General features: G+C 57.8%; 53 protein-coding genes (1 of these 53 cut by a window edge). 25 read left to right on the forward strand and 28 right to left on the reverse strand.

The window, feature by feature from the left end; all coding sequences use genetic code 11:
• Positions 1-124 precede the first annotated feature (124 nt).
• From GGI60_RS28565 to GGI60_RS28610, 10 genes are all read right to left on the reverse strand, one after another.
• Positions 125-1,240, reverse strand: coding sequence for an NAD(P)-dependent alcohol dehydrogenase (locus tag GGI60_RS28565; protein WP_040139969.1), 1,116 nt, complete (start codon positions 1,238-1,240; stop codon positions 125-127).
• A gap of 790 nt (positions 1,241-2,030) precedes the next feature.
• Positions 2,031-2,966, reverse strand: a complete 936-nt coding sequence (locus tag GGI60_RS28570) for an XdhC family protein (protein WP_183934920.1) — start codon at positions 2,964-2,966, stop codon at positions 2,031-2,033.
• A 44-nt stretch (positions 2,967-3,010) separates the two neighbouring features.
• The gene (locus GGI60_RS28575) at positions 3,011-3,595 is read right to left on the reverse strand and encodes an adenylate kinase (RefSeq protein ID WP_183934921.1); all 585 of its coding nucleotides are present in this window, start codon (positions 3,593-3,595) and stop codon (positions 3,011-3,013) included.
• Positions 3,596-3,598: 3 nt separating this feature from the next.
• Entirely contained in the window at positions 3,599-5,056 is a 1,458-nt protein-coding gene (locus GGI60_RS28580; RefSeq protein ID WP_183934922.1) for an NAD-dependent succinate-semialdehyde dehydrogenase, read from the reverse strand.
• Between the two features lie 24 nt (positions 5,057-5,080).
• Positions 5,081-5,524 (reverse strand): acyl-CoA thioesterase, encoded by a 444-nt coding sequence (locus GGI60_RS28585; RefSeq protein ID WP_040139962.1) that lies wholly within the window; start codon positions 5,522-5,524, stop codon positions 5,081-5,083.
• Complete coding sequence (locus tag GGI60_RS28590; protein ID WP_183934923.1) at positions 5,524-6,684, reverse strand: iron-containing alcohol dehydrogenase; 1,161 nt, start codon at positions 6,682-6,684, stop codon at positions 5,524-5,526. The genes GGI60_RS28585 and GGI60_RS28590 overlap by 1 nt, the downstream gene beginning before the upstream one ends.
• A gap of 23 nt (positions 6,685-6,707) precedes the next feature.
• On the reverse strand, positions 6,708-8,237 hold the full coding sequence (locus GGI60_RS28595; protein WP_183934924.1) for a class I adenylate-forming enzyme family protein: 1,530 nt from the start codon (positions 8,235-8,237) through the stop codon (positions 6,708-6,710).
• 23 nt (positions 8,238-8,260) lie between these two features.
• Positions 8,261-9,016, reverse strand: coding sequence for an SDR family NAD(P)-dependent oxidoreductase (locus GGI60_RS28600; protein ID WP_183934925.1), 756 nt, complete (start codon positions 9,014-9,016; stop codon positions 8,261-8,263).
• 66 nt (positions 9,017-9,082) lie between these two features.
• Positions 9,083-9,850, reverse strand: a complete 768-nt coding sequence (locus tag GGI60_RS28605; RefSeq protein ID WP_040139954.1) for an enoyl-CoA hydratase-related protein — start codon at positions 9,848-9,850, stop codon at positions 9,083-9,085.
• 92 nt (positions 9,851-9,942) lie between these two features.
• A complete protein-coding gene (locus GGI60_RS28610; RefSeq protein ID WP_409527284.1) occupies positions 9,943-11,154 on the reverse strand; it encodes an ABC transporter substrate-binding protein in 1,212 nt (403 codons plus the stop codon).
• A 261-nt stretch (positions 11,155-11,415) separates the two neighbouring features.
• Here GGI60_RS28610 and GGI60_RS28615 point away from each other — a divergent pair, with 261 nt between their 5' ends.
• Genes GGI60_RS28615 through GGI60_RS28630 form a run of 4 tightly spaced genes read left to right on the forward strand, consistent with a single transcriptional unit; the run spans position 11,416 to position 14,769 of the window.
• Positions 11,416-12,174, forward strand: coding sequence for an ABC transporter ATP-binding protein (locus GGI60_RS28615; RefSeq protein ID WP_183934926.1), 759 nt, complete (start codon positions 11,416-11,418; stop codon positions 12,172-12,174).
• Positions 12,167-12,874 (forward strand): ABC transporter ATP-binding protein, encoded by a 708-nt coding sequence (locus GGI60_RS28620; protein ID WP_040139950.1) that lies wholly within the window; start codon positions 12,167-12,169, stop codon positions 12,872-12,874. The genes GGI60_RS28615 and GGI60_RS28620 overlap by 8 nt, the downstream gene beginning before the upstream one ends.
• A 33-nt stretch (positions 12,875-12,907) precedes the next feature.
• Positions 12,908-13,795, forward strand: a complete 888-nt coding sequence (locus GGI60_RS28625; RefSeq protein ID WP_040139948.1) for a branched-chain amino acid ABC transporter permease — start codon at positions 12,908-12,910, stop codon at positions 13,793-13,795.
• 2 nt (positions 13,796-13,797) lie between these two features.
• Positions 13,798-14,769 carry a branched-chain amino acid ABC transporter permease gene (locus GGI60_RS28630; RefSeq protein ID WP_183934927.1) on the forward strand — a complete coding sequence of 324 codons (972 nt, stop codon included), beginning with the start codon at positions 13,798-13,800 and terminating at the stop codon, positions 14,767-14,769.
• 81 nt (positions 14,770-14,850) lie between these two features.
• On the opposite strand, the gene GGI60_RS28635 is transcribed toward GGI60_RS28630, so the two are convergent.
• Positions 14,851-15,639 carry an SRPBCC family protein gene (locus GGI60_RS28635; RefSeq protein WP_040139945.1) on the reverse strand — a complete coding sequence of 263 codons (789 nt, stop codon included), beginning with the start codon at positions 15,637-15,639 and terminating at the stop codon, positions 14,851-14,853.
• Positions 15,640-15,821: 182 nt separating this feature from the next.
• Between GGI60_RS28635 and GGI60_RS28640 the strand changes: the two genes are divergently transcribed.
• The 4 genes from GGI60_RS28640 to GGI60_RS28655 are packed head-to-tail and all read left to right on the forward strand — an operon-like array spanning position 15,822 to position 20,327.
• A complete protein-coding gene (locus tag GGI60_RS28640) occupies positions 15,822-16,706 on the forward strand; it encodes an FAD binding domain-containing protein (RefSeq protein ID WP_040139943.1) in 885 nt (294 codons plus the stop codon).
• Positions 16,703-17,182: a (2Fe-2S)-binding protein gene (locus GGI60_RS28645; protein ID WP_183934928.1), complete on the forward strand. Its 480-nt coding sequence runs from the start codon at positions 16,703-16,705 to the stop codon at positions 17,180-17,182. Before GGI60_RS28640 ends, GGI60_RS28645 begins: the two co-directional genes overlap by 4 nt.
• Positions 17,179-17,940 carry an N-acyl homoserine lactonase family protein gene (locus GGI60_RS28650; RefSeq protein ID WP_183934929.1) on the forward strand — a complete coding sequence of 254 codons (762 nt, stop codon included), beginning with the start codon at positions 17,179-17,181 and terminating at the stop codon, positions 17,938-17,940. The genes GGI60_RS28645 and GGI60_RS28650 overlap by 4 nt, the downstream gene beginning before the upstream one ends.
• Positions 17,937-20,327, forward strand: a complete 2,391-nt coding sequence (locus GGI60_RS28655) for a xanthine dehydrogenase family protein molybdopterin-binding subunit (protein WP_183934930.1) — start codon at positions 17,937-17,939, stop codon at positions 20,325-20,327. The genes GGI60_RS28650 and GGI60_RS28655 overlap by 4 nt, the downstream gene beginning before the upstream one ends.
• A gap of 49 nt (positions 20,328-20,376) precedes the next feature.
• Here the strand turns inward: GGI60_RS28655 and GGI60_RS28660 are convergent, their stop codons facing one another.
• Entirely contained in the window at positions 20,377-21,339 is a 963-nt protein-coding gene (locus GGI60_RS28660) for a winged helix-turn-helix transcriptional regulator (protein WP_246720509.1), read from the reverse strand.
• A gap of 212 nt (positions 21,340-21,551) precedes the next feature.
• On the opposite strand from GGI60_RS28660, the gene GGI60_RS28665 reads away from it, so the two are divergent.
• The 5 genes from GGI60_RS28665 to GGI60_RS28680 all read left to right on the forward strand — a co-directional run bounded on the left by GGI60_RS28665 (position 21,552) and on the right by GGI60_RS28680 (position 28,024).
• The gene (locus GGI60_RS28665) at positions 21,552-22,175 is read left to right on the forward strand and encodes an NTP transferase domain-containing protein (RefSeq protein WP_183934931.1); all 624 of its coding nucleotides are present in this window, start codon (positions 21,552-21,554) and stop codon (positions 22,173-22,175) included.
• Between the two features lie 379 nt (positions 22,176-22,554).
• Positions 22,555-22,755, forward strand: a complete 201-nt coding sequence (locus GGI60_RS32265; protein ID WP_246720510.1) for a hypothetical protein — start codon at positions 22,555-22,557, stop codon at positions 22,753-22,755.
• 35 nt (positions 22,756-22,790) lie between these two features.
• The gene (locus GGI60_RS28670; RefSeq protein ID WP_246720511.1) at positions 22,791-24,395 is read left to right on the forward strand and encodes a methyl-accepting chemotaxis protein; all 1,605 of its coding nucleotides are present in this window, start codon (positions 22,791-22,793) and stop codon (positions 24,393-24,395) included.
• Between the two features lie 739 nt (positions 24,396-25,134).
• Positions 25,135-26,952: a TRAP transporter large permease subunit gene (locus tag GGI60_RS28675; protein ID WP_183934977.1), complete on the forward strand. Its 1,818-nt coding sequence runs from the start codon at positions 25,135-25,137 to the stop codon at positions 26,950-26,952.
• 79 nt (positions 26,953-27,031) lie between these two features.
• Complete coding sequence (locus tag GGI60_RS28680) at positions 27,032-28,024, forward strand: TRAP transporter substrate-binding protein (protein WP_183934932.1); 993 nt, start codon at positions 27,032-27,034, stop codon at positions 28,022-28,024.
• A gap of 354 nt (positions 28,025-28,378) precedes the next feature.
• On the opposite strand, the gene GGI60_RS28685 is transcribed toward GGI60_RS28680, so the two are convergent.
• Positions 28,379-30,901 carry a type ISP restriction/modification enzyme gene (locus GGI60_RS28685; RefSeq protein WP_312865365.1) on the reverse strand — a complete coding sequence of 841 codons (2,523 nt, stop codon included), beginning with the start codon at positions 30,899-30,901 and terminating at the stop codon, positions 28,379-28,381.
• Complete coding sequence (locus tag GGI60_RS28695) at positions 30,831-31,727, reverse strand: DNA methyltransferase (RefSeq protein ID WP_183934935.1); 897 nt, start codon at positions 31,725-31,727, stop codon at positions 30,831-30,833. The genes GGI60_RS28685 and GGI60_RS28695 overlap by 71 nt, the downstream gene beginning before the upstream one ends.
• 313 nt (positions 31,728-32,040) lie before the next feature.
• Between GGI60_RS28695 and GGI60_RS28700 the strand changes: the two genes are divergently transcribed.
• Together GGI60_RS28700 and GGI60_RS28705 are read left to right on the forward strand one after the other, a co-directional pair.
• Positions 32,041-32,874, forward strand: a complete 834-nt coding sequence (locus tag GGI60_RS28700) for a DUF5131 family protein (RefSeq protein WP_183934936.1) — start codon at positions 32,041-32,043, stop codon at positions 32,872-32,874.
• Positions 32,875-32,913: 39 nt separating this feature from the next.
• Complete coding sequence (locus GGI60_RS28705) at positions 32,914-34,185, forward strand: three-Cys-motif partner protein TcmP (protein WP_183934937.1); 1,272 nt, start codon at positions 32,914-32,916, stop codon at positions 34,183-34,185.
• Positions 34,186-34,339: 154 nt separating this feature from the next.
• On the opposite strand, the gene GGI60_RS28710 is transcribed toward GGI60_RS28705, so the two are convergent.
• Genes GGI60_RS28710 through GGI60_RS28735 form a run of 6 tightly spaced genes read right to left on the reverse strand, consistent with a single transcriptional unit; the run spans position 34,340 to position 38,135 of the window.
• Positions 34,340-35,062, reverse strand: coding sequence for a DUF6602 domain-containing protein (locus GGI60_RS28710; RefSeq protein ID WP_183934938.1), 723 nt, complete (start codon positions 35,060-35,062; stop codon positions 34,340-34,342).
• A gap of 15 nt (positions 35,063-35,077) precedes the next feature.
• Positions 35,078-35,980, reverse strand: a complete 903-nt coding sequence (locus tag GGI60_RS28715) for a CBASS oligonucleotide cyclase (RefSeq protein ID WP_183934939.1) — start codon at positions 35,978-35,980, stop codon at positions 35,078-35,080.
• Positions 35,980-36,477 carry an HORMA domain containing protein gene (locus GGI60_RS28720; protein WP_183934940.1) on the reverse strand — a complete coding sequence of 166 codons (498 nt, stop codon included), beginning with the start codon at positions 36,475-36,477 and terminating at the stop codon, positions 35,980-35,982. Before GGI60_RS28720 ends, GGI60_RS28715 begins: the two co-directional genes overlap by 1 nt.
• Positions 36,474-36,941 (reverse strand): hypothetical protein, encoded by a 468-nt coding sequence (locus tag GGI60_RS28725; protein ID WP_183934941.1) that lies wholly within the window; start codon positions 36,939-36,941, stop codon positions 36,474-36,476. The genes GGI60_RS28720 and GGI60_RS28725 overlap by 4 nt, the downstream gene beginning before the upstream one ends.
• The gene (locus GGI60_RS28730; RefSeq protein WP_183934978.1) at positions 36,938-37,828 is read right to left on the reverse strand and encodes an AAA family ATPase; all 891 of its coding nucleotides are present in this window, start codon (positions 37,826-37,828) and stop codon (positions 36,938-36,940) included. The genes GGI60_RS28725 and GGI60_RS28730 overlap by 4 nt, the downstream gene beginning before the upstream one ends.
• 37 nt (positions 37,829-37,865) lie before the next feature.
• Positions 37,866-38,135: a DUF2188 domain-containing protein gene (locus GGI60_RS28735; protein ID WP_312865364.1), complete on the reverse strand. Its 270-nt coding sequence runs from the start codon at positions 38,133-38,135 to the stop codon at positions 37,866-37,868.
• 97 nt (positions 38,136-38,232) lie between these two features.
• Between GGI60_RS28735 and GGI60_RS28740 the strand changes: the two genes are divergently transcribed.
• Genes GGI60_RS28740 through GGI60_RS28750 form a run of 3 tightly spaced genes read left to right on the forward strand, consistent with a single transcriptional unit; the run spans position 38,233 to position 40,048 of the window.
• The gene (locus GGI60_RS28740; protein WP_183934943.1) at positions 38,233-38,553 is read left to right on the forward strand and encodes a helix-turn-helix domain-containing protein; all 321 of its coding nucleotides are present in this window, start codon (positions 38,233-38,235) and stop codon (positions 38,551-38,553) included.
• Positions 38,550-39,452: an ImmA/IrrE family metallo-endopeptidase gene (locus tag GGI60_RS28745; RefSeq protein ID WP_183934944.1), complete on the forward strand. Its 903-nt coding sequence runs from the start codon at positions 38,550-38,552 to the stop codon at positions 39,450-39,452. The genes GGI60_RS28740 and GGI60_RS28745 overlap by 4 nt, the downstream gene beginning before the upstream one ends.
• Positions 39,449-40,048: a hypothetical protein gene (locus GGI60_RS28750; protein ID WP_183934945.1), complete on the forward strand. Its 600-nt coding sequence runs from the start codon at positions 39,449-39,451 to the stop codon at positions 40,046-40,048. Before GGI60_RS28745 ends, GGI60_RS28750 begins: the two co-directional genes overlap by 4 nt.
• A gap of 102 nt (positions 40,049-40,150) precedes the next feature.
• Here the strand turns inward: GGI60_RS28750 and GGI60_RS28755 are convergent, their stop codons facing one another.
• The 3 genes from GGI60_RS28755 to GGI60_RS28765 form a co-directional block, all read right to left on the reverse strand.
• Entirely contained in the window at positions 40,151-41,185 is a 1,035-nt protein-coding gene (locus GGI60_RS28755) for a macro domain-containing protein (protein ID WP_183934946.1), read from the reverse strand.
• A complete protein-coding gene (locus GGI60_RS28760; protein WP_183934947.1) occupies positions 41,185-42,075 on the reverse strand; it encodes a DarT ssDNA thymidine ADP-ribosyltransferase family protein in 891 nt (296 codons plus the stop codon). The genes GGI60_RS28755 and GGI60_RS28760 overlap by 1 nt, the downstream gene beginning before the upstream one ends.
• A gap of 183 nt (positions 42,076-42,258) precedes the next feature.
• Positions 42,259-43,392 (reverse strand): RHE_PE00001 family protein, encoded by a 1,134-nt coding sequence (locus GGI60_RS28765; RefSeq protein ID WP_312863479.1) that lies wholly within the window; start codon positions 43,390-43,392, stop codon positions 42,259-42,261.
• Between the two features lie 198 nt (positions 43,393-43,590).
• Here GGI60_RS28765 and GGI60_RS28770 point away from each other — a divergent pair, with 198 nt between their 5' ends.
• Complete coding sequence (locus GGI60_RS28770) at positions 43,591-44,748, forward strand: site-specific integrase (protein ID WP_183934949.1); 1,158 nt, start codon at positions 43,591-43,593, stop codon at positions 44,746-44,748.
• A gap of 94 nt (positions 44,749-44,842) precedes the next feature.
• Here GGI60_RS28770 and GGI60_RS32270 read toward each other — a convergent pair whose 3' ends face one another.
• On the reverse strand, positions 44,843-46,579 hold the full coding sequence (locus GGI60_RS32270; RefSeq protein ID WP_183934950.1) for an ATP-dependent endonuclease: 1,737 nt from the start codon (positions 46,577-46,579) through the stop codon (positions 44,843-44,845).
• Positions 46,580-46,877: 298 nt separating this feature from the next.
• Here GGI60_RS32270 and GGI60_RS28780 point away from each other — a divergent pair, with 298 nt between their 5' ends.
• Positions 46,878-48,572 (forward strand): hypothetical protein, encoded by a 1,695-nt coding sequence (locus GGI60_RS28780; protein ID WP_183934951.1) that lies wholly within the window; start codon positions 46,878-46,880, stop codon positions 48,570-48,572.
• Positions 48,573-48,740: 168 nt separating this feature from the next.
• On the opposite strand, the gene GGI60_RS28785 is transcribed toward GGI60_RS28780, so the two are convergent.
• The gene (locus GGI60_RS28785; protein WP_246720513.1) at positions 48,741-49,775 is read right to left on the reverse strand and encodes a hypothetical protein; all 1,035 of its coding nucleotides are present in this window, start codon (positions 49,773-49,775) and stop codon (positions 48,741-48,743) included.
• A gap of 83 nt (positions 49,776-49,858) precedes the next feature.
• On the opposite strand from GGI60_RS28785, the gene GGI60_RS28790 reads away from it, so the two are divergent.
• Positions 49,859-50,632 (forward strand): DUF3800 domain-containing protein, encoded by a 774-nt coding sequence (locus GGI60_RS28790; protein WP_183934953.1) that lies wholly within the window; start codon positions 49,859-49,861, stop codon positions 50,630-50,632.
• Positions 50,633-50,785: 153 nt separating this feature from the next.
• Here GGI60_RS28790 and repC read toward each other — a convergent pair whose 3' ends face one another.
• From repC to repA, 3 genes are all read right to left on the reverse strand, one after another.
• Positions 50,786-51,997, reverse strand: coding sequence for a plasmid replication protein RepC (repC, locus tag GGI60_RS28795; protein ID WP_183934954.1), 1,212 nt, complete (start codon positions 51,995-51,997; stop codon positions 50,786-50,788).
• 167 nt (positions 51,998-52,164) lie between these two features.
• On the reverse strand, positions 52,165-53,172 hold the full coding sequence (gene repB / locus GGI60_RS28800; RefSeq protein WP_183934955.1) for a plasmid partitioning protein RepB: 1,008 nt from the start codon (positions 53,170-53,172) through the stop codon (positions 52,165-52,167).
• A gap of 93 nt (positions 53,173-53,265) precedes the next feature.
• A complete protein-coding gene (gene repA, locus GGI60_RS28805; RefSeq protein ID WP_409527285.1) occupies positions 53,266-54,474 on the reverse strand; it encodes a plasmid partitioning protein RepA in 1,209 nt (402 codons plus the stop codon).
• Between the two features lie 390 nt (positions 54,475-54,864).
• On the opposite strand from repA, the gene traI reads away from it, so the two are divergent.
• The 4 genes in view from traI to GGI60_RS28825 are tightly spaced (at most 10 nt apart) and all read left to right on the forward strand, a layout consistent with a single transcriptional unit that may run on beyond the window.
• Positions 54,865-55,482 (forward strand): acyl-homoserine-lactone synthase TraI, encoded by a 618-nt coding sequence (gene traI, locus GGI60_RS28810; RefSeq protein ID WP_183934956.1) that lies wholly within the window; start codon positions 54,865-54,867, stop codon positions 55,480-55,482.
• A 10-nt stretch (positions 55,483-55,492) separates the two neighbouring features.
• A complete protein-coding gene (trbB, locus tag GGI60_RS28815; RefSeq protein WP_183934957.1) occupies positions 55,493-56,470 on the forward strand; it encodes a P-type conjugative transfer ATPase TrbB in 978 nt (325 codons plus the stop codon).
• Positions 56,460-56,843, forward strand: coding sequence for a TrbC/VirB2 family protein (locus GGI60_RS28820; RefSeq protein WP_183934958.1), 384 nt, complete (start codon positions 56,460-56,462; stop codon positions 56,841-56,843). The genes trbB and GGI60_RS28820 overlap by 11 nt, the downstream gene beginning before the upstream one ends.
• On the forward strand, positions 56,836-56,848 hold the 5' end (the start) of the coding sequence (locus tag GGI60_RS28825) for a conjugal transfer protein TrbD (RefSeq protein WP_183934959.1). 287 nt of this gene lie beyond the right edge of the window; 13 of the gene's 300 nt are visible here — the first part of the coding sequence; the start codon lies at positions 56,836-56,838; its stop codon lies beyond the right edge, outside the window. Before GGI60_RS28820 ends, GGI60_RS28825 begins: the two co-directional genes overlap by 8 nt.

Here is a 56,848-nt window from a genome sequence, read left to right on the forward strand (position 1 = left end):
CAACGGCCATCCAAATAGCCAAATCGACGACCTGCTGCCGTGGACCTATGCCGCAAGGCACGAACTCAAAGCCGTGGCCTGAAAACAGCGCTTACGGCTTCGCTCCTATTCAATGAAGTGGGAATCAGGCTGACTTCCGCGGACGTAGAACAGGCTTCAGTACTTTGCCGCTCTCCGAGGCCGCACAAGCTTCGTTGATTTCGTCGAGGTCATAGAACTCGATAAGCTTGTCGAAGGGGAATCGTCCCTGCTTCCACAACTCGATGAGCTGAGGAATGAAGGTGTCAGGTACACTTTCTCCTTCAATCACCCCGCGAATGGTGCGCCCAAAAAGAATACTGTTCATGTCAAACGTCACTTCCGTGCCCAGAGCAGCGGCTCCGACCAGGGCGCAAACTCCCGTTAGTCGTAAGCAATCTACGGCCTGTCGGAAAACTGCTGGGATAGAAGTACATTCGAGTGAATAGTGGACGCCTAGACCGCCGGTCAGGGCTTGTATGGCTTTTACGGCATCTTCGTTGCGGCCGTTGACGACGTGGGTCGCGCCCAGCTCCTTCGCCAATGCCAGCCGCTCATCATTGACATCGACGGCTACGATCGTCGTGCAGCCAACAACTTTGGCAGCCATAACGGCGGCGAGACCAACGGAGCCGGCCCCAAATATTGCGATGCTTGTCCCGGCAACAGGGCGAAGCGCATTCATGACCGTGCCGGCGCCCGTTGAGATGCCACACCCCAAAGGGCCCATGATTTCCAACGGAACACTCTTATCGATCTTGACGACGTTGCGCTCCGTAGCAAGTGCATGCGTGCCGAACGAAGACTGGCGGAAGAAACAACCGCTGACGCGCTCCCCGTTGCAGCAGCGATAAGGCGTCGAACCATCACTCCGGCCGCCGCCAAAATTATAACCGAAGAATTCGAGGCAGTAGCCCGCCTCACCTTTTTGGCAGTTCTCACACTTGCCACATGAACCAAATGCTAGCACCACGTGATCGCCGGGCACCACTTTAGTTACGGCGGACCCGACCTTGAGCACAACGCCCGCACCTTCGTGTCCAAGGACAGCAGGCAACGGTGTCGGGTAATATTGGTCTCGAACAACGATGTCGGTGTGACATACGCCAACTCCGACGACTTCGATCACAACCTCATCGGGTCGCGGATCTTCGAGTTCCAGTTTTGTAATTTCGAACGGCTGCGATTTGCCTCTTACGACGGCGGATGTGCACTCGAACATGTTGCCTCTCTCCCAGTTGCAAACTCAATATCATTCCCGCGCACGACCCCTCCGCCGTGATGAGAAAATGACGCTTTTCGCCGATAAAACGGGCAACCTCCCCCGTCTCCACCTCTGGCGAAACGCGCAGGCGGCATTTGCCTGATTGTCGGGCCTGAAGCGTCAAGAGAAGCTAGGTCACAAAGTTCAATAACGCAAGCGCCTAGAGAAAATTTGTTTAATCGCACTCGAATGCTTTGAAAGGCTGTCGCCGGCACCGAAGTGACGACAAAAGTGTCTTGTGCACCCACTTTGCGCGGAAATTGACGGTCGCAAATTCATCTTTGGAAATAGATTTCGCACTCCCTAAGTCCTTCATGCGCGCCTTCCAGAGTCCAATCAAGTTCATTAGCGCAATTGATTTAGCCGCTTTAGCAGCCAAACACGCTGTCATTTGCGGCCTGCTTCCTCTCTGCCGACATTCACCTTGGCGGATCGGCCGAAGCAACACGGGGAATTGGACCTCCGTCCACGAAACGTGCAGAGCTGGCGCATGGGCACCGCCCAGCAACACAGTGGTGGATGAAGGCATCGTCAGGCTAGGAGACGACGCAGACATTGAGGTATGGAGTAGAACCGCGAGGGATCGCCCCCTTTAGGAGACCATGTTCGGGGCTCCGTGAGAGCTGTGACATAGAGCCCTGCACCGAAGTCGTCTCGCCCCAGCCTGCTACGACCGCTCGCCTATCATCAGCTTATCGGCGTGTTCTTCTTCAGGTAATATTTCGCCAGGCGACGGTATTTGACCAGTCTAGAATTTGGTAGACATTCTCGCAGCCACGACGTCTGCGACAATCGACAATGCCAGAGAAGACGCACTTTTAGCTTTGCCGAAAATTCCGATCGGAGCTTTGATCCGGTCGATATCGGCCTCGCTATAGCCGTCGTCGGCCAGAGCCTTGATCCGCCTACCGTGTGTGTGCAAACTTCCCAAAGCTCCGATATAAAAGGCCCGGCTATCGAGCACGAGCCGCAAGTGCGGTATCTCCCGGTCAAGGTCGTGATAGAGCAATGCGACCGCGGTAAATGGATCGATCACCGACTCTAAAGAACTGGCCGTCATCTGTCCGTCGACGAGATGAATGTCGATGTGGGTGGCGCGCGCGACGTCTGCCGTTGCCGTCGCTTCGATCGAACGGCCAAAAACGAGCAATCTGGTGGTCGGTTGGTAGGCGATGACGAAATCTTCCCCACTCCACTGCGACACACCACGGAACCGACGGTCGACGGATAGTCTCTCGGAGGCGGGACTATATCTGAGAGCCGTTTCCCGTCTTAGCTCGAGTTCGCCGATCACCTCCTCCAATTCTTTAACGCTCTGCAGCCGGTGGATAGCGAGATTGATCCCTCCTCCGCACGGAAGAACGATATCAAAAAACCGCGACCCTTCGCCGAGCCGCAGGAAGCGATCATGTCCGTTTTCCAAGGCCTCCAATGCTTCTGCTGCAACGGCGTTCTCTGTACAGCCGCCAGAAACGAAGCCGCAATAGAGTCCATCCGCCCTGACGACCATTTGCGAGCCGAGCGGACGTGCCGAGCCGCCGTGGATCTCGACCAAGGTTACCAGGGCGGTCGCTATCCCCGCCTTGACCGAGGCGCGAGCATAACGCAGAATTTCAAGAGGCTCGTCTGTCGAGAGGCCTATCGCGGGGACAACAGGGTCCGTCATCGGGTCTCGCACCGCCATGGCTTCCTCCAGCGATAGGTCACATTTCTCTCCTAACGAGACGCTCACCCGCCTATGGTCGAAGCGATGGCGGCAGCGACCGTCTCGACGTCCTGCCTTGCGTCGATCCAGCGCAGAAGTCCGCGTTGTTCGTAAAATGGTGACAACTGCGCCGTTGCGCGGACAAACTCGTCTACCCTTCGCCTTAACACTTCCGGATTGTCATCCGAGCGGCTGCTTCCTCCAGCCTCCCGTGACTGCTCCGCCCGTGCCTTGATGCGAGCTACAAGCAGTTCGAGAGGAATATCAAAGAGAATCACGTGATCCAGTGGCAGATTTTTCTCGCCAAGATGTGCCTCTAGTGCGCCTGCTTGTGCGACCGTGCGCGGAAAACCATCGAGGATGTAGCCAGCCCGGCCGGCAGCATTTTCAAGGCCTTCTTCCACCAGACCTATGACGACTTCGTCCGGCACCAGCCTGCCCGAATCGACGGCGGCTTTCGCCTGAACGCCGAGGGCGCTTTGTGCCTTGATCGCGTCGCGAAGCAGTTCACCGGTCGAGATATGCAACAAGCCTCGCTCCCGTATAAGCCGTTCCGCCTGGGTCCCCTTCCCAGCTCCGGGCGGGCCAATGAAAACAAGTCTCGTCATTCTTCAGACCCCCATGCACAGATATTTGATCTCGAGATAGTCATCCATTCCGTACTTGGACCCCTCGCGACCGTTTCCGCTCTCCTTAACGCCCCCGAACGGCGCGACCTCGGTCGAGATCAGCCCTTCGTTGATGCCCACGATGCCGGCCTCAAGCGCCTCTGCGACCCGCCAGATCCTGGAAATGTCACGGCCGTAGAAATAGGCGGCAAGCCCGAATTGAGTTTTGTTGGCAAGCTCGATTGCTTCGCTTTCAGTTTCAAAACGGAAAATCGGCGCGACCGGCCCGAAAATCTCCTCGCCGAAGATCTGGGATTTCGGCGAGACGTCGGCGATCACCGTCGGCTGGTAAAAGTTGTGGCCTAGCGCATGCCGGCCGCCGCCCACAACCACTCTGCCGCCGTGGCTGATGGCATCCGACACAAGCTCCTCGACCTTTGCGACCGCCTTCCCGTCGATCAGTGGGCCGATCTGCACACCGGACGCAAATCCATCGCCCACGCTCAATTGGGATACGGCTTCCGATAGCTGAGCCACGAACGTGTCGTATATGCTGCTCTGGACGAGAAAACGGTTGGCGCAGACACAAGTCTGGCCGGCGTTGCGGTATTTCGAGGCGATCGCGCCTTTGACGGCGGCCCCCACGTCGGCGTCGTCGAAGACGATGAAAGGCGCGTTTCCGCCAAGCTCCATCGAGGTCCGCTTCACGGTTGCCGCGCACTGGACCATCAGGACCTTGCCGATTTCAGTCGAACCGGTGAAGCTGAGCTTGCGGACGATCGGGTTAGAGGTCAGCTCCCCGCCGATGTCTCCGGCCGACCCCGTCACACAGGAGAGCACGCCCTTCGGTACCCCTGCGCGCTCGGCAAGAACACACAACGCCAGCGCCGAGAGCGGCGTCTGGCTTGCCGGCTTGATGATCATGGTGCAGCCTGCCGCCAGAGCTGGCCCGACTTTCCGAGCGATCATCGCTGCCGGGAAATTCCAGGGCGTGATCGCCGCGCAAACCCCGATCGGCTGTTTGATGACGACAATACGCTTGTCGGACATCGGCGCCGGAATCGTATCGCCGTAGACACGCTTAGCCTCTTCTCCAAACCATTCGATGTACGATGCCGCATAGGCGATCTCGCCACGGGCCTCAGGAAGTGGCTTGCCCTGCTCGGCCGTCATGATGGCGGCAAGGTCGTCCTGGTTTTCGATCAGTAGCTCGAACCAATTCCGCAGGACGGCAGCGCGTTGCTTTCCGGAAAGCGCCTTCCATCCGGACTGCGCTTGTTCGGCACTCTCGATGGCGCGCTGCGTTTCACCGGCCCCCATTCGGGGAACGCTTGCAACAACGGAACCGTCAGCGGGATTGGTGACGTCGATGACTCGACCGTCGTCGGCGTCGCGCCATTCCCCGCTGATGAAGCACTGACTGCGCAGCAGCGATGGATCTTTGAGAGTGGGAACTGCCATGGGGTTATCCTTATTTGAACGCAATCATGCTTCGACCAGAAGCGGCTCAAGCAGCTCCCTGGCTTTCCCGCCAAACGGAACCGGTCGGCGCGACAGGCGGTCGACGTTGACATGGATGAAGAATCCTTCGGCCGCGGCGACGTCTTCGTCGTTACGGAACAGGCCGATCTCGTAGCGAACCGACGAACTGCCTAGCCTCGCCACCCGAATGCCTGCCGTCACCTGATCGGGAAAGGTCATTTCGGCATAGTAGCGGCAGCCCGTCTCCACGACGAGAAACACCTCGGCGCCGCCCTTGATGTCGAGCACGCCGTTCTCGATGAGAAAGGCATTCACCGCCGTATCGAACAGGCTGTAATGCACAACATTGTTCATATGCCCGTAAGTGTCGTTGTCGGACCAGCGCAGGCCGACTTCACGGAAAACCTTGTAGGCCGAGCGGCTCGAAGGGGTTGCACGCTCCGCCATCACCAGGCCGCCCTGTAGATCGAAAGCGCATCCGCCTCATTGACCTCGCGAGGATTGTTGACGAGCAGGCGCGTTTGCTTCATCGCGTCGCGCGCCATGCCCGCCAGATGCTCCTCGCCAATGCCGACATCGCGAAGCCTGGGCTGGAGGCCGAGCTTCGTGGATAGACCGGCAAGCTTTTCGATGAATGCGGTGCAGCGTCCCTGCGCCCCCTGCTCCAAGGCAAGCTCCGGAAACGCATCCGCCGCGATTTCCGCATAGACCGAAGCGGCGTCCGGTGCATTGAACCGCAGGACATGCGGCAGAACGAGCGCGTTAGAGAGGCCGTGGGGAATGTGGAAAGTCCCGCCAATCGGATATGCCAGCGCATGCACGGCAGCGACCGGGGAATTCGCAAAAGCCTGGCCGGCAAGCATCGAGCCGAGCAGCATCGCACCGCGCGCGGCACGGTCCTTGCCATCGAAAACGGCGGTTTCGATATTGGCGCCAAGAAGTTGGAGCGCCTGCCTCGCCAGCATTTTCGACAGCGGATTGTTGTTCGCGCTCTTCGAGGCATAGGCTTCGATCGCGTGGACCATGGCGTCGACGCCGGTAGCTGCGGTGATATCGGCGGGAAGCCCGACGGTCAGGTCTGCATCGAGAATGGCGATATCGGGCAGGATGATCGGCGACGACACACCGCGCTTCTCGTCGCCGCCGACGGTGATGATCGAAACCGAGGTGACCTCGGATCCGGTCCCGGCAGTGGTCGGCACAAGGACCAGAGGCAGGCGAGGCCCCTTCGCGTTGCCGACTCCCCAGGCCTCATCGATAGCCTCGCCCGACCCGTAGAGAAGAGCCACGACCTTGGCAACGTCAAGCGAAGACCCGCCGCCGAAGCCGATAATGCCGGTAACACCCGCAGCCCTCGCCATGTCGGATGCTGCCATCACGGTCGCAAGCGACGGATCGGCTTCGACGCTGTCGAAGACGGCCACCTCGATACCCGAGGCTGCAAGCGAGACTAGAGCCGGATCGCAAAGCCCGAGCCTGCGCAGACCGGCGTCGGTCACGAACAGGATGCGCTCACCCAGCTTCTTCTTGACGATGTCGCCGATCCCGGCGGCTGCACCCGGCCGGAAAACGATCTGCGGCGTTGTGGTGAATATGAAAGGGTTCATGCAAATCTCCTCTGTCACTTCCCTCACCCGACGGGCAGGCTGTCGCGCAGCTTCACGCGCAGGATCTTGCCGGATCCCGTCCGAGGTATTTCGTCGACGATGTAGATGCGATCGGGGACCTTGTAGGCAGACAGGCGCTCCTTGCAGTGGGTAAGGAGGGCTGCCTGATCGAAAGCCTCGGCATCCTTGAGAACGACACAGGCTACCGGAACCTCGCCGAGCATCGTATGGGGCATGCCGATGACGGCGCAGTCTATGACGGCGTGATCGAGCAGGATCGTCTCCTCGACCTCGGCTGGCGCGATGTTCTGCCCGCCGCGAATGATCAACTCCTTCAGGCGGCCGGTGATCGTCAGGAAACCGTTCGCATCGGCCTTGGCGAGATCGCCTGTGCGATACCAGCCGTCGACGACGGCTTTCTGGGTCTCCTGTGGTTTGTTGTGATAACCCTGCATGAGGTTCGGCCCCTTGCAGATCAGCTCGCCCTCGCTGCCGACCGGAACGTCGAGGCCGGTTTTAGGATCGACCAGCCGGACTGTGACCCCGGGAAGCGGAAGGCCGCAGGAACCTGACACGCGCCAGCGGCCGGGCCAGTTCATGGTCACCATCGTGGAAGTCTCGGTAATGCCGTAGCCGTCGAGCAGGGCGACGCCGAAGAATTCCTCGAAGTCGTTGTTTAGAGTGCCGGGAAGGATGGCACCCGCCGACACACAAAGCCTAACCGACGACAGCAGTTTCTCGCCGCTTGTTTGGCATGCGGAGAGGAAATAGTGGAAGACGGTCGGCACGCCGGGCATGAATGTGAAGCGTCCCGACCGTAGCAGTTCGGTCGCCTGCGTGGTCGAGAATTTCTCCATGATGTATTCGCTGGCGCCAAGCGCGATGATGGAGAGGACCGCGATGTTGAGCGCATAGGAATGATAGAGCGGAAGCGAATTGAGGACGACGTCGTTCTCGTTCATCCCCGCGATCGGCGCCCAGCAGGCGGCCGTCACCCACAGCATGGATCGCGTCGAGAGAAGCACGCCCTTGGGCCGGCCGGTCGTTCCCGACGTGTAGACGATATAGGCCGGCCGATCGACATCCCGGTCGTCCTCGAAATCGGACGACTGCCGCCGCTCCATCGCTGAAAATCCGGAGGCCGGGTCTGCATCGATCACGAGGACAGGCCCCTTGACCCGCCACAAGACCGCGTCCGCCATCGTCCGTTTCTCCGGCTGGGTGACGAGCACCGTGCATCCGGCGTCGGTGATGCGGTATGCAAGCTCGGCTTCGGTGGATTCGATACTGACCGGTACGCAGATGCCGCCGGCGCGCACGACGGCGAGGCAGGCGACCACCCAGTTGACGGAGTTCGGCAGGAAGATTGCGACGGCCTGCCCTTCCCGAAGGCCACCAGCGACGAGGTAGGAAGCCAGGGCTTCCGTCTCCGTATCGAGCTGCGGATAGGAAACCGAACGCATCCTGTCCTCGAACGCCATTTTTTCAGGATAAAGGCGCGCATTTCGCCGAAGGATTTCGCCGACGGGCGCGATCAAATCGTAACGTATCATCTTGGCTCCTCCCAATCCTCCCGTTAGACCATGCAAAAGCCGCCGTTGACACTGATCACCTGGCCCGTCACCCAGGACGATGTCTCGGAAGCGAGGAAGGTGACCATTGGGGCGATATCGTCGGGCCGGCCGATACGGCGCAACGGATAGGCCTTGACGATCTTCTCCCGGTTCTTCTCGAGGAATTCCGGATCCGAATGGGAAGTCTCGATCAGGCCGAGGGAAACCGTGTTGACGGTGACGTTGTTGCGGCCGAATTCCCGGGCCAGCGACTTGCCGAGCGCGATCGTGCCGCCGCGCGCGGCGGCGGCAAGCGCAAGGTTGGCTTCGCCGATGCGGGAGCTGTCGCCGACGAGATTGATGATGCGGCCGGAGTTCTGCGCGATCATCAGCGGCGCCACCTCATGGCAACAATTGATCGCGCCGTAGAGACACACGTCGATCTGCTGCTTCCAGTCTTGCGGGGTCGAGTCCACGAACGGCTGGTACTTCACGTAACCGGCATTGTTGACGAGAATGTCGACCGTGCCAAAGTCCGCCGTAACGGCGGCGATCATCGCCTTGACCTGGGCATTGTCGCTGATGTCCGCCTGGTAGGCTTTTGCCTTTCCACCGCCCGCCTCGATGGATGTGACAACGGCCTCAGCTTCGTCCCTGGAACGGCTGTAGTTCACCGCGACGACGGCGCCTTCGGCAGCGAGAGCGCGTGCGATATCGCCTCCGATATCCCGGCCACCGCCCGTGACCAACGCCACCTTGCCCTTGAGATTGGTCTCCATTGCATTGTCTCCTTGATACTTGAATTGCTGCCTTCGCAGCGAATTGGTGAATGAGGCCAAAAACTGTTATCGGCCCAGAAACCGCGGCTGGCGCTTCTCGCCGAACGCCTTGCGTCCTTCGGCGTAGTCGTGACTTGAACTCGCCTTGTCGATCAATCTTTCCGCCTCGACACGGTCGAGATCCCCCCGAGCACAGCCGTTGAGGATGAACTTGGCACCTCTGATCGTCAGGGGAGCGTTGGCGGCCATGGCATTTGCGCGTTCCAGAGCAGCCGCGTGCGCGTCCGGTGCAAGCTCGTCAATGAAACCGGTGGCAAGCGCGTCGCGCGCAGTGAATCGACTTGCCGAGTATAGAATTCGTTTCGCCTCACTGACGCCGACGAGCGAAAACAGTTTGCGGGTCGCGGAGACGCCATAGACGATCGACAGGCGGGCGGCGGGAATGCCGAAGATGGCGCTCTCTTCCGCGACCCGAAAATCACAGGACATGGCAAGATGTGCAGCACCACCCAGGCAATAACCACGCACAACCGCGATGGTGGGCTTGGAGACCTCGTAGATGGCGTCACCCGCCGCATCGACGGCGACCTCGTAGCGTGTGCTTTCCTCCACGCCACCCCGGACCGTCTCGAACTCGCTGATATCAGCGCCGGCAGAAAAATCACTTGCCGCACCCATCAACAGAATAGCGCGAATATTCGTATCACCGTCGAAGTGACGAAATAGCTCCGCAAGCTCGCACCACATTGAATAGGTCACAGCGTTGCGCTGCGTGGGCCGATTCAGTGTGACAGTGGCTATACCACCTGATTTCTCGACCAAGATATCACTCATGTGCTGCTCTTTCCCTGCTGAGCGGTGGCTGGCCGGCCCATGCCATCGCGGTGGGAGCGCCCGGCACAAGAAAGCCGGGCACCCCATTTCGTTCACTTCTTGACCAGGGGGCATTGGCTCTCGGAAAGCGGGCGGAACGCCTTGTCGCCGGGAATGGTCGTGACAAGCTTCAACAGGTCCCATTCGCCCTTGGATTCGGACGGTGTCTTTACCTGATAGACGTACATGTCATGCACCATCCGCCCGTCCACGCGGATCTTGCCGCCCTTTGCGAAGAAGTCGTTGATCGGCGTCTCCTTCATACTAGCCATAACCTTCTTGGTGTCCGTCGTGCCCGCGGCCTTGACGGCCTGCAGGTAGTGCATGGTCGAGGAGTAGTCCCCTGCGTCGCCCATGTGCGGCGGACGACCGACGCGCGCCTCGAACTTCTTGGCGAATGCCCGCGTCTCGTCGTCGCGATCCCAGTAGAAGGCATTTGTCAGGATCATGCCCTGCGCCGTTTCGAGCCCAAGCGAGTGGACGTCCGTATCCCATACAAGCAGGCCGGCAACTGTCTTTCCTGACGAGGCTAGCCCGAATTCAGAGGCGGATTTGACCGCATTCACGAAGGTCGTACCGGAACCGGCCATGGCGACGACATCGGCGGGCGATGCCTGCGCCTGCAGCATGAAGGCACTGTGGTCGGCAGTCTCGATCGGATAGCGGACGGCGCCGGAAACGGTTCCGCCGTTTGTCTTGACGATCTGGGTTGCATCCGCCTCGAGCGCATGGCCGAAGGCATAGTCGGCAGTCAGGAAGTACCAGTTCTTCTTGCCTTCCCGGATCAGTTCGTTGGCGGTGCCGTTGGCGAGCGCATAGGTATCGTATGAGTAATGGATGCTGTTCGGCGTGCAGCCGTCGTTCGTCAGGCGTGACGAACCGGAGCCGTTGACGATGGCGATCTTGTCCTCATCCTTGGCAACCTGCGTGACAGCCAGCGCTATGCCCGAATTGATCAGGTTATTGATCATCGTCACGCCCTGCGAGCCATACCATTCGCGGGCCGTGGCCACCGCCACCTCCGGCTTATTCTGATGGTCGGCGACGACCACCTCCAGCGGACGGTCGAGGACCTTGCCGCCGAAATCCTCGACCGCCATATTGACGGCGGCAATAGCGCCATCGCCGGCCTCATGCGAGAACTGGCCGCTAACGTCGGTCAGGACGCCGATCCGGATCGGCCCTGAATCCTCGGCTTGGACCTGAACGCACGTGGCGCCGATGGCCGCGGCGCAAGACAGCGAAATTCGTAGACGTTTCAACATTCCATCCTCCCAGATCCGGCGCTGCAGCTCCTCCGCGAGCGCTAAAAGTAAACTTGCGCTATCATACTTAGTGGCAACCAGCTGCCCACCTATGGTACGCAGTGACAGGCTACCGTGGTAAGATAGACAGAGTTTTCGCCGTGATGCAAGCTTGCATTATTAGACTTTGTGTGTTTTTCTAAAACTGCCTTTTGCGAGGAGAGGTGCGTGGCAGTCATCGTTTGACGCCACTGGAGGAAATCGAGCAGATAGGGAGGATCCGTGCCGGAGAACGCACCCATAATCGAGGCGCGCAATTTGACGCGCTCGTTCGGCGGCTTCGTCGCCGTGAACAACGTCGATATCCGGATCTGGCCGGGACAGATCCACGCGCTGATCGGCCCCAACGGCGCCGGGAAGAGCACGCTGTTCAACTTGTTGACCAAGTTTCTTTCCCCGAGTTCGGGGCAAATCTTCTTAAAGGGCCGAGACATTACTGACATGGCGCCTGCCGACATCGCGCGGCTTGGCCTCGTTCGCTCGTTCCAGATCTCGTCGGTGTTTCCGCACCTGAGCGCGCACGAAAATGTGCGGGTGGCGCTTCAGGCCCGCGAGCGTGAGACGTTCTCATTCTGGAAGTCCAACCGGTGTCTGAAGCGCTTCGACGAGGAGGCGCTCTCCCTTCTCGTAAGCGTCGGTCTTGCCGAGAAGGCGCGAACGAAGGCGAGCGAATTGTCCTACGGACGCAAGCGCGCCCTTGAACTGGCAACCACGCTCGCACTGGAACCGGAAGTTCTACTGCTCGACGAACCGATGGCCGGCATGGGAACGGAAGACATTGGCAAAACGGCATCGCTGATCCGACGCGTCGGCAAAAGCCGTACCGTACTGATGGTCGAGCACAACCTCGGCGTCGTCGCGGATCTATCCGACACGATCACCGTGCTCCGCCGTGGTGAGGTGATTGCGGAGGGAACCTATTCAGAGGTTTCGACCAACGCCGAAGTTCGCAAAGCCTATATGGGAGGCGCCCATGGCTGATCCTGCACTCTTGAACGTCAGCAATCTGGAAGCCTGGTATGGCGAGAGTCATGTTCTGCACGGCGTTAACTTCAATGTCAGAAGAGGCGAGGTCGTCACCCTGATCGGCCGCAATGGTGCCGGCAAGACGACTACGCTGCGAAGCCTGATCGGCGTCGTCGGCAAACGGACCGGCGCGAGCACCTATAAGGGCACCGACCTCCTGAAGGTACCGGCCCACAAAGTCGCTCGTCTTGGCATCGGCTACGTGCCGGAGGAACGCGGAATCTTCTCGAGATTAAATGTCATCGAAAACCTCATGTTTCCGCCCGCCTGGCAATCGGGCGGTATGAGCGTGGAGGAGATCTACACCCTCTTTCCAAATCTGAAGGGGCGCGACAGCACGCCCGGAACGCGTCTTTCAGGCGGCGAGCAGCAGATGCTGGCGATCGGCCGAATTCTGCGCACCGGAGCCGATTTCATCCTCCTCGACGAACCGACGGAAGGTATTGCCCCCGTGATCATCGAGGAGATCGGCGCCGCGTTGCGCATTCTCAAGGACCGCGGCATGACGATTATTCTGGTTGAACAGAATCTGCGCTTCGCAGCATCGGTTGCCGATCGCCACTTCGTGCTCGATCAGGGCAAGGTCGTCGACGAAATCTCCAATAGCGCGCTTGACGCCAACATGGACCGACTGAACCGGTATCTGGGAGTGTGACGGTGACGCGCATCATAAAAGAGGTAAAAAGCGATGACTGATTTTCTCGGGGTGCCGCTGCCCGTCCTTCTCGGCCAATTACTGCTTGGCTTGATTAACGGCTCGTTCTACGCGCTGCTGAGCCTCGGTCTTGCGATCATCTTCGGCATGCTTAACGTGATCAACTTTGCACACGGCGCGTTCTATATGCTCGGCGGCTTCGTTGCCTGGTATCTTCTTTCCCGCCTGGGGCTTGGATATTGGGGAACTCTGATCGCCGCTCCGATCGTGGTCGGCATTTTCGGTGTCATCGTCGAACGGCTGTTGCTGAAGCGGCTCTATCGGATGGATCACCTCTACAGCCTTCTCCTCACCTTCGGCGTCGCGCTGATGCTGGAAGGGCTGTTCCGCCATGTTTTCGGCGCGGCAGGCAAGCCCTATCCCGTTCCCGCGGCGTTGACCGGCGGCATCAATCTCGGCTTCATGTTTCTCCCGATGTACCGCGCGTGGGTCATTGTGGTTTCGCTTGCCATCTGCATCCTGACTTGGCTTGCCATCGAGCGCACGAAGCTCGGCGCCTACCTGCGGGCTGCCACCGAGAACCCCGCGCTGGTTCAAGCGTTCGGGATCAACGTGCCCCTGATGCTCACCCTGACCTACGCCTTCTGCGTCGGCCTTGCCGGTTTTGCGGGCGCCCTTGCAGCTCCGCTTTACCAGGTAAGCCCAGGCATGGGCTCCAGCATCATCATCGTTGTCTTCGCCGTGGTCGTTATAGGCGGCATGGGATCGATCGGTGGCGCCATCGTGACGGCCCTCGGCCTCGGCATCATCGAGGGCCTCACCAAGACCTTCTATCCCGCAGCATCCTCGATCGCGGTCTTCGTAGTCATGGTGCTGGTCATTCTCATCCGGCCGGTTGGCCTGTTTAGTCGCGAGGCGTGAATATGAACGGTATCACTCTGTCCAGTCCCGCTACCGCACGCGGATTTGCTGGACCAGCATGTTTTCTCGTCTTGATCGCGGTCGCGGCGATCCTGCTTATCGCCCCGCTGGTGACGTATCCGCTATTCCTGATCAAGATTCTGTGCTTCGTGCTTTTCGCAGCGGCATTCAATCTGGCGCTCGGCTATGCAGGCTTACTCTCCTTTGGCCACGCGGCATTTTTCGGTGGCGGCGCCTATATCGCGGCTCATGCCGCAAAAGTCTGGCACTTGCCCTTCGAACTGGCCGTGCTGTCCGGAACCGCATTTGCGGCCGTGCTTGGCCTCGTGTTCGGCGCGCTGTCCATCCGGCGGCACGGGATCTATTTTGCAATGATCACGCTGGCCCTTGCGCAACTCGTCTATTTCATGGCCGTGCAGATGCCGTTTACCGGGGGGGAGGACGGCATTCAGGCCGTGCCACGCGGTAACCTGCTCGGCATGATCGACTTGCGAAACATCACGGCCATGTACTACACCGTGCTCGGCGGTACGGTTATCGGCCTCGTGATCATCTGGCGGGCGGTCAATTCGCCTTTCGGCCACACCCTTTCAGCAATCCGCGAAAACGAAACTCGCGTGACGTCGCTCGGCCTCAAGCCAGACCGTTACAAGCTCATCGCGTTTACCTTGTCTGCTGCGCTGTCGGGCCTTGCCGGGTCGATGAAGGCGATCGCTTTCCAGCTTGCCTCTTTGGTTGATGTCACCTGGCACATGTCTGGCGAAGTCATTCTGATGACGCTGCTTGGGGGCATGGGAACGCTGATCGGTCCGATCGTGGGTTCGACCCTGGTCGTTGGCCTGGAGCACTTCTTGTCGACCAGCGGCCTGCCCATCACCTTCATCATCGGCCTGTTTTTCGTTATCTGCGTGATGATGTTCCGGCGTGGCGTTTTTGGCGAGCTCAAGCTCTTCCTCGAACGCCGGAGTCCGTGAGACATGAAGTCTTCTTGTGCAAGTTAAATGAAAAAGCCGGAACGACAGTTCCGGCTTTTTTATGCCAGGCGTACGTTCCTGTTATCGAGCTCGGGCGCCAAAGAGGTAGCCAATCGCCGCAGCCATTATCAGCTGCACGGCGCTTGCAATATCCGGAGACATTTGACCGCGGTCATCACCTGCCGGCAGAAGGCCGGGAAGCAGACCGCCATAGACCGCCCACAACGCAGCCAACACGGACACGAACACCACCAACCCTAGGATTGGCATCGAAGGACCCGCGCGCGCGACTGCAACCGCAGGCGCCGGCCCGGGACTAAAGGTTGCCTCTATCCGTGCGCGATCTGTGCTAGTGGACCTTTCGTTCTTCTGGGACACACCTTCGGATTTCGGCGCGGTCATCCTGCCTGGGTCAACAGCCGCGTTCTGCCGCGCCTGGATCTCTTCCGCGAACCGCTTGAAGAATTGGCCCGCCATTTGCTTTGCAGTAACATCAATCAGCCTGCCACCAAGCTGCGACAGCTTGCCACCGATCTGTGCATCGACGGTGTAGATGAGTACGGTTCCGCTGTCAGCCGGTTCCAGTTTCACGGTCGCGACGCCCTTTGCGAAACCCGCAACGCCGCCCTGCCCCTCACCCGTAATCTTATACCCGTTAGGCGGATCAAGGTCGGAGAGCGTTACCGCCCCTTGGAAGCGCGCTTTTACCGGACCGACTTTCATAACCGCAATGGCGGTCATTTCCGTGTCTGAAGACTTTGTCAATTCCTGACATCCTGGAATGCAAACTCTGAGCACGTCAGCGTCGTTGAGCGCGGCCCATACGTCTTCCCTTGTCGCCGGAATTAACTGCTGGCCTGACATTTCCATGGATACATCTCCTCACCTGACGATTGGGTGTTGCCGCCCTCGGGTGGCGAAATCACATTGCTTGACATTCCTATGTTAAGTCTAATAATGCAAGTGAAATTATGGCATTTCGCTGAGCCGCACTGCGCGGGAGGAAGATACGTGTCGAGGAAGTTAGTATCGCAGGTGAGGTCGCAGCCGACATGAAGCCCGCACAGTTTGACTACATCGCGCCTACCACGATCGATGAGGTTGCCGCAGCACTTGCGGCGGCCGAGGGAGACGGGAAGATCATCGCCGGGGGCCAGAGCCTCATGCCGATGATTAATTTTCGGCTGGTAAAACCGACCATCCTCATCGACATCAACCGGGTGGCGGGCCTCGATCGGATCGAACTGCACGGAGATCGGGTGAGGATCGGCGCGACAGTACGCCATCACACGACCGCGACAGACGCAATTATCCGCCAACACTTGCCAATCGTGCATGAGGCGATGCATCACGTCGCGCATATGACAGTGCGCAACCGCGGTACCTTCTGCGGCAGCGTCGCGCATGCGGATCCAGCGACCGAGATGCCGATGATGACACGGTTTCTCGATGGGACGGTCATCGCCTACTCTCAGCGCGGTAGACGCGAAATACCTGCAGCCGAATTTTTCGTCGGATCGCTGGTCAACTCGCTGGAACCGGACGAGTTTGTAATTCGCGTCGAGCTCGACGCGATGAGACCGGGTGCCGGATGGGGATTTGAGGAGTTTGCAAAACGGCACGGGGACTTCGCACTCGCCTGCTTTGCGACGACGCTGCATTGTGTAGATGGCATGGCGTCTGACGTTCGCGTTGGCATGATGGGCGTTGGTGAAACCCCGCTGCGGCTTGAAGAGATCGAGGGCATCATCGAGGGGACGGAGGTTTCCGAGCCGGTTCTCGATATGGTGGCGGATCGCTTGGCTGGGATCCTCACGCCCAACACGGATATCCATGCCTCTGCAGATTTCCGCAGGCATCTTTCAGGCGTCCTCGCAAAACGGGCCCTTCGCGCCGCCTGGAGCCGCGCGAACCACGAAAGGCTTCCAGTAACATGAGTGAAAAGACGATCACTGTCGGCGTCAACGGCGTGGTTATGACGCGCACGATCGAAGCAAGAACGCTGCTGAGCGACTTCCTGCGCCAAGACCTTTGCCTGACCGGAACCCATGTCGGGTGCGAACATGGCGTTTGCGGTGCCTGCACCGTCATTCTCGATGGAAGGAGCGTACGCTCCTGTCTGACGCTTGCAGTGCAGTCAGACGGGAGCGAAATCGAAACCATCGAAGGCCAGGGAAGCGTCGATAAACTCGGGCGAATCCAAGAAGCGTTCCGCCAGCATCATGGCCTGCAATGCGGATTCTGTACGCCCGGTTTCATCATGGCGATCATCGACCTTCTTCGCCACCATCCGCTGGAAACCGATGAGGAGATCAGGGAAGCGCTGTCGGGAAACGTCTGTCGCTGTACGGGCTATGAAAACATCGTCAATGCCGTCCGCGAACTGGCTAGGGAGAGAGGACCTCTAAAATGAAGATGCATTTTCTTGAAGGCGGCCGGCTGCGTATGCGCCGGTCCATCTACGTCCCCGGGGCGCCGAAGGAAGAAGCGATCGAGTTACCGGTTCACGCCACCCTGATGCGCCATCCCCAAGGCAACGTGCTGTTCGATAGCGGATGCAATCCGGAGGCCGCCATCGATCCAGGTGCGCGATGGGGCGGGTTAAGCAAGGTCATGGCTCCGATCTTTTCACCGGAGCAGACGGTCGTTCATCAGTTGAAGACTCTTGCTCTCGAACCAGAGGACATAGATGTCGTGATCTGTTCACATCTGCATCCCGATCACTGCGGCTGCAATTCGTACTTTCAGCGCGCAACGATCCTCTGCCACGAAGCGGAGGCGCAGGCCGCAACCGCAAGCGGCGCAGAAAATCAAGGCTATCTTCGAGGAGAATGGGACCAGTCCCGGGGTTTCCAGACCTTCAATGCGGAGCACGACGTCTTTGGCGATGGGCGCATCGTCTTACTGCCCATGCCGGGTCATACCCCTGGAATGACCGTCGCCCGTGTCGAGCTAGAAAAAGACGGTTTATTTATACTCGCTTCAGATGCTGCGCCGCTCCAGACGAACATCGACACCGGTATCGCTCCGAAAAATACGTGGAACATTGAGCTGGCCGCAGAGGCACTCGCTCGCCTGAAAGCTCTTCGCGAGCGGGGAGCTACCATCATTTCCGGCCACGACGACACGCAGTGGCAAGGGTTGCGAAAGGGTGTGGAGTTCTACGTATGAGCTATCGGGACCACTCCGTCGAGCTGCGGCCCAAACTTGTTGGCAAGCGGGTCAAGCGCACCGAAGATCCTCGTCTGCTGGCGGGTGTTGGTCAGTATGTCGATGACATGGCGCCGGCCGGTATGTTGCATATCGCATTACGGCGCTCCGACCAGCCACATGCCCGGATCCTGAACATTGATGTCGGCGATGCGTTCTCGGTGCCCGGCGTCGTCGCGATCTATGACGCGAGCGACCTTGAAGGAGAGATCAAACCGGCCATCCCGACTTCGCGCATGCCTGGTTACTACGCCACACCCATATGGCCGCTCGCACGCGGAAAGGTTCGATATGTCGGCGAGCCGGTCGTCGCCATTGTGGCCGAAAGCCGGTACGCAGCGGAAGACGCGCTTGAACATATCAGCATCGAGTACGAGCCACTACCTTTCGCTATCAGACAGGTCGATGCGGTCAAAGACGATGCGCCCCTCCTGCATGAGGAGGCCGGCACTAACACCATCATCCGCCGCGAGTTCAAGCGCGGCGATGTCGACGCGGCGTTCGAGGATGCAGCCGTCACCGTGAAAGGCAGGTTCCGGATGACGCGGAAGACCGCCGCTGCGATGGAGAACCGGTCTTATCTCGCCGAATGGGACAGCAGGAAACAATCGCTCACTCTTTATACGTCCTCCAATATTCCAGGCGTGATCCGCGATGTGCTTTCGGGCTGCCTCGACCTCCCAGGAACACGCATGCGCGTCGTCGCCCCCGATGTGGGAGGCAGCTTCGGCGGCAAGGGGTCGCTCTACGGCGAAGAAATTCTTGTATGCGCGCTGGCACGGATGCTGAAGCGGCCAATCAAGTACATCAGCGATCGGCTGGAAGATCTTTCCGCGACCAGTCAGGCCTTCGACGAACTGATCGAGGCTGAGCTGGCGGCAACCAAAGACGGCATGTTGATCGGCCTGCGTGCGGAAGTGATCGGCGATGTCGGAGCCTACTCGATCTACCCGTGGACTGCTGCACTGGAGACGGTGCAGGTCGTCAGCTTCCTGCCTGGGCCCTATCGGATGGAGCATTACCGAGGCCGGATTCAGGGTGTCCTCACACCAAAACCACCAACCGGTCCTTATCGTGGTGTTGGCCGCCCTTCCTCGACCTTCGCGATGGAAAGACTTATCGAGATGGCGGCCCGCAAGCTCGGCATGGACCCGGTCGAGTTCCGCCGCAAGAACCTCGTTCGAGCCGAAGAATTTCCCTATCGCACGGCCTCCGGCATCATCTGGGACAAGTCAGCCTTCCAGGAATGCCTCCAGGGAGCGTGCGATCAAGTAGATTACCCCGCTCTCCTGCGCGAAAGGGAGAAAGCCAGGAAAGATGGTCGATGGATCGGAATCGGTCTGGCGAGCTATGCGGAGTTGACCGGCATTGGGTCGCGTATCTCAGTGGCGCCCGGGATGCCGATCAACACAGGAACGGAAACCTCGAAGATCGAAATCGACGCCACCGGCGCGATTACCGCGGCATTCGGCATCTCCTCGCACGGTCAGGGGCTTGAGACGACATTGGCACAAGTCATTGTTGACGAGCTCGGCTGCAAGCTCGAGGATATTGAGATCAAGCATGGAGATAGTTCTCTTGTGCCCATGTCCAGTGGGACCTATGCCAGCCGTTCGGCGGTCTTGGGCGGCGGCGCCGCCACGCTTGCAGCTCGCAATGTGAAAGCCAAGGTCTTGCGCGCTGCCGCCTATCTTATGGAGCAGAGTGTCGAGGATCTCGACATACATGATGGCATCGTTACGAGTAGAAACTCAAACCTGACCATGACACTTAAGGAAATCGCTTCCGCGGTCTATACGCAGATGGGGCGTATTCCAATAGACCAGCGTGAGAATCTTACGGCTTCTGAAACCTACGACCCCTATCTCGGAACCGCCTGCTCCTCGACGCATCTTGCAATGGTCGAGGTCGATCCGGAAACCTACAGCGTGAAAATCCTACGCTATGTCGTGGCCGAGGATTGCGGCAAGATCATCAATCCGATGATCGTGGACGGACAGGTCCAAGGCGCAGTAGCCCAAGGTATCGGTGCTGCGTTGCTTGAGGAAATCGTCCACGACGACCAGGGACAGGCAGTTGCCGCAAGCTTTGCGGACTATCTCGTCCCGGTTGCCAGTAGCGTTCCCGATATCGGTATCGTCCATATCGAAGCAGATCTGCCGAATAATATCGGCGGCTTTCGCGGCATGGGCGAAGGCGGCACGATCGGCGCGCCGGCGGCGATCGCAAACGCCGTCTCGGACGCGCTTTCTCACCTCGGCGTGTCGGTGGAAACGCTGCCAATTACTCCAGAGCGCATTTTCCAGATGCTTCGCCACACCAGACTGTCCCCCGACGCGCCGGATTGACACTTAGCATCGCGTTTTTTTGGAAGTGCCTTGTGGGATGAAAGACCCTTCACAGGTCGAACGGGTACCTCAGGATATAGTCGGTGTCCTTGGAGGAGATGGGCTTCTTGCACTCGGAGCAGACCACGATGGCGGAAAAATCCTGCCCGCAGGCCTTATGCCGAAGCCGCATCGGTGGCTTGCCATCTGAGAGCCACCTGTCTCCCCAAGCCATCATGACGAGCATGGGCTTGTACAGATCGAGCCCCATTTCCGTAAAGCGATACTCGAAGCGTTCGCCCGCATTATAGGGAACTTTGCGCAATACCCCTGCCTGTACGAGCCGGGCGAGACGGTCCGCAAGAATGTTGGTGGCAATTCCGAGATTCTCCCGCATTTCCTCGAAGCGGCGAACACCGAACCAGCCTTCTCTCAGAATGAGGAAGCTCCAACGATCGCCAATGATCGCCAGCGTCCGCGCGACGGAGCACGGCCGCACTCTTTCCAAAAGTGTCGAATCTGAGCTTCTGCGAGATGTTGGGCGCGTCTCGACCGGAGCATATCCCGCGCCCGGTCCGTCGCGCGGCGCAACTTCTTTAGCCGTAAAAGGTTCCAGACACTCGCAGCAGACAGTAACGGGATGGCATTCACACCCACAACTTTTATGAATCAGCTGTAGCGGGGCTTTGTTGCCCCCCGTCAACCACTTGTCGCCGAACTCCATGAGCGAAAGCATCGTCGGAAAAAGATCTTTGCCTCGGAGGGTTAGAAAATACTGTTGCCCCGGCTCGTTGGGCCGCTTTCCGGTGCTGAGGATCTCATTTGCCACAAGGCTCGAGAGTCGGGATGAAAGCGTTTGCCGTGGAATTCCCAGACGCTGCTGAAATTTGTCAAACCGGCGCACGCCGAAATAAGCTTCTCGAAGTATCAGGAAGTTCCAGGTCTCGAATACAATCTCCATCGTTCGCCGAACTGATGATTGTCGCTGCATCAGCAAGGGTTTTTCAACATCGGGCGGGGAGGCAATATTCATGGGCATCTTTATAATCTTGTTCATCGGATAGTGGCTGGTCACGAGCGCGAATGAGTTGACGGTTCACACCACACATATAAGGTATCAGGTCTAATAATGAAAGCTTTCTGCGTCATAAGGAGGTTGCATGTTCAATCGGAAACGGACCCATTCCTAGTCTGAAGTGATATAGTAGGGGGCGAGGTAAATGCGCCGTGACCCTAGGAGGCAATATGGAAAGGATTGCTGACCCTTCAGAGGTGGCTGTTGTACTGCTCGCGGCAGGACAGGCACGTCGCTATGGGACCGCCACAGACAGCAAGCTCCTGGCATTGTTCGATGGTATTCCACTTGTCAGGCGAAGTGCCATGCGCGCCTGTGAAAGCAGGGCTCGTTCCGTTACCGTGGTCGTCGGTTTTCGAGCTCCGGAGTTGATTTCAGCTCTCTCCGGTCTTCCAATCAGCATTGCGCACAACCCCGATTTCGCCAGCGGGATGTCGAGTTCCTTGATAACCGGGATCATGACGCCCCAAGTTCGATCGGCGCAGGGAACACTGGTCATGCTGGCCGACATGCCGTCGGTTTCAACGGCTGATTTAAACTCGCTTATTGAGGCTTTCGGTGCTCATGGTGGTCGATCAATTATCGGAGCGACCTGCGGGAACATCCGCGGTAATCCCGTGATCTTTCCCAGGTCCCTCCTGGGCGAGGTCGCGAGGCTTAAGGGCGATCTGGGCGCAAGAAATATTATCCGAGCTTCCGATGTGCCCGTCGTCGATTTCGATATCGGCACTTCAGCGTTGCACGACGTCGACACGGTGGAAGCATTGATCGCAGCTGGCGGTATAATATCTTGATCTTCGGAGTAAGCAAACGATTGCTCGTCGTCGCTCCCTGAGTGGCAGCCTTAGGCCATTCAGCCGCCCGAGCTTACGGAAGGCACCAGATCCGCCAGCCTTTTGTGTGATGCGCCCGCGGTTTAAGTCAGGGGCAGATGAATCCATTTTGATCATAATTCTCCTCCGCAGCAGGCTACCGATGTGTGTCCAAGCCATTCGCCGCGCCAGCCGGCTGAGGGTTCTTTCAATCATATCCATTCTAGAGCGGATCGTTCTCCGCGGCCGTCGCGCCTTTCAATTCCGGTTAAGGTATTACGTATAAGGTTATACCTCATGTGCAGTTCAAAAGGTTTGCTCAGGCGGAGGGGAAATAATGTGGAGGATTCGGAAATTTGGCGTGGCGATACGTTTGTCTATCGCATTCGGGTTGCTGTTGTGCGCAATGGGAGTTCTGTCTCTTTCGTCAATCAGCCAGGTCGACGAGATCAACGGGAAGCTCAGCCTCATAAATGGCAGTAATAGCCAAAAATTTCGGAATGGCATCGATATGCTGGGCTCGGTCCGCGATCGAGCGGTAGCATTGCGCGACATCGTTTGACTGACTCGAATACGGATCAAGCAACGACAATCGTGATGATGAGAAAGCTACAGGCATCCTACGCTTCCAACTTCGCGGAGTTGCAAAAGGCCGTTAATTCCGACGTCGCCAGCACCGCCGCAGAGCGTCGCCTCGCTGAGGTTCTGACGGCTTTTCAGAATGACGCCGAGCCTTTGATTGCCGACGTCACCAAGTTGACGCTCGACGGAAAAAGAGACGAGGCAAAGCCGCTGCTCTTAAATGAACTGAGACCCAAGTTGACGGCATGGATTGGTGCTCTGAACAAGTTGATCGATTACGAGCAAGCTCTAAACCAAGGCGTTGGTGGCAAAGTTAAAGCAGCTTCTGATGAATTTAAATTTCTGACGCTAGCTGCGCTCGGCATAGCTGCCTTGTTCGGAGTAACCGCGGCATCGCTCACTATCCGCTCCATCATCGTGCCTCTGGCGAAACTACAGCAGTCAGTCCTGCAAATGATCGCCGGCGACATGGAAATTGACCAAATACTCGAGCGACGGAAGGATGAAATCGGTCAGCTCGCGCGGCAGATATCCGGCCTTAAGAATCATCTTTCAGAAAAAGCGGAGCGCGATGCGGTCGCCGAGCATCATCGACAGGATGCCGAGCGGCAGCGTTTGGAGAACGAAGGAGAGGAGCGCCAGCGGGCTGCCGAACAGACCAGTTCCGCCGTCGAACAAGTTGCCGATGCACTGAGGCAGTTATCAAAAGGTAACCTTCAGATTCAGCTTGATCGGCCTTTCACGGGAGCTCTTGAGCCGCTCAGATTGGACTTCAATTCAGCGATTAGCCAGCTTCGCGATGCAATGTCCGAAGTAAACGACAATGCGCAGGCGATTGCTGCGGGGGCTGAAGAAATCCGTACTTCCTCGAACGAACTCGCGGTGAGAACGGAGCAGCAAGCTATAGTCGTCGAGCAAACGGCTTCTGTCCTCGCAGACATGACAAGGCAGGTGGTGGAGGCAAGCCATAAAGCTCACGCAGCAGGGATCCTCGTCGGCGAGACCAAGGAACATGCCGAGAGGTCAGGCACCATAATGCGCGAGACTATTGAGGCCATGACAAACATTCGGTCTTCTTCGGTCGAAATAGGCAATATTATCGGTGTCATCGATGAAATCGCATCTCAGACAAACCTTTTGGCTTTGAACGCAGGCATTGAGGCGGCTCGGGCCGGGGAGACTGGCCGAGGGTTCGCGGTAGTAGCTCAGGAGGTCAGAGACCTGGCGCAAAGGTCTGCGGCGGCGGCGAAAGAAATCAAGTCTCTGATCAAAATATCCAACCTGCATATCAATGATGGGGTCCAGCGTGTGCAACAGGCCGGCAACGCTTTGGGCCAAATCGTTGTTCAGGTGCAGAGCGTCAATCAGAACGTCGACGCCATTGCTCAGGTTTCTCGCGTTCAAGCCGACGGGTTCAAGGAAATCAATTTCTCAGTCGGTAAGATCGAAGCAGCGACTCAGCAGAACACAGCTATGGTAGAAGAGTCGACTGCTGCCGTGAACAATCTCGCGAAGGAGACCGCATCGCTTTTCGAGATGCTATCCAGGTTCCAAACTGCCGATTGGCCGGCAAAGGCGAACCGCGCCGAGGAGCCGACGCTTTATCTAGTCGTGGCATAGCAACGCCGATGCAAAGCAGGACTTTCATTTTATGTCCGGTGTGATCTCCCTCCCCCCCAGAGGGATTAGCATCTGCCGAGGAACGGAACCTGACGACGCAGCAATCCACGGAGGGGAGATTGGCGGCGCTGGAACTCAGAGGGCCGCTGACCTGCGTAAGCGGCCGGAATTTTTGAGCTCTCGAAGGACTAGGGACGGAATAGTGACATCGAGCCGGAACAAGCGTTCGGTCGCCGTTTTCGGGAGTCGAGATGCGACGGTGCGATGAATAGGGTGCGGCTTGCCCTGGTCGCCAAACAGGACTCGTCGGCTCCAAGATCTCCTGACATTTGTGCACACAAGGCAGTGGAACCTCGATGTGGTCGAGGGCAATTCTCTGCGATCGATCCAGTGACCGATCGGTGCCTCGCCGGAGGCCGTACTCCTTGCCCTTCAAGACTCCACCAGCCGGCAGAAAAAGTGCTTGCTATATTGGGTATGACATCATACCTTATACCTATGCGCAGAGGAGCACAGTGCGCGGAATTCGTGGGAACGCACTTTAGAGAACACTCCGGAACCTTGACCGGCTTTTCCGGCAGGAGCAGTGCGCCCGCGCGAGCGTGGGAGGACAAGTTTTGAGAAATACCCGACTGCGTTGCACCCGCACGCAAACGATCAGGCCTTACCGAATGGGGAGGCCACTATGACTGTTCACGGAGTCATCGAAGATGTTGCAAGGACGTCGAGCCTGGCAGCAATGGCACGCAAGATTGAACATGCCCTGGTAAGGTGCCTGGAGATACCGGTAGCACTTCTGGTGCTTTGCGAAATTGTTCTGCTGTTTTCGGCCGTCGTCGCTCGTTACGTATTCCACGTCCCGCTGGTTTGGTCGGACGAACTGGCGTCAATCTTGTTTCTCTGGCTTGCCATGCTTGGTTCGGCCGTCGCTTTTCAGCGGCAGGAACACATGCGCATGACGGCGGTGGTCAGCGCATTGAAGGGCGATACACGCCGCTTCGTTGAACTGGTTTCGGTCGCGGCAGCACTTGCCTTCCTCGTGCTGATCCTGCCCGCATCTCTGGAATATGCCACCGAAGAGTCCTACGTCTGGACGCCCGCGATGAATATTCAGAACTCATGGCGCGCCTCGGCGTTGCCGACGAGCTTCGCTTTGATGCTTGTTTTCGCGGTGTTGCGGCTTCTGCAAAGCTCGAATCTCCGTCTCGCGCTCGGTGCGATTGCTGCCGTGGCAGCGGTCTTCTGCCTGTTTTGGGCGCTGAAGCCGGTCTTCGTCGGTCTCGGAAACCTCAATCTTCTCGTCTTCTTCGTCGGCGGCGTCGCGGCGTGTGTTTTCGGCGGCGTGCCGATCGCCTTTTCATTCGCGATCGCTACATTCGGCTACCTTATATTGACCACCAGAACGCCGCCTCTGATCATTGTCGGCAGGATCGACGAAGGTGTCAGCCATCTGATCCTTCTTGCGATCCCTCTGTTTGTGTTTCTCGGCCAACTTATCCAGATGACGGGTATGGCGCGGGCGATGGTTGCGTTCCTCGCCAGCCTTCTTGGCCATGTGCGCGGCGGGCTTCACTACGTGCTGGTGGCTGCGATGTATCTTGTATCTGGGATATCCGGGTCGAAGGCCGCCGACATGGCCGCCGTCGCGCCCGTGTTGTTTCCGGAGATGAAGGAGCGCGGCGCAGACGAAGGCGATCTTGTCGCACTTCTCTCGGCGACGGGCGCCCAGACTGAGACAATCCCGCCTAGCATCGTCTTGATTACAGTGGGATCCGCAACCGGGGTATCGATCGCCGCGCTGTTCACCGGCGGTCTTCTCCCCGGCCTTATTCTGGCGGTAACCCTTTGCTTCTTGGTGCGCTGGCGCTGCCGCAACGATGACCCGAGCCACGTCAAGAGGGCAAGTCGACGGCAGATCGGCAAGCTGCTCCTCGCTGCACTGCCTGCCCTTGCGCTTCCGTTCGTTATCCGTTCAGCCGTCATCGAAGGTGTCGCCACAGCGACAGAAGTTTCGACGATCGGCATTGCATACTCGGTTGTCGCGGGTCTGGTGTTCTATCGTCAGTTCGACTGGCGCCGGCTCAAGCCGATGCTTGTCGAGACGGCAAGCCTGTCCGGGTCTATCCTTCTGATTATCGGCGCGGCCACGGCGATGGCTTGGGGCCTGACGCAATCGGGCTTCTCGACAGCGCTGGCTCAAAACCTTTCAACGCTTCCGGGCGGTGCGGTGACGTTCATGATCGTCTCGATCGTCATATTCATCATCCTCGGCAGTGTGCTCGAGGGGATACCCGCAATTGTACTGTTCGCACCGTTGCTGTTCCCGGTTGCTCAGCAGTTGGGCATCCATCAGGTGCACTACGCCATGGTTGTCGTGTTGGCGATGGGTATCGGCCTCTTCGCTCCACCCTTCGGTGTTGGCTACTACGCTGCCTGTGCAATCAGCCGAGTCAGCCCCGACGCCGGCATGAAACCGATCGTCGGCTACATCGTCGCCATGGCCATTGGTCTTGCTGTGGTTGCCGCGGTTCCGTGGCTCTCGATCGGCTTCCTGTAATCCGACCTCGACCAACCAAAATTACAGAGCTTATTTGGAGGAGAACGAAATGGTAAATCTGACAAGACGCGCATTCACGATGACGACGACGCTTGGTCTCAGCGCCACGGCGCTCGGGTTTTCGATGAAGCGAGCGGCCGCAGCCGAATATTCCCTCAAGTTCGCTTTTAACCTGGCCGAAACGCACCCGATCACCGTGCGCGCAAGAGAGGCCGCAGCGCGCATCCAGCAAGAGACCAACGGGCGGGTGGAACTGCAGGTCTACCCTAACAATCAGCTTGGCAGCGACACCGACATGCTGTCGCAGGTGAGAGCGGGCGGCATCGATCTGTTCCTGAACTCCGGCATCAATGTCCTTTCGACGATGGTTCCCTCCGCATCAATCTACGGTCTCGGTTTCATTTTCCCGGACTACGACACGGTCTGGAAAACGATGGACGGCGAACTCGGTGTCGCACTGCACAAGCTCATCGAAAAAGTGAACCTCCTCCCGATGGAAAAAATGTGGGACAACGGGTTCCGGCACATCACGACCAGCACACATCCAGTCAACTCGCCGGCGGATCTCGCCGGCATGAAGATCCGCGTCCCAGTCGGAGCGCTATGGACCTCCATGTTCCAGACGTTTGGGGCAGCTCCGGCGTCCATCAATTTCAACGAACTCTATTCCGCGCTTCAGACAAAGGTCGTCGACGGACAGGAAAATTCGCTGGCCAACATCAAGACCGCGAATATTGTCGAGGTCCAAAAATACTGCGCGTTGACCCGGCACATGTGGGACGCGTTCTTCTGCGTTGCCAACAAGCGCAACTGGGAAAGCCTGCCGGCAGATGTGCAGGATGTCGTAAGCCGCAACATCAATCAAGCCGCGCTCGATGAGCGTCAAGATATGGCCAAGTTGTCGGAGTCCCTGGAAGATGTCCTGGCCAAACAGGGCCTGGTGTTCAATCAGCCCGATACCGAGCCGTTCAGGCAGAAACTCCGCGACGGCGGCTTCTACACAAGCTGGCGCGAAAAATATGGTGAGGAATTGTGGGCCATTCTCGAAAAGACGGTCGGCAAGCTTACCTAACGCCTAAGCACACCTCCCAGCGGCCGGTTGTCCGGCTGACTCCCGGGTCTCGTGAGGAATATCACGGGGCCCGGCCTTTCGTGACTGTGTGACAGCGAGCCCGCCGGCGCTCGCAGATCGGCGGCGCGAGCTCTCGACAAAAACACTCGCCTTGAAGGGATTCGGACCGGCGACACGTTGATGTCGAAGTCTAAGTAACTGAAGTACCAGTTGTTTCTCACCGCATTTCGATTTGGAGACGAAATCGTCGCTGCGGGTAAATGGCACGTCGACTCATACCAGGTATGCTTTTCTTTCCATCGCTCGCTCCGATTAACGCGCCGCCTCGGAGATGACGCGTTTCTCGGCGCCGTGTCACAGCTCGACCGCACTTTCCCGAGCAAGGGCGTGAACTGCGTCAAGCGCCGGCCCCATGCACAGGATCTCGGTGATCCGGCGCACCGTCTTTGCGAAGTGCAACATCTCTTCCCCACGAAGCGGTCGTCCCATCACCTCAGTTTCTCGGTAGGAGAGCCACTTCTTCAGCACCGGATAACCACCTAGGGTATAGCTCCAAACTTTCGCGGGAACGGCCAACCAGCCGGCCGCGCTATTGATATGAACATCGACGGCACCGCTGCCTAGGAGGGTCAGCACAGTGTCGAGATCGAGGTTGTGCCTGCTTCCGATCAGTGCGAGGGCCTCTCGCTCTTCATCAGACCATGGACGCTCCGTCACAGACCCAGCACCCGGCATTACAAGACGAGTACCGTTGGGCTTGCGCTGCACCGATCCCCAACCGACGGTGACCTCGTTGGTCGAACCATGTGGCAGTCCTAGCGTTGCAAGCCCCGGGCGCAGCGAGCCCCGTGTCACGCCATCGATGTCTACTTCGGCATCCAGCAGCGCACCTAGGAAGATCCCAAGATCCGCGGACGACTTAAACACCTCATCGTCACCCGGGAACGGGATGCGAGGCCAGTCGATGCGGAGTGCATCCATATTTCCAGCTTCATAACTCGGAGCGTTCAGGGTCGCGACGATGTGGTCGAAAAGCTGTTGGGGAGTGAGGTCACGCTGCGCGAGAGCCTGCTTGACCGATCGTGAGACGTTCGGTTCGATGTTTTGGCTGTCCTGTCGGACGACGGCCGGGAAGATAGAGACATTACTTTCCACCAAGTGGTGATCGCCCAGGGCGCTGATCATCTGGGGGCGGTAGAACACTCCCATCCGGTTGCGCTCACCCGCCGTGAGGAAGCGGTTCCCAGCCCCCACGTTCGCGGCGAACTCGGGCCGCTCACGGTCGATGAGATCGGTGTCGGTCCGCCAATAAGCCCAGCGCACGTCGAAAGGACGATAAGCGTAACGCACGATTTGGCCACCATCGTGATTCGCGGCCATTAGCGCCGCGCGGGTGTTCGTCGGCTTGTAATTGCCAGAAGCGTTCATCAAAGCCGGATAGGACTTCGCTAGCTCGGCGTCGCTAACCTTGGGGTCGAAGTACCGTCCGATGCGCTTCTCCAGCACGTCCCTGTCGATGCCGATCAGAAACTCATCCCGGCTCGTCTTCACACCGGGAAAGCTGACCGGAAGGAGCTGGGGCAGCGCGGGCCAGTCGAAGTAACCCGCGCCGACGGAGGATGGCATGAACTGCAGGCGCATCGAAAGCGAGGGTTGAACAACCTCGTAGAGCTGGTGCGGATTAGCTTCAGCGGTCGCGGCCAGTGTCGCGCGCTTAGCAACGCCCCAGAGGTTTCGGAACTCGATCGAACTCGTCGGCTGGTGATTCAGCTTGCGCACCATAGTCGCGATCGCCGTGCCGACCTGTATGCCGGTTGTGTTTGCCGGCGTTGAGAAAACCGACGGATCGGGCAGACCCTCCGGCGTCTTTTTGCCAGTTTTGTATTTGTCCCCGTTCAAGCAATCGATCGTGATACTATCGAACACGTTTAGGTACCGCTCCCGCATGCCTGTGCAGCTCAAGCTGTCGAGCCAACCGTAGTTGGAGATGAACGAGATCACGCCCTCGCCGGTCTTCTCAGCTATGCGTCGCTCGGCCATTCGGAAGAAGCGGACGTAGAGTTCATTTAGTCCCTGACCTTGGGGCGCGGCGACCTTATTGACCTTACGGTATTCGTCCGATAGCGCACGCTCCTCGGAGTTGTCGGAAATGCCGGCGAAGCCATCGTAGGGCGGGTTGCCGAGTACCACCAGAATGGGGCGGGACTGCTTCACGGCGTCGGCTGACGCACGCTCGGCTTCCAGCTCCGGGAAAGGCAGCGGCTTGTTCGTGTGCGGCTCCCAGCCGGTCAGCGCATTGGTCAGATAGATCGCAGGACGCTGGTCCTCTGCGAGAGGCGCATTCATATGGGCCAGGGTCATGCCAGCTTGCATGTGCGCCACCACGAACGGCGCGGGCATGATCTCGAAGCCGAAGACCCGATCCGTTGCCGCGGCGCGGAGCTTGTCCGCTAGGGCGCTTCCAAGGCCGTGACCCTGAAGGTTGTGCTCGATGCGGCGCAAGACGGCGTTGACGTAGCCTCCAGTTCCGCAGCACGGGTCGAGCACGTAGACGCGCTCGTCCGCCAGACCGTCGGGGATGCCGAGTTCGTCCTTCAGTGTGCGATCGACCCGCGCGACCATGTAGTCGACGATCTCGGCCGGCGTATACCAGACACCGAACTGTTTGCGGAGCTGAGGATCGAAGGCTTCGAGGAACGGCTCGTAGAAATATTGGACGGCTTGGCCCTCCTCGAAGCGCCTGAGGAATTCGGCGGCTTCGACACGGTTGAGGGTGTTGCCCGTCCAGTCCAGAACCTCGACTAGGTCAAGCTGCTTGATACTCTTGGGGGATGTCAGCTGCTGAAAGAGCGCCCCCCACGAAGGGGACGTGAAGATTCCAAGCCGCCGAGTGCCAGTCGAATTTGGCTGGAACCCGCGGCGTCGACCGCGCCCAGATTACCCATGATGAGAAGAGGCCATAGAATAGAGTTTGCACGAGGGTGGATCGGAAGAAATGGTCCCCCTTCTCCTCGTCGAACGTGATGCCGAGCGCATCCTCTAGAGCCGATCGAACAGTCTTCAGCGCGGGAAGATCGCCGGCTGCCTCGACGCGTGACAGAGCATCCCGCGCATAGGAGGCGAGAAACCAGGCGACATCCTTCGGTCGGACAAGGGCTACGTTCTGCGTTAGCGCCCGACGCAGATATTCCACAAGACCGCGCCCGACCGCCTGCGCCGTCTCGGAAGGCGTCTGCACTATGTTCCAGAACTCTGCTGCGCTGTCGGCGAGGCGAAAGCCTTCAAGGCGCAGCGCGTCGCCGCCAGGCCCTTCGCCGATGAGCTGGAATGCGCGCAGATTACAGACCAATATGAGGCGGTAGACGCCAAAATACTTGCTGACCTGATCCGGTGTAGACTTAAAAAGGGACTCGTCGGCTACGGGCTTCAGCTCGACGACTCCGCGTTCTGGAAGCTGCCCTTTGCGTGGCTCGCCCTTTTGCAGCTGGCTAATGGCGAAGAGCCCGTAATCGGGACTGTCGGCACCCGCGTCGGCGAGCTGCGACAGCGCCAACACCTTGGGCGAGAGGCTATTCCCCACGCGCTCGAACAAGGTATGGAGCGCGGGATAATAAGAAGTCTCGGGCGTGCCGGCTCCGAGGGCATGAACTCGCCGCACGGACTCGAAGAAGTCCTCCGCAATCTGGATCGGATCGTAACTCACGCCGCCTTAATCCTTCCGTCCTTCGATCGTTTGCGCCCACGCCGCGGATCTTGTCGTCAGCGTCATTTCTGCCTCGACCGCCAATCAGCTCCGCTTCGGTTGTTGAATAGATGACACTCGCGGCCAAACAAACGTCGCCGTCATTAAACCGTAGATCGCACGGAAATCGTTAATATCCCTTTGATTCAAGACCAACTGGTCGGAAGGAGATTCCGCCGACGCCTCATCGGCACAATCGTTCGTTTTTTAATCGTTTGGTCACCATAGCAAATCAAGGTAGATTCAACCGCCGCTTTGCATGAAGGGTCTCGCCATGGCGATGAATTCAACAATTGAATGGACTGATCACACCTTCAATCCATGGACCGGTTGCACGAATATCAGCCCGGGATGCGATCATTGCTACGCCGAAGCGTGGTCGAAGCGGTCAGGGCAAGTCAAATGGGGTAACTCGCCGCGCAAGAGAACGACCGACAGCTATTGGCGATCGCCGCATATCTGGCAGCGCAAAGCGGCGGAGTTCGCCGCCGCTCACGGCCGTAGGCAGAGAGTTTTCTGCGCATCGCTGGCAGATGTGTTCGATAATCAGGCTGACCCTGCTTGGCGTATCGACCTCTTCAAGGTAATTCGTGCAACACCTTCACTTGATTGGCAGCTCCTCACAAAGCGTCCGCAGAACATCAAGAAGATGCTGCCGCCTGATTGGGGGGCTACTGGGTATTCAAACGTGTGGCTCGGCTTTACGGCCGAAGATCAGGTTCGCTTCGATCAGCGCAAACACTTCATCAACGAGGTCCCCGCCCAAGTCTGGTTTGTTTCTTATGAGCCCGCAATCGGTCCCCTTCGCATTTCAGAAGCAGATCCAAAGCCCGATTGGCTGATCAGCGGTGGCGAAAGCGGTCCTGGTGCGCGCCCAATGAAGTGCAGTTGGGTCAGGGACATTATCGAAGATTGTGATGCTCTCGGGATCGCTGCCTTTCACAAGCAGTGGGGCGCTCCGGGTAACAATCCCCTCGTACAGGAGAAAGGTATCTCCCCCGCAGAGATCAAGGATATTGATCCATTCGGCAAGGGTGGTGGTCTCTTGGACGGAAGACTAATCAGACACTTTCCGGCTGGTGATAAGAAAAACGTAAACGCGGCCTGATCTTGACAGGTCTGTAACACAATCGCAACCTGCTGTTGATTGACAACAGGAGGCGCGACAATCGCTGAATTCGGCTGGAAGATAGGTTCAACGCCTCCTTCGTTGAGCGCGCACAGTGATGCAAAGCTTCGACTGATCGCGCGTTATCTGGAAAGTTACTTTCCCGCAATTCTTGTAAATCATGCCCAGGACCGGCAGCGCATCACTCTCGTTGATGGCTTTTGCGGTGGCGGGAGATTTACGGACGATGGTTCGATCGTAAGCGGCACCCCATTTTTGTTTCTCGAGGCCGTCGCGAAAGCAGAGCGGATAGCAAATGCCGGTCGAAACAAGCCTTTGAAGATCGACGCAGAATACCACTTCGTCGACAGCAAACGGGATCACGTCGAGTTTTTGCGGGCGGAGCTGATAAAAGCCGGTTACCTGGACCAGCTTGACCGATCGATCTTCCTTTACAACGCCGACTTTGAAACCGTATTTCCGGATATCTGTCGTCGTATCGAAGGCCGGACCAAGCGCGGGGTTGGGCGGTCAATCTTTTTGCTGGATCAGAAAGGCTACTCCGACGTTGCTTTCGAAACGGTTCGGATGATTTTGCGCTTTAGCGCAGCAGAATGCATCCTCACGTTTGCGGTCGGTTGGCTGATCGACTATCTGACCGACAAGCCACAGACGTTGAAGCGCGTTTCACCCATTGAAATATCGGAAGAGCAACTTCGCGAATTTCTCCGCTTCAAGGACGAGCAAGGTGGACGATACGTCATTCAACGTCTGCTGTTGCGGCACATCGCCGATGCAACCAAAGCCAAATTCCAAAGCCCATTTTTTCTTCGCTCGAAGGAAGCCCGAAAGGACCTATGGCTGGTTCATTTGTCAAACCATCTCAAGGCACGGAATGTGATGGTCGACAGCCACTGGCTGATCAATAACCAGTCCTTGCATCAAGGGCATGGCGGCTTGGAAATGTTGGGCTTCAACCCAAACATCGATCCGGACAGTGCTCCAGATTTTTGGTTCGGCGCCAAAGACGAGGAGGTTATGAAAGACCGCCTTGCTGAAGACTTCATGCGAAGAATGCGCGACGCGCATGGCAGCATCTCGGTTGCATACGGAGATTTCGTCACTTCCATCGCCAACGAAACGCCTGCTCGCCTCGCCGATATTGATCAGGTGACGGCATTCCTCGTCGAGGAAAAAGAGCTGGACCTCCGGAACGAAGGTAATGGAACGAAACGGACGTCTGCTCCTGTGTACAAGGACACAATCGGTGTCGCTCAGCAACCGAAGCTTTGGTCGCTAAGCAGCAGATAGCGAATGGAGGCAGGACGACTTCCAATACTGAAATCCTGATGTTTTCGGGTTTGCGTCCAGCGCTGCGTCAATCCAAAGCTTCCATTTTTAAATCGCGTCAGACATGCCCGGTGTCACGCAGTGACGTTCGACTGGTGTTGAAGCATGCGTAACTTCACTTCGTCAGCCATTCTCCATAGGCGTCAATGTCGATCATCGGAACCGTGCCGCTGAACTGAAGGCGCGAGATCAGCTTGAACAGGAACGCGGTCGCCGGCTTACTCTCTGGGACGAAGTCGTAATTCGTATTGTCTTGCCATATGAAGTGCCCATGGGATGCGATACAGCCCATGTTCAAGCGGCGGCCTCCGTCGCCGGCGAGCAAGACCTTCTCCAGCGACATACCCATCGCTGGCGTCCACTCACTCTCAAAAGTCAGGATGCCGCCAATAATGGGGATGAGAGGCTTGGGCGGATAGACGCCTCCGGCGTGTGGAATCGGCAAGCTCGTACGATGCAGCTTTCTAACGGTCGCCACCTTGTCCTGCGCGTAGCGAACAAGCTGCGCGTCTGCTGTCTGCTTGGCTTCGAAGACGGCATAAACGCTTTCGGCCGGGATTATGGTCTGGCCTTCGTAATTAAAGATGAATGGCGAATACTGGCGGTCGAAAACCACAACGTCTATCTGATCGCTGAACGTGCCAAGGCTGTCGACGACAAAGGCCTTGGCAACGCGGTATCGCTCCGGCAGGTACTTCTCGAGAAGGCTGATCCAGATGTTCTCGCTCGCGTCGCCTTTCGTTCCCGAATGGTGAAAACTTGCACGGGCGGTCGCCAGCTTCTGCTGGATGTCGTCGTGAAGCGATGAAAGAAGCTGTGCCAGAGACCATCCGGACATGTCGATTACCTCGGATTATGAGAGCGGGAATTTAGGTCCAAACAACGTTCGCCATGCCTTGAGCGCATCACCGTTGCGTCCTTGCTTGGCGAGGTTGATCGCGCTTCTGGCATCGCGGCTGGCGGCTAGAAGGAGATCACGGGCGCGCTGTTTTCGCGTCGCGTCCATGCCCTCGCTGATCGGCGGACCCAGGCCGGCCGGATCGGCCCATGTGTCGAAGACGCGGTCTGCAAGCGTCGAGAATAGCCCCTCGATCTCGTAGTCGAAACGGCCCTGCCATCCGCCGTATAGGCACTGAAGCGCCATGACCTCGATCAGGAACGACGGCTTGACGGGCTTGTCCGATCCGTGACGAGGGTTGTTGTTCCAGTATTTGACCATCCGAACGAGACCCTTCCATTCGTTTGAAAAGGCCTGATGCGCTGCGGTCGCCTTCTCGGCGTGGATTTTCGGATTGGTCTTGATCCACTTTCCATTGTCGGTGTCGGGAATTTCGTAATCGTCGCCCGATGCAAAGGCGGGCACGACATCAACGCTGAGGATGCGGTAATCCGTGTTGTCCTCGGCGTCGACGACGACACCAAAGTCGACGTTCGCTGAGCGAGCCTGTTTACGGACGGCCTTTTCGCCGTATTTATCGACGAGAGCCTTATGGAAATCGTCGATGACGACCGACGGAGCCTTGTCCCTGTAATCCTTCTCGCTGTCTTTGAGAACGAAGAAAATATCGATGTCCTTCAATGGCTTGGTTTTGGTATGCCGCTTGTAGGACCCCGTCAGGAAACTGTTGGCAATCGCGAACTTGGTGACGAGATAATCGCGGACCTCATTCTGACGGGTCGATGCGTTCTGCTGCTCGCGGTCGTTCAACTCGAGCCGGGACTTGAACTTGCGGAAGGCTTCGTCAGTGGTCAGCATCAGTTCTTTCTCCAATATGCAGCGCTCCCGCCCAGACCACTGTGCTCGATCGTCGAGCCGAGGCTGTGGCGAACGAAACCGTCTGTCGAACGATATGCGCCAATGCTCCAGCCCGGAACGTCGGGCCGACCAGGCTTCGTCTTCATAAGAATGTCGTAGGACGCGTCGGATGGCGCAACGCCTGCTTTGCGGATGTGATATTTGAGCTGGTCAGTGTCGGTCCAGAAGCCGCCGCCGCCGTTCCAGCTGTAGACGATATCGATATCCCAGCGGACGATAAGCGCGCCGGTCCTCTTGTTGTAAACCTCGAGAACAACCCGCTCCAAGTCCTGGGTACCAAGCCAGGTTTTCAGGGCCCGCATTTTGCTTTCCCAGCTGTTCGCGAGCTCGGCGGGATCGAGACCGCTGAGGCGGATGATGTCCTTGAGGCTCTTGAGGATGTTGTCGGCCACATAAGTGACCGAATGTGTATAGGTGTTGACGGCAACTGTTGTCATGAGCCGAGAAACCCTTTCGGATCGATCACGAACGCTTGGGCGTCCGCCTTTGCGGTTTCGCTGCCGGTGCTCTCTGCGCTATCGCGCGCGGTGATCCGGGAACTGTGTTTCTTGAGGGAACTGATGACCCAATCGAGATCGTCCGCGAGGCACGGAAGCGAAATCGACCAGTCGCCCTTCAGAGGGTCGTATCCAAGGGTGTCTTCCTTGGCATCCGATCCATCGATCGCGTCATCGTCGTACAGGCAGTAGATGCGCGTGCGCGGGCCATCGCATGTAACGACGATCGCTGCGTCGTTGGTAGCCTGATCAGCGATCATGCTCGCCGCCGTGCCCGCTATGGCCAGAAGTTCGTTGCGGTTGGCACCGGTTTTCCCCTGCGTCAAAAGATCGACGATAGCTTGCCACGTATCTATCGCGTCCCGATGCGGCGTACTGCGGAAGGAGCGGGCGTAGGTGCTCATGCGCGATTCTCCTTGAGGCGGACTTTGCGAGCAGTCTTGGCCGCTTCGATGATCTTCGCCATCGTTACACTGCCCGGGTCCATGGCGGTCGCCGTGTCCGAGGCAAGTGCGTTGGCCACCATCTTGCGGATCGCGCGGCCGTCGAGACCGACACAGGCCTGGGCGCACTCGTCCAATCCTTTGGCTTCCAAGAGCCGACGCATCTCCGGATAGACTCTCGACAATCCGCCGAGGCAATCGCGCAGAATGCGAAGGCAGGCGTCCTTGTCGGGTAGCGGCACTTCGATGATCAGATCGCAACGGGACAGAAATGCCTCGTCAACGGCCTTAGGGAAGTTGCTGGTGGCGACAAAGAGGATGTTTGGGTGCTTTTCCGCAAGCGCGTCGAGCTGAACCAGCACGGCATCCGTCGCGCGATGAACATCGACCGGATTAGCCTCCAAGCTGAGCTTGCCGCGATCTGCTGCCAAGGTTTCGACTTCATCCAGCAAGACGATGATGGGGCCGGATTGCGCCGCTTCCGAAATCGCCTGTCCGAAAAGGTCGGTGACAGCCCGCTGGGTCTTACCGTGTGCAGCGCTAGCGAGCGAGTGCGGTTCGACTTCGACAAGCTTGAACGCTTTGCTGTTAAAAGCCTCGGCGATACGGTGCGCGAGCCCTTTCGCAAGCGAGGTCTTCCCCGTGCCCGGAAGCCCGGTCAGCATGATGACGCCATGCAAGGGGATGACCGAACGCGCCACCTTCTGGCGGAGCGTGAAGTTCAGCACAGCCTGTGACAGCAGACGGTTCTTTGTCTGCTCGTCCATGATGATGGATTTCCAGAGATTGCCGAGAGCGTCATTCGGCACCTGGGTGATCTGGTGGATGCCCTTGGGCAGCTCGTTCATTGTGACGGTCTCTCTCTGGTTCATGGCGTCGCGCTCCTCAGCCGCGGGGAGGATTGGGATCGCGGCCGTGGCTATCACTGCTCGCGATACGGCCGTCGAGATTACGGATGCGCAGTTCCGTACCTTGATTCCGGCTGACTTCCCTCGCCGCACTGACAGCGTCGCGTTTCGTGCTATGATGGCTCGTTGCGCGCTGGCCACCGCCACGCTTGACATCCCAGCCGCCGGAGGGTGCTGGAACGACATGATGAGTTTCGGGACCCTTCGTCGGCATGGAACACTCCTTAGCTACGATTTCGTTCGACATATCGAACGTGATCGCTTGCGCCTTGTCAATGACAAATTCGTTCGATATACACCGAACAAAGCTAAATGCTTCAACCTACATTGGAATTTTGTTAACCATGCCCTCCACACTCGGTGAAAAGCTCAAGGAACTACGGCGACAAAAGAAGTACTCGCTCGACGAGCTCGCCAAGCAGAGCGGGGCCAGCAAGAGCTATCTTTGGGAACTGGAGAATCGCCCCGACCGCAAACCGTCAGCCGAAAAGCTCATCGACATCGCTCGCGTTCTGGACGTGACCACCGACTATCTGATCGACGACAACGCCACTTTCGACGACGCCCAAGTCAAAGAGGTCTTCTTCCGCAAATTCAACACCCTCGACGCCGAGACAAAAGGCCGGGTGATGGACATGATCGACGTTTGGAGCCGTAAGAAATGAAACAGCCTTTGACGTGGCAGGGGTGGGCGTCGCGGGTTTCCCTGTATGTCAGGGAAGGTAAGAAACTCCTCGGTCTACCAAGGTTCCCGATCAGGATCGGAGAGTTCGCCGAGGATTACAGCAAGCAGCACTTTCCACGTGACCCGATCACCATGATCAAGGGACAGGACTTCAAAGGTAAGTTCGAAGGGGCGCTGGTTCCGAACGAATCGAAAGACGAGTGGGCAATAATCTATGACACCGGTCACTTGTCAAAAGGTCGTGTGAACTTCACACTGGCCCATGAATTCGGGCATTACCTCGCACACCGACATCTAAGCGGTGAGCCGTTCTATTGCTCTCGGAAGGAAATGTGGGCCTGGGGTAGCGACTATGCCCGGATGGAGGTCGAGGCCAACAGTTTCGCCGCATTCGTGCTTATGCCGCCCGACGATTTCCGCGATCAAACCAAAGACTTCAGGAAACCGAGCCTGCAGGACTTCGAGGTCCTTCGCGACCGCTATGACATCTCGCTTACCGCAGCCGTTCTGAACTGGCTCAAAACGACAAAGACGCGGGCAATGCTCGTGGTTGGTAGAGACGGCTTCATCGACTGGTCGTGGGGCAGCGAAACGCTCTATTCGTCAGGCGTGTTTTTCAGAGCCAGACAGATAACCACGCCAATGCCAGACGATTCTCTTGCTGTGCTAGGGCCGACCGCCGACATTACGGAAATCCAGCATCCTCCGGGTGTGTGGAACGAATTCGAGCCGGTTTTCGAGTCCGTCCTGTTCGCAGAATATCACGAGATGACGCTCTCCCTGCTGATCTATCCATCGGTCGGCGGGGGCCGCCGGCCATACAATAGCGATCAACGTCTCGGCGAAGGCACTTCCGAATTGAGCGAGGAAAGCGTTTGAACGACGGAACGACGATCACGGAAGCTCGCAAGAAGGAGCTGGGTGAACTCGCCCAGAGGAACATCGAAGGGATGGCGTTTCCTGCGAGCGATTGGGAAGCCGACACTCTCGCGGAAGTTCTCGCTCTTCCGCGTGTCGTCGTGACGCGCCCACCCGTGGACGCCTTGCTCGCCGCCGACATGGCTCCCTATCACTGCCACGCGAACTGTGCCAATCAAGAGGCCAACGATCCCGATGGCACCAGCCGTCACGTCACCGGCTGGCTCGTCTACGGCTCCGACCTGATCCTGCACTCCGTCGTGCAGATTGACGGCGAATGGCTTTGCATGACGCCGCAGCTGGTGCCGGTAGCCAAACAGTTCCAGTTCATTCCCGATCCCCTCATCGAGTGGCGGGTGAGCCGCGATGGCAGTGGTAATGAGGCATTTCGCGGAGGGATCGTGTTGCCCGAAGCTCTGCGAAGACATCCTCAAGATCATATTCGGGTTCGGGACCGGTTCCGAGAGTTGATGGCATCCGGCTTGTCGGCCTTCGACGCCCGCAAGGTCGTGGAAGAAACGCTTGGGGACGAGCTCAAACGAAGTGGCATGATCTGATAGAGGACCGCGAGTTATCACCCGCCCCGGCTTGCAACGACGAAGGGGGACGCGACAGATATCGCGTCCCCTTTCAATTGTTCCGGATCTCCCCGCAAACAGCTAGTGGATCATTCGATCTTCGCGGAGCCTGCTATATGCGATACCGATGATGTCCGAGCTGAATTTTTCGCCCTTTTGCGGATTCCAACCACTCAATGCCTTCTGGATGCCATCCACATCCGAGATTTTCTCGTGATCGGCAAGGAAATGCACCGACGAAAGTAGTTCCATCCCATAAGGGCTTTCGTAGCCTTCAAAGAGGAGGCTCGCCCGCTTGATGACTTCCTCCGCACGGTGGCGCTCGTCACCCTGCAGAAACTCGTCGGCCAATTTGTAAGCCTCAGGAACGACAGTCGTCTCCCGCGTGTCGGAGCTGAAACCCTTCAGGACATTCTTCTTCTCCATCGCCGAAAAGACTGTCCTAAGGTCATCGGAATATGGACCAAACTCATTGCGGGCAAACGCCATCCGGTAGTCCACTCCCATCGCCTGTAGGAAGTAGACAATCTTTTGCATGACGATTCTCGTAAGACTTCCGCCAAAATAGTCTGTGAGATCACCGAACGATTTGATCAAAACCGCCCGTTCGAAGTTCATTTCCATATTCACACTCCCACTGGCCTTGCCCTTCTCCGAGGGCTCGAACACCAAGAATTCAACTCCATCGACAGGAGAAAGCTTTCTGACGAGAAGAGGTTTCACTTCCTTCCACTCAAGGCCGCCATTTCCGCAGCCGAGCGGTGGAAGAACCACGCTTCTAATACCCAGCTTCGCAACCTGCGCAAGGAAATCGTCCAATCCCTTGTCGATAAAACCGATCTGTGATTTCCCCCGCCAATGATCCTTCGTGGGGAAATTGACAAGAAATTTCCAATTGTCCTGATCGAGCATATCCGTATTCTGGTATACGAACACTTTACCCGGTCGGAGGATCTTCCGGTCGCAAAGCCTCTTATACTCGTCGAAATTCCCGGGCCACCGCCTCTTGAACTCGAGCGCAACCCCCTTACCCATGACCCCGACGCAATTGACCGTGTTCACGATCGCGTCGGCCGGCTCTGCGAACATGTCGCCTTGCTTGAAAGTCACAGCCATCAGAAATAACACCCACGTTTCGCCAAGACTGGCAAATCGACACCCGCAGCATGCATCATGCTTTCAACCTGAGCTTTTATCCAGTCAGTTTTTGTGATGATACAGTCGAACATGGACAGAGGTATGGCGTCGCGTACCAAGAACTCCGCCATCCGCTTTCGCGCGCGGTCCTGATATCGAGGCGGATCGTCCCGGTTCGCGAAATATCTCGTAACTCCAGTGTATCCAATCTCCGGAATGCCAGCGGCATAGGAGCCGTCGTCGAAAAGGCTCCAGTCTACATGAGTTTCGATCTTCGAAACGTCCGCTTCGAAGCGCGGCGGCGGTGACTGCGAATTGCAAGCGGTGTCGCTAAACCAAAATGGCAGCTGGCTGTTCACAAACTTGTTTACACCCGCCACGAAAAACACGCGATCGTCCATAGTGGCCTTGCCGCGCACGACACCGTTAGGATCGACAAGGTCAACGTTACCCATGTGGATTGTGTAAGCCATCGATGTCAGTGGCGAGAAGTAAAATGCGACATGGTCATTGATCGCTCGATCGCACGGAGTTCGAAACTCTGTGCCGCGACGATTGACGATGCTGGCATAGGAAGTCTGGTGGCAGAGTTGCGACTGACCATGATTCTTTGACCTGATCTGCCTGTCCGCAAAGAAACGAGCACAATCCAAATAATGAGTCATTCGAAAAATAAAACGAGGAGCCGGCATCGCACTATCCGAGACAATCACAGGACGAGCGGATAGCGCGGAATTCTCGTCAACACAAGGCGATGTAAAGGCGTCGAGCAAGAGAAAACTAACATTTTGTCTAATGAGAGTTAGCTCGAAAATAGAATTTCCCGCGCCAATAGATCCAACCGTTTGAGCGCTATTCTCGCAGTTCAAGTTCGATTCTGAACTCGAAGTGTGCCGTGTTTTATATTGGAATTGCATGCGCACTTAAGTAAGCATCCTGCAGGGTGATGCTGCGAAGGTTAGTATTGTCGCCGCCTCCATGGGTGAGGTGAACTTACTATCGTGCCCGTAGTGTTCCTGTCGCCAGAAGGCTCCAAGGCTGTGAAGCAAACATTACACCAACCCCCACGCCCTAAACCTCCCCCTCCCCGTCATCTCTCTGAGGCCGAGCTCCAAAACGATGCGCCGCGCCGCCTGCGGCGTGACGCCCAGCGTCTTTACGACCGTTTTAGCCGACACCAGCGGTTTCGCCATCACCAGCTCGACCAGCTCCGGCAGTCTTGACGAGGCCCGCCGGCCCAACAGTTTTCGGTCCATCATCGTTTTCGCCAGCGCCAGACGGTCATGCTCCTTCAGGCCGATCTCGGCGGCCGCCAAAAAACCGTGGGCGATGGCGAGCAGCCGGGTTTCGCGATCGCGATGCCGGCGCCGATTGACGGGAATGGTTTTGAGGCCGAGATTGATGGCTACGAGATGTGCGGCAGTGGTGACACCGGCCTGGCGCAGGATCGAAGCGGCAAACAGCCGGCCGAGCCAGGGCGCATGCTGCAGCACCGCAATCTCGTTCCAGGCATCGAGGGCGACAATCGCCTGCAGCACCGCCGGGAGATCATTGGCCTGCCGCAACACGTTGCGCCATTCGCCCAGCCGCGCGTCCTCGTTCCAATCGAGATCATAAACCAGCGGATCCTTGTCGGGAGCCCGGCCGCGCCGCGTTGCGTTCTCGATCGCCGCCTCGGATCGGGCAAGCACCGCGTCGATGGCGGCATAGTCGACACCCGGGAGATCTTCGCCCGCGTCACCGTCTTCCCCCTCCCCTTTCGGCTCAACAGCGACAGGCCGCTTAGCGGCTGCGCCCCTCTCAGCATCATCGGCGCTGTCCGATGTCACGTCCGAGGTTTGCCTGAGCGTGCAAACGCCGTCGACTGATAATGCCCAGGAGGGCGCTTGCCCCACAATCCGCCGACGGGTGCGCAGCACGTCGCGGGCGATTGTCAGTTCATGGGTGGGTGTGCGAATATCGCGGGTGTCGTCATGGAGAACGAGGTCTTCGAGGTGAACAAGTTCGCCGTCGATCCACAGCGAGGCACACGCATCGGCGTATTGCGTGCGTTCAATCCAGCCGGCGCCGACCGGTGAGCGGGCGATGCGCTCGTCGAGGCGCGCCAGTTCGATGCCAGCGCGGAATGCCGGCTCCATCAGGGCGGTCATGCTGATTTTCGCGAGATCGTAAGCCATTGATTTTATGGTAAACGACTTTTTATAGGAACTCTATATGCATCTTAAGGTTCGCTAGTGGGCATTATTGCTGGCTAGGCGTCTCACTTCCGATAAGTATCGCTTATCGGAAGTGATTGCCAGAAGCCCGCAAATCAGTGAAAACGGAGCAATGGACGGCCGCCGACGCAGTTCCGGCAGCCGGATTTCGCCGCTTCAGGAGCTCCCGTGGACATCATCGCCCCGAAAAAATCAGCACCTGACGCCATCGCCCGGCGGGCCGAAGCCCTCGACACCATCGCCGCCGTGCTGCCGATCGACCGGCGCGACAAACTCGCCGAGATTCTTTCCGACCAGGATGTCGAGACGCTCAAACATCTGGTCAACGAGGGCATGGGCGACAATACACTCAGGGCGCTGACCTCCGACCTCAGCTATCTCGAAGCCTGGTGCCTGGCGGCGACCGGCAGCTCGCTGCCCTGGCCAGCACCGGAAGCGCTGCTGCTGAAGTTCGTCGCCCATCATCTGTGGGATCCAGCACGGCGAGAGGCCGATCCCGAGCACGGCATGCCGGCCGAAGTCGAGCAGGCGTTGCGAGCGGGCGGTGTCCTGAGAACGTCGGGGCCGCATGCGCCGGCGACTGTGGGACGACGGCTCGCCAACTGGTCGACGTTGACCAAATGGCGCGGTCTCGACGGCGCCTTCTCCTCCCCTGCCCTCCGATCAGCGCTGCGCCTCGCGGTCCGCGCCGTGCCGCGGCCACGCCGCCGCAAGAGCGCAAAGGCCGTGACCGGCGACGTGCTGGCCAAGCTGCTGGCGACCTGCGGCAACGACAGCCTGCGCGATCTGCGCGATCGCGCCATCCTGATGGTCGCCTTTGCCTCCGGCGGCCGCCGGCGCAGCGAAGTCGCCGGCCTGCGCAAGGAGCAACTGACGATCGAGCCGCCAATTGCCGGCGAGGACCGCAGCCCCCTCCCCTCATTGTCCATCCATCTCGGCCGCACCAAGAATTCCGGCGCCGGCCAGGACGAAAACGTTTATCTCACCGGCCGGCCGGTAGAGGCGCTGAATGCGTGGCTGGCGGCGGCGAAGATCGACGGCGGCAGTGTGTTTCGGGGGATCGATCGCTGGGGCCATGTTTCCAGGCGCGCGCTCGATCCGAAGGCGGTCAACGATATCGTCAAGCAGCGGGTGAGAATGGCTGGGCTGGAGGTGGGGGAGTTTTCGGCACATGGGTTGCGGTCCGGATACCTTACCGAGGCAGCCAACCGTGGCATTCCACTCCCCGAGGCAATGGAGCAATCGCGCCACCGATCCGTGCAGCAAGCATCGAGCTACTACAATAGCGCAGCGCGCCGCAGCGGACGGGCGGCAAATTTGCTATGATGGCGATATCGTAGCATTCTCGACCATCGGGCTGTAGCGGTCGAGTTAAATTCCGAATCTTGCTAAATTTTTACTCTTGGTGCCCACGACAGGTTTAGACATTTCTCGGACCGGCTTTGTACAAGTCGGGTTCGCTATTGGTAAATTGCCAGCTTGCAATTTCGCGAAACAGCCGCTCGATACAAATGGGCAGATCCGAAGGCATACGGAAACTTTGATGCCACGGCAGTTGCGCCGACCGAAATCGATCTGCAAGCACAATCTTTCTTCCAACAATTTCCGTTTTCCCGTCCACCTTTTTGATCCACTTTTCGAAGCTCATAGGTAGATAGTCTTCGATGGTATATTTCTCAGTAATCCAAACCGAGGGTGATAAAACTCCCGTAGATCTCTCTCCTCCAGCGAGGGCTTTAGCTTCAACGAGCAAACGGTGTTTTGAAGTCTGCTCCTCGTCGACAACCTCATCGAAGTTGTCTTTATCGCGATCCATCACAATAAAGAATTTTCGATTCAGAGAACGGATGGATACCAGGTTGCTGCCCTCCTGATCTTGATCCTCAAGAGTCAGGTATTTCAACAAGGCGCCGCCGTAAAACGCGACCTGATAATTGATACCTTCAATCCAAGGAGCAAAACCCTCGTTTTGAGCATAGAGCTGGAGCCAGCGGTTGATATAAATCCGGTCGGACGGTCCTTCCACCCAGATCACGCCGTTGGCCTGCGCAAGATCCGCGGAACTGACACCGAGGTCGTCAAGGACGTCACGCCGATCTGCCAGTAATGATACCCGGGCACCGACCGCGCGAAAAACGACCGCGTCAATCGGCTCGGTGACGGACGGATTGATTAGCGATGGAGAGTGCGTAGATATAAACACCTGTTGATGCCGATCCCTCGCGATCTTCGCGACCTCGTCAAGAAGGAGGCGTTGGAGGCGAGGATGGAGCACTCGGTCTGGCTCATCCAGAACAACAATCGATTGTTGGGCGGCGCGACGCATGAAGGAGATCACGTAGGCGAACTGGCGCCAACCAAGCGGAAGATACTCGACCCGGAGCACCGAGGGCTGGCCGCGGTCGTCTGTCAACACGAGGTGGACGTTCCCGGCCGCTTCTTCATCTGGGCTGAACGGCGGAGCATTGATCTCCGCGCCAGGAATTTCGACCCTCGCAATCCCGTGGAGGCTCGGCCAAAATTCATTTAGAATGTCAAGAAAGTCAGGGGTATCCCGTTCGGGCCAGTTTCCGGCAGGCTCACAATACTCAATTGCTGGGATCTTCGCTGCCGCTATCGTCTCCTCAATCGTTTTCTTCCAGCGCGGTGCTGGATCGATCAGGGAACCCCTCAGGGCGCGCCCAAGCGGCATTGTCGCCTTTTGCGAACGATGATGTGGCTCGTGTTCCTGACCCGGAGCAACAGAGAGGAGTCGTTCCTGACTTGCTCTCGTCGCATCCCGCGTGGGTGATGCCCGAAATTCGGCCTGAAGAGCCCAATCACCGCCCTCAAACCGAAATCCTGAAAAGGCATCGCCGGGTGCGTTCTCTCGCGGAAGACTCGGCCAAAGCTTCGCGCAACGCAAAGCACGGATCAAATCCAATACCGTCGTCTTGCCTCCGCCATTGGGGCCGATAACGATGTTGATCCGCCGCGGAAAAAGCCACGGTGCGCAACCGACGTTATCGGCATGATAAATCTGCGGTAACGGTTCTCGCAGCGACTTTTCGCTCCAGTTCAGAGCTCTTATCCCCCAAAACCGAAATCGGGTGATAAAATGCGGCTCGAAAGTCCCCTCGTCAGTATGCATTAGTTCCCCTTTTTTGTCGTTTTGCACTCAGACCGGGTCTTCCTCACTTTGTGTGGTCCGTGTAATCGAGCTGTAGCATGTGTTCCCTAGCTAAACCCTGTACAAATCTTGCCATTTCAGGAAAGCCAATCTTCAGAAAGAACCTTGCTGAATTTTGGTTTACCCGCCTGTTGATCGCACCTTTGTCACGCGGCGACTACCAATCCAGCACCCCAGCGCCCGTTTGTTCCCCAGGGGCATGGCCTGGATTACGAACTGGTTCGGGCGACGCCATTAGATCACGGCAACTGCAGCTCCCACCAAGGACGAAACCGAGACCGCCGCAATGCCCCAAAAGATACAAAAAGCCGCATACCAAGCGCTGACCTCCTTCGAGGCCGAGGCCGATAAGTTGATGGGGGCGCTCTCAATATGGGGACTGCCATTTCGATCGATTTACTCGAGTGTGATCCTCGGCGCCGAAGTCGCTTTTAGCGGCGGGCGGTTCAAGGCAGATCGCAAGCCGGATGGGGAGAAGGGCGCCACCATGCTGGCGCGCCTAACATATTGGCGCCCATATTTAAGTACGGCTACTGCAGAACTTGGCCGTGACCTCCAAAACGCGTTGGACGCCGTAACACCCGAAATGCACGCGGAGATCAGGCAAGCCCTGATCTACGCACATTTTTGCGAGCTGATGCCGTTTGCCCATCGTGGCGCGTTTAGGATCGAGCAGACGGCGGATGGCTTCCGGTTGTCTTACCCAAATAAGGACGCTGCACATTATGAAGCTTTAGACGTGATCGCCAGCGAGCTTGCCCTGACGGCCATGGAAAAACACTTCCCCTTCAATCCGGCACCTTATCTGCGCATGATCGAGACGTGGCCGCGTTTGGATGGCGATTTCATCGGAGCTCTGCGGGACGCCTATAAGTTTCACTTGAAGAATGTCTATGAGGACATCTTTATCGGTGCTGAAGCCTATGAGCGCGTACTCGGCTTCACCCATGAGGAGTTTAAACGCGTCCGGGCGGCGCTGATGGCTTATGGGACATGGTGTCTCGGCATGGCGAATGCCGCAGAAGCCGGTGCCATGCAGGAGAAGGGTGAGCGGCATACTTATTTTGCCAAGGAGTGCCTAGAATGGCTAGCACCGCTTCACGTCTCGAGAATGGTGCTCGGGGTGACCGACCAAATTGCCGGAGTGCCGCGCGACCGGGTGGACAAGATCCTCAGATACTTCCAGGAGCCCGCGGTGGCGGGAGCGACGATCTCAGGCGAGGGGTATCTCGCGCCGATCCAGGTCCTTGGCGACTCGTTTCTGTTGTCGCCCCGCGCGCTACAGCTCATGACGCCGGAGCGCAACATCCTCTACGTCCTCAATCAGGTTGACCGAAAGCAGTTCGACGAGCTGGTGTCCGGCGAGCTAGAACCCTCTTTACTGGTACATGCTCGTCCCATATTCGAAGCCCTGCCTGGCGTCGAAATTAAGACCAACGTGATCTGGGCCGGTCGCGAAATCGACATCGTCGGTTATTGCCCCAAGACCAACTCGGCCGTTCAGGTCCAAGCAAAGGCGGCAATTCCTGCAAATGGCGCCCGTATGACGCGGCAGCTGGAAACCAATACACTGAAAGCCATCGAGCAATTGCAGGCGTTCGAGAAACTTGCGCCGGCCGAAAAGGATGAAATGATCCGCACGACTTTCAAGGTGGATGCCGAGAATGTTCGATGGTCCTCGGCGGTCCTGTCACGCTCCTCATTTGGAACCGTGCGTGCCTGGGAGGCGATGCAGGGGCGCGGAGCTCTCAATCTGCAACTGCTACAAAGCATCGTGAACGATGTCTCGGCCGAGGACGCCTTCGATCTTGCGACCCTCCCCCACCGCGCAATGAAGACGATGAGCGATATTACCGGTAAATGCTTCAAATCCTGGCGGGAAGAAACGCTCGACGTTTTCGGAACCAAGATCACCATCCCGCTTCTCGACCTCGACTACCCCGAGATCGGTCGCGCCCGGGCCGCATTGTTGCGCCGCTGAACCCGCAGCAGGCGGGTCCGCGCCCCCACCGCTTCGCGTCAGCACATCACTCGGCCAGGGAGGCTTGGGCGACGCAGTTGGGTGATCTCTCCCAACGAGGTAGCGACCCAAAGCAGAGGATCGTTCTATCGAGCGACTTGAGTGCTAATAAGGGAAGAACTTTGAAATTTAAGTTGGCCAAATGACCTGAAATCCGAGGTCTTCCTCCGGCCATGCCAAACCGAACCCGTTTCCCAAAGCCAAGGCTCGATCGTCGGCCCCAGTTACCGGAGTTTCCACAACGATCAGTTTTCTACCGGTCCATTGCTGGTGTTGTTCATAGTCCAACAGCTGGCCCATTGCTGTACGGATTGCGTACCTTACCGTAGCCGCTTCTGTCGGTTTGATCTCCACCATGACGACACCGCCCCTCCCATCGTCGTAACGCAGATCGTCGCAAAACGTCGCTGGGAAAGTTACGGACGGGTGACGTTTGCGAAGATAAGACTCGAACCTCTTGTGCAGGTCGTTATGCCGTGGGCTGATAACAGCCTCGTGCGCTCTCACGTAGCGCCGGTAACCCTCTGCCGTCGCTGCCCCTGCCCTCTTTTTGCTTCTGCGTTTGTTCGGGTTGTGCGCCGGTGTCTCCTGCCGCCCGTCGAGGAGCTCTCGGATTGAACGGACAAATCGCCTGGCCTCAGGGTCTTCCGTATCCTCTGCGTACCACCAGCTTGCTTGCCCGCTCCACCCCGGTCCACGATCGAGCATCAGTGCACTCTCTCTGTCTTTCGGGTCGAGTAAGTACGCGTTCTCGATGCGTGTCCTGCATCGAAAATTGTCCATCTCGTCTCGCTCGTGCTGCTCGGAGGGGTATACCCCGTTGAAGAACTGCCGCTTGCGATAAAGGCGAGCGTGTCGATACCAGCCAATGACGCATCGTGGGTCGTTGCCTTCCACGGGGGCAGTCCAGACTATGTCGACGTCGTCGACGTAGTCATCCGTCCGGCTCACTCCCAATTTCTCGATGGCGACCTTACGGTCGATTTCGCCTTTGATTGTCTCGAAGTGACCGTAGACGTATCCGTCGTCACAAGGAACGAAGTTGAGCTCCTCCCCGCAATAGCCCTGCTTTCTCGGAAAGCCGCCTCCGCCCTTGGGAGGATCCCTGGGGTCTCGTCCAGCGTAATGTTTCATCCAAGATATATTGCAAAACAGAAGAGGCATTCTGATATCCATCGCAACAAGTAATCACATCAATCTTCACTCCCTTCATCGTTCCTGCAAGGGACCAACCATCCGGAAACACTATGATCCAGATTTTCATCGACGACAGCGGAAAATCGGATCAGTCACCGGTTCTTGTTCTCGGAGGATATCTTGCCTCGAAGGAGAAGTGGCAGGTCTTGGATACCAGCTGGAATGAGATTTTGGCCAAGCACGGGATGACCAGTTTTCATGCCGCGGATGTATGGCGGCTAGGTTATTCTTCTGGGGTAAAGAGCCCCCTCGTGCGAGGCAGTGTTTTCGTGCAACTGATCGATTGTATTACCCAGCATGTCGAGCATGCTTTTGCTGTCTCGATTCACCTCGATAGCCACGAGCATTGGTTCGCACCCAAGCAGTTTCCTGAATACCCGTCGCTAAGGGTCTACAACATGGCATTCTATGGACTGCTGACGCAGATCCATCAGCACATGTTCAAACGTCACTTCAACAAAAACCTCGAGATAACGTTCGATGAACAAGGTGGCGAATCGACCTCCAGGATCCTTGAAGGAATGGAGGAGTTCTCTCGTCTGGCCGCCGGTGATTTCCCGGGCCTCAATATTGCCACTCCAAAATTCATGAGCGACGATAACTGCCCAGGCCTACAAGCTGCCGATATGCTGGCTTGGCTTTTGCGACGAGACGCGTTCAATGCCTCTCGTCAAGTAGACCGCTCGCAAACCGCCGAAGCCTTGATGTTGGGCGAGGCGCTTTCAATGCCCTATTCCGTTAAAATCTGGACAGATGAAGAGCTCCGGCAAGCTTCGGAAAACGTTCTGAAGACGCTACGAATGTCAATTCCGGACGCGATCTGACTCTGGTGAGCATTGGCCGCATACCGTTGTTCCCTGCCTTTCCCGAAAGCTTTCGGCGGAATTGTTTAGAATCAATACCTTAGTCTGTTGTCAGCTGACTACGTCCTTGTGCTCTCTCTATATACGATAAGGTAGCGCGACCGGTGCGCCATTTCACGCCCGCATCGCCCTGCCAGAATTCACTTTGAGCAGCGCCATTAGCATCGGGCCGAGCGAAAATTCACCTCTTCTCGCCCTTGATGTCAGATCCCGAAGATATCCGCCGGCCGATGTAATGTGCCCTGCCCGCTCCAATATCGCGGCCATCGTCGCTGCAGCATTTTCTGGCCCCATTGCCTCGCAGGCGTCCTGGTAGGCCGAAGGGCTCACGCCCAACATAGATCGGACCACGACGGCTGCCGTCATGAGTTCCCGCCAGCCACCGATTGACCCGCCGGGGCCGTACATGGAAATCCCTGGGCACGCTCTCAGAACCATCCCAAGTGGGAACGACTTTATCGGCTCGGCTTTGCGCCCAATATTTTGGCTCGGCTTTGCGCCCTGCTCGTTTCTAGAGCTAGGTTCAAATTCATTACTGGATTCGGTATTTGAATTCTGTATGTGCTGACGGAACTCGTTACCATTGGTGTCGGATTCTTGAAGATTGATGTGATTTTCCAGCAGATTGATCACTTCTTCTCTCAGCATCTCGAGTTCGTCGAGGATTACGACCAATTCCGCTGCGGCTTTTGCCCGGCGCAGCCGCGACACGGCTTCGACATAGAACTCTTCAACCTTGGCCCAATCTCCGGGAACGTCATCCTCCATCGCCGCGGAGATCAATTTCCGGATATCCCGTCGAGCTATTGTGATGCGCTCTTTGACAATCTTGAGCTGACGATTGGCCTCTGCAACCTGCTGAGCCATGACCGCAAGTTCTTCTGAGCGGGCAAGAAGCGGTGCAAGACTGAAGCCAAAGGCCGTCTCGATAGATCCGTCAGAGCCTTTTCGTGCATAGCGCTTGCCATTCGGGCTGTCGTTCCGCTGGATGAGGCCAGCATCGACCAAGAGGGCCAGGTTCTCGCGCAGCGTCGTGCCGGCGATACCGTTTGCCCGTGCCATGAGTTGGGCATTGGACGGAAAGACGACAAGATTCGATTCCTCCTTGAGCTCTGTTTCTGGGTAGAACGATACAAGCGCGTTGAGCACCGCAAGCGCTCGATCGCGCAAGCCCAGCAGCGATCGAGCGTCGCAAGCATCGCGATAGATCTTCCACTTGTCCGCCGACTTTCCTCGCCTGATGTCTGCGGATTTGAACTGCGCTGTCACCAAGGCAAGCGTTATCGGCCGCCGCCCGAAGGGCGTCGTCACATTTCCACTCTGCATTTCCTTCACCTTCCAATAGGCAAAAGAAGTCCGCTCACCAAAACGGTGCCAAAGACTCTTGACTGCGATTCATGGAAATGCGATTCTCAGGCTGCTTAGACCATTGAGAGAGGCTTCCACGACGGCGACGTTTGGGGGCCTTTTTCTTTTGCTGTTCCTATCCTCACTTATCCTTCAGATGGCGGATTTTCTTTCCTGAAGTCCGCGTATAGCGCGGGAAGCTGCTCCATAATAAACCTGGCAAAAGCCTCGTCCCGATCTCGGTTAATTTCGATTTTGCAGTGCTTGCCCCCGACGGCGAGCGTTGCGATTTCATGCCCGTCAGACGACTTGGCGACCAAGTGGGGCAGGGATGCAGAGGACGCCTTCACATCATCTAGCTTGGCCGCTCTCAGAACCGCCAGGAAACGACCGTCCGAATCCTTGTGGGCAAATGATTTGTCCTCAGTTGCTTTGAGAGCCTTCTTTTCCGCGCCGTCGACCTTCAAGAGATCGGCTAGTTCTTGCCACCTTGGTCTCCCGATTTTCGGCGCACGGCCAATCGAATCGATTAGCCACCGTGGAACTGAGCGAGCGACACCAATGAGCTTGTGTGCCTCCTGCCGGTCAACGGACAGTGCCGTCTGGATGAGCGATCGTTGGAAGCCTCCGTCCTCGAGTTTCAAAGCAAACGAGGCGCGCTCGATGAACGTAAGATCTTCCCGAGCCGAGTTCTCGATGCCCTGAGCGACTACGAGGCGATTGTCGTCTAACTCGCGGACATAGGCCCTCACCCTAAAACCGAGTTCGGTTGTGGCGCGAACCCGACGATGTCCATATGCAATCTGGTATCGACCCGGGGCCGATGGATGCGGACGAACAAGGACCGGAATCTCTTGCCCATGGTCCTTGATCGAGGTCTTCAGCGCCTCGACCGCCGCTATGTCATGATCCGCGAACCGGTCGGCGAAGGGGGAGGGATCGATTAACGCCGGGTCGAGATCAACCGGAACGGCCCCGTTCGCCACCTGTTGCTTAAGCTCTTCGTAGTCTCTCTCCACCTCGGAAAAGGTGTCTTTCAAAGAACGAACAGCACCCGACGCCACTCGCTGCACCGGTTGCCTCGACTCTTCAGAAGCGACGTGATCGCCTCCGCCTGCGAAGAGGGAACGGATGGACTGTGTGCGTTTGCTCATCGTTACATCCCTAACCGAACAGCTGATTCAGCGCTATGATGTAGTCAGCTGACAACACGTTAAGTTTCTGATTTGTTTGCGAACCGTCCGCTTTCATCGGCCCCAAACCTTGTTGATCAATTCAATCACTTCCTGGTTCACCGCGTTGATCGATTCCATCGCTCGATCATACGTCGTCCGACCGACCGCGCCTCGCGAAAGCTCGTAGAGTGACTGCTTCGTCAGCCCGGCGTTCGCGATGGCTGTCGATTTCCAAGCGGCTGCGGCCATCACGTCTCCAGCGAAAACGTCGCGCAGCAACCCAACGATCTCCTGCTCAGGAACGTCACGCGGATCGTGTCTCGTCACGAGAAATCTCAGAAAATCGTAGTCGAGCCGACCACCTGCCTCTTCAATGACCGAGACAAGGTCGGAGGTCATGAGGAGAAACTGGCTCATGGAGGCGACATCCACCATTTGCGGGTGAACGGTGACGATCATTCCGGTCGCTGCATTCAACGCTCCCATTGTCAAAAAACCGAGCTGCGGAGGGCAGTCGACGACGACAACGTCGAAATCGTTCTCGACTTGGCTGATCGCACCAGCGACGCGACGGAAAAACAAATCCTCCGGACGGCCACGATTCTGCAACATGTAGCGCGGCGTCTGGTGCTCGAACTCCATGAGTTCGAGGTTTCCGGGAACAATGCTAATCCCGGTAAAATAGGTGGGCCGGACGATCTTCTTCATAGGCACCCGCTGGTCGTCATACCGGAGTGCACCGTAGAGCGTAGTATTTTCCGCCACATCGAATTCGGGCTGATATCCGAACATGGCAGAGAGAGACGCCTGGGGATCAAGGTCAATCGCCAAAACTCGATATCCCTGCAAAGCAAGGCCTTGAGCAAGGTAAACCGACGTCGTCGTCTTTGCGGAACCGCCCTTGAAATTGGCAACTGTTATGACCTGAAGCTTTTCACCATGGCGTCGCCGCGGCCAAAATCTGCTCGCTTCTTTGGGTCTTGCTCCAGCTAGGTATTGGCGAAGCTCGTTGATCTGTTCCAACGAGTAGGAGCGCCGCCCGGCGTTTCCGAGATCCGGTGATGGACCTAGGCCATCAAGCGACAGCTGCCGCAAATAGCCATCCGAAACGCCAACGATTTCGGCAACTTCTCCAGAGGTAAAGGACCGCAGCGATTTTTGAGCCATCGGAGGAAAAGCTCGCTCTCCTACAGCCCGCAACCTGGCGGATAGCGCTTCCGCGCGCTGCGTGATGTGTGCGGAAGTCGATGCCAGATCGATTTGTCTGTCAATCACGTTCACTTTGGCCTCGGTTTCAGACGGTTTGTTGGCGTCAGACGCGCTATTTCCGTCTCATGATAACGCACGATTCTGCGAGTCTCGCAAGAGAAATAGGGTTAACAAAACCTCAACGAGGCCGCTCCTGCTCGCAACACATACCGGTCGCCAGACGGCTTTATCCAGCAACTTCAAGTCATTGGCGAGAAGGTCGCAAACTTTGATCACGATGCGTTCTACTGTGAATCCTACAAGGTGAAGCTATCCGTCCAATTCGCAATTCGGAGCGTTTCACTTCCATTCAAGGTCAATGAGTGCCACGACTCAGGTCAAACGACCTTGTAGGATCCTACAACTACCGTCCGAATCCGTTCCGTGCTGATTTCCCGCCGACCAATATCGACGGAGAAATTCATGCAGGTTCTCGCGATTTCCACACCGCGAAATGTTTACGAAACTCGGCTTCTTCACAATCATCATCAGCTACGTGCACGCGTTTTCTCCGAGCGTCTCCGCTGGGAGGTTGACGTTATCAACGGTCAAGAGTCGGACGCCTTTGACGCTCTTGCGCCGACCTACATTCTCGCAATTTCCAACAGTGGCGCCGTAGCCGGCTGCGCGAGACTGCTCCCGGCACTCGGCCCGACCATGGTGACGGACATCTTTCCTTCGCTTCTTCCGAGCGAGGGACTCGGCGCGCATCACTTCATGATCGAGAGTTCTCGCTTTTGCGTCGACACGACCCTGCAAGAAGGAGGGGGCTCCGTTCATCAGGCGACGCTGACCATGTTCGCAGGCATCATCGAGTGGTGCATGACGAACGGCTACAGGGAAATCGTCACGGTCACCGATCTGAGGTTCGAACGAATCCTTGCGCGTGTCGGTTGGCCACTACGGCGGTTGGCGGAGCCCAAGAAAATCGGAGTGACCACGGCCGTCGCGGGAATCCTCCCCGTGAATGCCGACACGTTCCTACGGCTGCGACCCTCTGATTATCGATCCGAACTCAGCTCCGTCAGTAAAGCAGCGTAAGGAAACAGCCGTGAACCAGCTTCGCTCCCATCCCCGACTTGTCCGCAAGCTTCAGGAGGCCCTCGGCGACCAGCTCTGCGTCGCCTTGGACGACTCGACCGTCGTCGAGATCATGCTCAATCCCGACGGAAAGCTCTTCATCGAGCGGCTCGGCCACGGTGTGGCGCCGGCGGGTGAAATGTCCTCGGCCGCCGCGGAAATGGTAATCGGAACGGTGGCACATGCCCTCCAGTCCGAAGTGGACACCGAGCAGCCAATCATCTCAGGGGAATTGCCGATCGGCGGTCACCGATTTGAAGGCCTGCTGCCGCCTGTGGTCGCCAAACCAGCCTTCACGATCCGCCGTCGAGCCTCGCGCTTAATCCCGCTCGATGACTACGTGCGTTCCGGCGTGATGTCGGAAAACCAGGCGGCGACCGTCCGTAGTGCGATCTCCTCGAGGCTCAACATCATCATTTCCGGGGGAACCGGTTCCGGCAAAACGACGCTCGCAAATGCCGTCATCGATGAGATCGTCAAATCCGCGCCGGAAGATCGGCTTGTCATCCTTGAGGACACGGCCGAAATTCAGTGCTCGGCCGAGAACGCCGTGCTTCTCCACACCAGCGATACGGTCGACATGGCGCGCTTGCTGAAGAGCACCATGCGACTCCGTCCCGACAGGATTGTGGTCGGAGAGGTTCGCGACGGCGCCGCCCTCACATTGCTCAAGGCATGGAACACCGGTCATCCGGGGGGAGTGGCAACGATCCACTCGAACACCGCGATGTCGGCGCTCCGCCGTCTCGACCAACTGACCGCAGAAGCCAGCCAGCAGCCGATGCACGAGGTGATCGGGGAAGCGGTCGATCTCATCGTCTCGATAGAGCGGACGCCACGCGGGCGGCGCGTTCGCGACGTCATCCAGGTCGAGCGCTTCGCGGGCGGCCAATATGAAGTCGAATCCGACCAGCTCACGGAAGAACAGGAGGCGCGCCATGTCGCGTAAGAACGCCGTCATCGCCGTCGCCCTCCTCGCGGCACCCATCGTCCTCGCCTCGGTCGCGCCGGCGCTCGCCAGTTCCGGCGGCGGTCTTCCCTGGGAAGGACCGCTGCAGCAAATCCAGGAGTCGATCACCGGTCCGGTCGCGGGTGCCATTGCTCTTGCAGCGGTAGCAATCGCCGGCGGCATGCTGATTTTCGGCGGCGAGCTGAACGATTTCGCGCGGCGGCTCATGTATATCGTCCTTGTCGCTGGCATCCTGCTTGGCGCGACCAACATCGTCGGCTTGTTTGGCGCTACCGGAGCCTCGATCGGACTGCCCGACGAGCAGACCACCTCTGTCAGTCAAACTGAAGAAGGGGAGGGGGCTCATGGCTGAGTTCC

The organism is Rhizobium lentis (assembly GCF_014200175.1).
In the GTDB taxonomy this organism is placed as follows: domain Bacteria; phylum Pseudomonadota; class Alphaproteobacteria; order Rhizobiales; family Rhizobiaceae; genus Rhizobium; species Rhizobium mulingense.

Excerpts from the sequence above, each read along its gene's own strand:
- GGI60_RS28565 (WP_040139969.1), bottom strand. The coding sequence starts at position 1,240 with ATGTTCGAGTGCACATCCGCCGTCGTAAGAGGCAAATCGCAGCCGTTC.
- GGI60_RS28570 (WP_183934920.1), bottom strand. The coding sequence starts at position 2,966 with ATGGCGGTGCGAGACCCGATGACGGACCCTGTTGTCCCCGCGATAGGC.
- GGI60_RS28575 (WP_183934921.1), bottom strand. The coding sequence starts at position 3,595 with ATGACGAGACTTGTTTTCATTGGCCCGCCCGGAGCTGGGAAGGGGACC.
- GGI60_RS28580 (WP_183934922.1), bottom strand. The coding sequence starts at position 5,056 with ATGGCAGTTCCCACTCTCAAAGATCCATCGCTGCTGCGCAGTCAGTGC.
- GGI60_RS28585 (WP_040139962.1), bottom strand. The coding sequence starts at position 5,524 with ATGGCGGAGCGTGCAACCCCTTCGAGCCGCTCGGCCTACAAGGTTTTC.
- GGI60_RS28590 (WP_183934923.1), bottom strand. The coding sequence starts at position 6,684 with ATGAACCCTTTCATATTCACCACAACGCCGCAGATCGTTTTCCGGCCG.
- GGI60_RS28595 (WP_183934924.1), bottom strand. The coding sequence starts at position 8,237 with ATGATACGTTACGATTTGATCGCGCCCGTCGGCGAAATCCTTCGGCGA.
- GGI60_RS28600 (WP_183934925.1), bottom strand. The coding sequence starts at position 9,016 with ATGGAGACCAATCTCAAGGGCAAGGTGGCGTTGGTCACGGGCGGTGGC.
- GGI60_RS28605 (WP_040139954.1), bottom strand. The coding sequence starts at position 9,850 with ATGAGTGATATCTTGGTCGAGAAATCAGGTGGTATAGCCACTGTCACA.
- GGI60_RS28610 (WP_409527284.1), bottom strand. The coding sequence starts at position 11,154 with ATGTTGAAACGTCTACGAATTTCGCTGTCTTGCGCCGCGGCCATCGGC.
- GGI60_RS28620 (WP_040139950.1), top strand. The coding sequence starts at position 12,167 with ATGGCTGATCCTGCACTCTTGAACGTCAGCAATCTGGAAGCCTGGTAT.
- GGI60_RS28625 (WP_040139948.1), top strand. The coding sequence starts at position 12,908 with ATGACTGATTTTCTCGGGGTGCCGCTGCCCGTCCTTCTCGGCCAATTA.
- GGI60_RS28630 (WP_183934927.1), top strand. The coding sequence starts at position 13,798 with ATGAACGGTATCACTCTGTCCAGTCCCGCTACCGCACGCGGATTTGCT.
- GGI60_RS28635 (WP_040139945.1), bottom strand. The coding sequence starts at position 15,639 with ATGGAAATGTCAGGCCAGCAGTTAATTCCGGCGACAAGGGAAGACGTA.
- GGI60_RS28640 (WP_040139943.1), top strand. The coding sequence starts at position 15,822 with ATGAAGCCCGCACAGTTTGACTACATCGCGCCTACCACGATCGATGAG.
- GGI60_RS28645 (WP_183934928.1), top strand. The coding sequence starts at position 16,703 with ATGAGTGAAAAGACGATCACTGTCGGCGTCAACGGCGTGGTTATGACG.
- GGI60_RS28650 (WP_183934929.1), top strand. The coding sequence starts at position 17,179 with ATGAAGATGCATTTTCTTGAAGGCGGCCGGCTGCGTATGCGCCGGTCC.
- GGI60_RS28655 (WP_183934930.1), top strand. The coding sequence starts at position 17,937 with ATGAGCTATCGGGACCACTCCGTCGAGCTGCGGCCCAAACTTGTTGGC.
- GGI60_RS28660 (WP_246720509.1), bottom strand. The coding sequence starts at position 21,339 with ATGAATATTGCCTCCCCGCCCGATGTTGAAAAACCCTTGCTGATGCAG.
- GGI60_RS28665 (WP_183934931.1), top strand. The coding sequence starts at position 21,552 with ATGGAAAGGATTGCTGACCCTTCAGAGGTGGCTGTTGTACTGCTCGCG.
- GGI60_RS28670 (WP_246720511.1), top strand. The coding sequence starts at position 22,791 with ATGATGAGAAAGCTACAGGCATCCTACGCTTCCAACTTCGCGGAGTTG.
- GGI60_RS28675 (WP_183934977.1), top strand. The coding sequence starts at position 25,135 with ATGGCACGCAAGATTGAACATGCCCTGGTAAGGTGCCTGGAGATACCG.
- GGI60_RS28680 (WP_183934932.1), top strand. The coding sequence starts at position 27,032 with ATGACGACGACGCTTGGTCTCAGCGCCACGGCGCTCGGGTTTTCGATG.
- GGI60_RS28700 (WP_183934936.1), top strand. The coding sequence starts at position 32,041 with ATGGCGATGAATTCAACAATTGAATGGACTGATCACACCTTCAATCCA.
- GGI60_RS28710 (WP_183934938.1), bottom strand. The coding sequence starts at position 35,062 with ATGTCCGGATGGTCTCTGGCACAGCTTCTTTCATCGCTTCACGACGAC.
- GGI60_RS28715 (WP_183934939.1), bottom strand. The coding sequence starts at position 35,980 with ATGCTGACCACTGACGAAGCCTTCCGCAAGTTCAAGTCCCGGCTCGAG.
- GGI60_RS28720 (WP_183934940.1), bottom strand. The coding sequence starts at position 36,477 with ATGACAACAGTTGCCGTCAACACCTATACACATTCGGTCACTTATGTG.
- GGI60_RS28725 (WP_183934941.1), bottom strand. The coding sequence starts at position 36,941 with ATGAGCACCTACGCCCGCTCCTTCCGCAGTACGCCGCATCGGGACGCG.
- GGI60_RS28730 (WP_183934978.1), bottom strand. The coding sequence starts at position 37,828 with ATGAACGAGCTGCCCAAGGGCATCCACCAGATCACCCAGGTGCCGAAT.
- GGI60_RS28735 (WP_312865364.1), bottom strand. The coding sequence starts at position 38,135 with ATGTCGAACGAAATCGTAGCTAAGGAGTGTTCCATGCCGACGAAGGGT.
- GGI60_RS28740 (WP_183934943.1), top strand. The coding sequence starts at position 38,233 with ATGCCCTCCACACTCGGTGAAAAGCTCAAGGAACTACGGCGACAAAAG.
- GGI60_RS28745 (WP_183934944.1), top strand. The coding sequence starts at position 38,550 with ATGAAACAGCCTTTGACGTGGCAGGGGTGGGCGTCGCGGGTTTCCCTG.
- GGI60_RS28755 (WP_183934946.1), bottom strand. The coding sequence starts at position 41,185 with ATGGCTGTGACTTTCAAGCAAGGCGACATGTTCGCAGAGCCGGCCGAC.
- GGI60_RS28780 (WP_183934951.1), top strand. The coding sequence starts at position 46,878 with ATGCCCCAAAAGATACAAAAAGCCGCATACCAAGCGCTGACCTCCTTC.
- GGI60_RS28785 (WP_246720513.1), bottom strand. The coding sequence starts at position 49,775 with ATGCCTCTTCTGTTTTGCAATATATCTTGGATGAAACATTACGCTGGA.
- GGI60_RS28790 (WP_183934953.1), top strand. The coding sequence starts at position 49,859 with ATGATCCAGATTTTCATCGACGACAGCGGAAAATCGGATCAGTCACCG.
- repC (WP_183934954.1), bottom strand. The coding sequence starts at position 51,997 with ATGCAGAGTGGAAATGTGACGACGCCCTTCGGGCGGCGGCCGATAACG.
- repB (WP_183934955.1), bottom strand. The coding sequence starts at position 53,172 with ATGAGCAAACGCACACAGTCCATCCGTTCCCTCTTCGCAGGCGGAGGC.
- traI (WP_183934956.1), top strand. The coding sequence starts at position 54,865 with ATGCAGGTTCTCGCGATTTCCACACCGCGAAATGTTTACGAAACTCGG.
- GGI60_RS28820 (WP_183934958.1), top strand. The coding sequence starts at position 56,460 with ATGTCGCGTAAGAACGCCGTCATCGCCGTCGCCCTCCTCGCGGCACCC.